General features: G+C 65.4%; 62 protein-coding genes (1 of these 62 only partly in view). 34 read left to right on the top strand and 28 right to left on the bottom strand.

Annotated elements, in window-relative coordinates; genetic code table 11:
• A protein-coding gene (locus tag FPV16_RS10050; protein WP_227438067.1) for a DMT family transporter crosses the window boundary here: on the bottom strand, positions 1-428 show its beginning. It extends 517 nt beyond the left edge of the window; 428 of the gene's 945 nt are visible here — the first part of the coding sequence; its start codon is at positions 426-428; its stop codon lies beyond the left edge, outside the window.
• Positions 429-538: 110 nt separating this feature from the next.
• On the bottom strand, positions 539-1,492 hold the full coding sequence (locus FPV16_RS10045; RefSeq protein ID WP_227438066.1) for a DNA-3-methyladenine glycosylase family protein: 954 nt from the start codon (positions 1,490-1,492) through the stop codon (positions 539-541).
• Between the two features lie 188 nt (positions 1,493-1,680).
• On the opposite strand from FPV16_RS10045, the gene FPV16_RS10040 reads away from it, so the two are divergent.
• The 3 genes from FPV16_RS10040 (at position 1,681) to FPV16_RS10030 (ending at position 7,193) form a co-directional block, all read left to right on the top strand.
• The gene (locus tag FPV16_RS10040) at positions 1,681-2,745 is read left to right on the top strand and encodes an efflux RND transporter periplasmic adaptor subunit (RefSeq protein ID WP_227438065.1); all 1,065 of its coding nucleotides are present in this window, start codon (positions 1,681-1,683) and stop codon (positions 2,743-2,745) included.
• A gap of 10 nt (positions 2,746-2,755) precedes the next feature.
• Positions 2,756-5,902 (top strand): efflux RND transporter permease subunit, encoded by a 3,147-nt coding sequence (locus FPV16_RS10035; RefSeq protein ID WP_227438125.1) that lies wholly within the window; start codon positions 2,756-2,758, stop codon positions 5,900-5,902.
• A gap of 496 nt (positions 5,903-6,398) precedes the next feature.
• On the top strand, positions 6,399-7,193 hold the full coding sequence (locus FPV16_RS10030; RefSeq protein ID WP_227438064.1) for an SGNH/GDSL hydrolase family protein: 795 nt from the start codon (positions 6,399-6,401) through the stop codon (positions 7,191-7,193).
• 107 nt (positions 7,194-7,300) lie between these two features.
• Here FPV16_RS10030 and FPV16_RS10025 read toward each other — a convergent pair whose 3' ends face one another.
• The 22 genes from FPV16_RS10025 to FPV16_RS09920 all read right to left on the bottom strand — a co-directional run bounded on the left by FPV16_RS10025 (position 7,301) and on the right by FPV16_RS09920 (position 24,039).
• Positions 7,301-8,104 (bottom strand): MBL fold metallo-hydrolase, encoded by an 804-nt coding sequence (locus tag FPV16_RS10025; protein WP_227438063.1) that lies wholly within the window; start codon positions 8,102-8,104, stop codon positions 7,301-7,303.
• 43 nt (positions 8,105-8,147) lie between these two features.
• Positions 8,148-8,945 carry a TatD family hydrolase gene (locus FPV16_RS10020; RefSeq protein WP_227438062.1) on the bottom strand — a complete coding sequence of 266 codons (798 nt, stop codon included), beginning with the start codon at positions 8,943-8,945 and terminating at the stop codon, positions 8,148-8,150.
• 41 nt (positions 8,946-8,986) lie between these two features.
• Positions 8,987-10,612 carry a methionine--tRNA ligase gene (gene metG, locus FPV16_RS10015; RefSeq protein WP_227438061.1) on the bottom strand — a complete coding sequence of 542 codons (1,626 nt, stop codon included), beginning with the start codon at positions 10,610-10,612 and terminating at the stop codon, positions 8,987-8,989.
• 53 nt (positions 10,613-10,665) lie between these two features.
• Complete coding sequence (locus FPV16_RS10010) at positions 10,666-11,730, bottom strand: DNA polymerase III subunit delta' (protein ID WP_227438060.1); 1,065 nt, start codon at positions 11,728-11,730, stop codon at positions 10,666-10,668.
• The gene (gene tmk / locus FPV16_RS10005; protein WP_227438059.1) at positions 11,720-12,415 is read right to left on the bottom strand and encodes a dTMP kinase; all 696 of its coding nucleotides are present in this window, start codon (positions 12,413-12,415) and stop codon (positions 11,720-11,722) included. Before tmk ends, FPV16_RS10010 begins: the two co-directional genes overlap by 11 nt.
• The gene (locus FPV16_RS10000; protein ID WP_227438058.1) at positions 12,412-13,653 is read right to left on the bottom strand and encodes a D-alanyl-D-alanine carboxypeptidase family protein; all 1,242 of its coding nucleotides are present in this window, start codon (positions 13,651-13,653) and stop codon (positions 12,412-12,414) included. Before FPV16_RS10000 ends, tmk begins: the two co-directional genes overlap by 4 nt.
• Positions 13,654-13,847: 194 nt before the next feature.
• On the bottom strand, positions 13,848-15,290 hold the full coding sequence (locus FPV16_RS09995) for a septal ring lytic transglycosylase RlpA family protein (protein WP_227438057.1): 1,443 nt from the start codon (positions 15,288-15,290) through the stop codon (positions 13,848-13,850).
• Positions 15,291-15,684: 394 nt separating this feature from the next.
• Positions 15,685-15,990: a ribbon-helix-helix domain-containing protein gene (locus tag FPV16_RS09990; RefSeq protein ID WP_227438056.1), complete on the bottom strand. Its 306-nt coding sequence runs from the start codon at positions 15,988-15,990 to the stop codon at positions 15,685-15,687.
• On the bottom strand, positions 15,974-16,612 hold the full coding sequence (locus FPV16_RS09985) for a ParA family protein (RefSeq protein WP_227438055.1): 639 nt from the start codon (positions 16,610-16,612) through the stop codon (positions 15,974-15,976). Before FPV16_RS09985 ends, FPV16_RS09990 begins: the two co-directional genes overlap by 17 nt.
• Before the next feature lie 222 nt (positions 16,613-16,834).
• The gene (locus FPV16_RS09980; protein ID WP_227438054.1) at positions 16,835-17,959 is read right to left on the bottom strand and encodes an integrase; all 1,125 of its coding nucleotides are present in this window, start codon (positions 17,957-17,959) and stop codon (positions 16,835-16,837) included.
• 56 nt (positions 17,960-18,015) lie between these two features.
• Positions 18,016-18,282 (bottom strand): hypothetical protein, encoded by a 267-nt coding sequence (locus FPV16_RS09975; RefSeq protein ID WP_227438053.1) that lies wholly within the window; start codon positions 18,280-18,282, stop codon positions 18,016-18,018.
• A 142-nt stretch (positions 18,283-18,424) separates the two neighbouring features.
• The gene (locus tag FPV16_RS09970; RefSeq protein ID WP_227438052.1) at positions 18,425-19,168 is read right to left on the bottom strand and encodes a hypothetical protein; all 744 of its coding nucleotides are present in this window, start codon (positions 19,166-19,168) and stop codon (positions 18,425-18,427) included.
• A complete protein-coding gene (locus FPV16_RS09965; RefSeq protein WP_227438051.1) occupies positions 19,165-19,533 on the bottom strand; it encodes a hypothetical protein in 369 nt (122 codons plus the stop codon). Before FPV16_RS09965 ends, FPV16_RS09970 begins: the two co-directional genes overlap by 4 nt.
• Positions 19,530-19,859: a hypothetical protein gene (locus tag FPV16_RS09960; protein WP_227438050.1), complete on the bottom strand. Its 330-nt coding sequence runs from the start codon at positions 19,857-19,859 to the stop codon at positions 19,530-19,532. Before FPV16_RS09960 ends, FPV16_RS09965 begins: the two co-directional genes overlap by 4 nt.
• Positions 19,847-20,155 (bottom strand): hypothetical protein, encoded by a 309-nt coding sequence (locus FPV16_RS09955; RefSeq protein WP_227438049.1) that lies wholly within the window; start codon positions 20,153-20,155, stop codon positions 19,847-19,849. The genes FPV16_RS09960 and FPV16_RS09955 overlap by 13 nt, the downstream gene beginning before the upstream one ends.
• Positions 20,152-20,460, bottom strand: a complete 309-nt coding sequence (locus FPV16_RS09950; protein WP_227438048.1) for a hypothetical protein — start codon at positions 20,458-20,460, stop codon at positions 20,152-20,154. Before FPV16_RS09950 ends, FPV16_RS09955 begins: the two co-directional genes overlap by 4 nt.
• Before the next feature lie 3 nt (positions 20,461-20,463).
• Positions 20,464-20,742, bottom strand: a complete 279-nt coding sequence (locus FPV16_RS09945; protein ID WP_227438047.1) for a hypothetical protein — start codon at positions 20,740-20,742, stop codon at positions 20,464-20,466.
• A complete protein-coding gene (locus FPV16_RS09940) occupies positions 20,729-21,265 on the bottom strand; it encodes a hypothetical protein (RefSeq protein ID WP_227438046.1) in 537 nt (178 codons plus the stop codon). Before FPV16_RS09940 ends, FPV16_RS09945 begins: the two co-directional genes overlap by 14 nt.
• Positions 21,262-21,711 carry a hypothetical protein gene (locus tag FPV16_RS09935; protein WP_227438045.1) on the bottom strand — a complete coding sequence of 150 codons (450 nt, stop codon included), beginning with the start codon at positions 21,709-21,711 and terminating at the stop codon, positions 21,262-21,264. The genes FPV16_RS09940 and FPV16_RS09935 overlap by 4 nt, the downstream gene beginning before the upstream one ends.
• On the bottom strand, positions 21,708-22,619 hold the full coding sequence (locus FPV16_RS09930) for a hypothetical protein (RefSeq protein WP_227438044.1): 912 nt from the start codon (positions 22,617-22,619) through the stop codon (positions 21,708-21,710). Before FPV16_RS09930 ends, FPV16_RS09935 begins: the two co-directional genes overlap by 4 nt.
• Positions 22,620-22,719: 100 nt before the next feature.
• Positions 22,720-23,181 carry a hypothetical protein gene (locus FPV16_RS09925; protein ID WP_227438043.1) on the bottom strand — a complete coding sequence of 154 codons (462 nt, stop codon included), beginning with the start codon at positions 23,179-23,181 and terminating at the stop codon, positions 22,720-22,722.
• Positions 23,182-23,352: 171 nt separating this feature from the next.
• Positions 23,353-24,039 carry a LexA family transcriptional regulator gene (locus tag FPV16_RS09920; protein ID WP_227438042.1) on the bottom strand — a complete coding sequence of 229 codons (687 nt, stop codon included), beginning with the start codon at positions 24,037-24,039 and terminating at the stop codon, positions 23,353-23,355.
• A 65-nt stretch (positions 24,040-24,104) separates the two neighbouring features.
• Between FPV16_RS09920 and FPV16_RS09915 the strand changes: the two genes are divergently transcribed.
• Positions 24,105-24,353, top strand: coding sequence for a transcriptional regulator (locus tag FPV16_RS09915; protein WP_319802231.1), 249 nt, complete (start codon positions 24,105-24,107; stop codon positions 24,351-24,353).
• Positions 24,354-24,361: 8 nt separating this feature from the next.
• Here the strand turns inward: FPV16_RS09915 and FPV16_RS09910 are convergent, their stop codons facing one another.
• A complete protein-coding gene (locus FPV16_RS09910) occupies positions 24,362-24,547 on the bottom strand; it encodes a hypothetical protein (RefSeq protein ID WP_227438041.1) in 186 nt (61 codons plus the stop codon).
• Positions 24,548-24,608: 61 nt separating this feature from the next.
• Between FPV16_RS09910 and FPV16_RS09905 the strand changes: the two genes are divergently transcribed.
• Positions 24,609-24,851 carry a hypothetical protein gene (locus FPV16_RS09905; RefSeq protein WP_227438040.1) on the top strand — a complete coding sequence of 81 codons (243 nt, stop codon included), beginning with the start codon at positions 24,609-24,611 and terminating at the stop codon, positions 24,849-24,851.
• 5 nt (positions 24,852-24,856) lie between these two features.
• Here FPV16_RS09905 and FPV16_RS09900 read toward each other — a convergent pair whose 3' ends face one another.
• Positions 24,857-25,051 (bottom strand): hypothetical protein, encoded by a 195-nt coding sequence (locus FPV16_RS09900; RefSeq protein ID WP_227438039.1) that lies wholly within the window; start codon positions 25,049-25,051, stop codon positions 24,857-24,859.
• Positions 25,052-25,149: 98 nt separating this feature from the next.
• Here FPV16_RS09900 and FPV16_RS09895 point away from each other — a divergent pair, with 98 nt between their 5' ends.
• The 6 genes from FPV16_RS09895 (at position 25,150) to FPV16_RS09870 (ending at position 31,640) form a co-directional block, all read left to right on the top strand.
• On the top strand, positions 25,150-25,521 hold the full coding sequence (locus FPV16_RS09895; RefSeq protein ID WP_227438038.1) for a hypothetical protein: 372 nt from the start codon (positions 25,150-25,152) through the stop codon (positions 25,519-25,521).
• A 226-nt stretch (positions 25,522-25,747) separates the two neighbouring features.
• The gene (locus FPV16_RS09890) at positions 25,748-28,810 is read left to right on the top strand and encodes a hypothetical protein (RefSeq protein WP_227438037.1); all 3,063 of its coding nucleotides are present in this window, start codon (positions 25,748-25,750) and stop codon (positions 28,808-28,810) included.
• Positions 28,811-28,916: 106 nt separating this feature from the next.
• Positions 28,917-29,075 carry a hypothetical protein gene (locus tag FPV16_RS09885; RefSeq protein ID WP_227438036.1) on the top strand — a complete coding sequence of 53 codons (159 nt, stop codon included), beginning with the start codon at positions 28,917-28,919 and terminating at the stop codon, positions 29,073-29,075.
• A gap of 210 nt (positions 29,076-29,285) precedes the next feature.
• Positions 29,286-30,191, top strand: coding sequence for a DUF3800 domain-containing protein (locus tag FPV16_RS09880; protein ID WP_227438035.1), 906 nt, complete (start codon positions 29,286-29,288; stop codon positions 30,189-30,191).
• A gap of 79 nt (positions 30,192-30,270) precedes the next feature.
• Complete coding sequence (locus FPV16_RS09875) at positions 30,271-30,477, top strand: hypothetical protein (protein ID WP_227438034.1); 207 nt, start codon at positions 30,271-30,273, stop codon at positions 30,475-30,477.
• Positions 30,478-30,920: 443 nt separating this feature from the next.
• On the top strand, positions 30,921-31,640 hold the full coding sequence (locus FPV16_RS09870; protein ID WP_413629246.1) for a transcription termination/antitermination NusG family protein: 720 nt from the start codon (positions 30,921-30,923) through the stop codon (positions 31,638-31,640).
• Between the two features lie 133 nt (positions 31,641-31,773).
• Here FPV16_RS09870 and FPV16_RS09865 read toward each other — a convergent pair whose 3' ends face one another.
• Positions 31,774-32,106 carry a hypothetical protein gene (locus tag FPV16_RS09865; protein ID WP_227438032.1) on the bottom strand — a complete coding sequence of 111 codons (333 nt, stop codon included), beginning with the start codon at positions 32,104-32,106 and terminating at the stop codon, positions 31,774-31,776.
• A 780-nt stretch (positions 32,107-32,886) separates the two neighbouring features.
• Here FPV16_RS09865 and FPV16_RS09860 point away from each other — a divergent pair.
• The 22 genes from FPV16_RS09860 (at position 32,887) to FPV16_RS09755 (ending at position 53,239) form a co-directional block, all read left to right on the top strand.
• Positions 32,887-33,102 carry a hypothetical protein gene (locus FPV16_RS09860; RefSeq protein WP_227438031.1) on the top strand — a complete coding sequence of 72 codons (216 nt, stop codon included), beginning with the start codon at positions 32,887-32,889 and terminating at the stop codon, positions 33,100-33,102.
• 64 nt (positions 33,103-33,166) lie between these two features.
• Positions 33,167-33,601 (top strand): P27 family phage terminase small subunit, encoded by a 435-nt coding sequence (locus tag FPV16_RS09855; RefSeq protein ID WP_227438030.1) that lies wholly within the window; start codon positions 33,167-33,169, stop codon positions 33,599-33,601.
• Complete coding sequence (locus tag FPV16_RS09850) at positions 33,564-35,381, top strand: terminase large subunit (RefSeq protein WP_227438029.1); 1,818 nt, start codon at positions 33,564-33,566, stop codon at positions 35,379-35,381. The genes FPV16_RS09855 and FPV16_RS09850 overlap by 38 nt, the downstream gene beginning before the upstream one ends.
• A complete protein-coding gene (locus FPV16_RS09845) occupies positions 35,378-36,646 on the top strand; it encodes a phage portal protein (protein WP_227438028.1) in 1,269 nt (422 codons plus the stop codon). Before FPV16_RS09850 ends, FPV16_RS09845 begins: the two co-directional genes overlap by 4 nt.
• A gap of 9 nt (positions 36,647-36,655) precedes the next feature.
• On the top strand, positions 36,656-37,324 hold the full coding sequence (locus FPV16_RS09840; protein WP_227438027.1) for an HK97 family phage prohead protease: 669 nt from the start codon (positions 36,656-36,658) through the stop codon (positions 37,322-37,324).
• Between the two features lie 30 nt (positions 37,325-37,354).
• Positions 37,355-38,551: a phage major capsid protein gene (locus FPV16_RS09835; RefSeq protein ID WP_227438026.1), complete on the top strand. Its 1,197-nt coding sequence runs from the start codon at positions 37,355-37,357 to the stop codon at positions 38,549-38,551.
• A gap of 65 nt (positions 38,552-38,616) precedes the next feature.
• Positions 38,617-38,838, top strand: coding sequence for a hypothetical protein (locus FPV16_RS09830; protein ID WP_227438025.1), 222 nt, complete (start codon positions 38,617-38,619; stop codon positions 38,836-38,838).
• A 2-nt stretch (positions 38,839-38,840) separates the two neighbouring features.
• Positions 38,841-39,335 (top strand): head-tail connector protein, encoded by a 495-nt coding sequence (locus FPV16_RS09825; RefSeq protein WP_227438024.1) that lies wholly within the window; start codon positions 38,841-38,843, stop codon positions 39,333-39,335.
• On the top strand, positions 39,335-39,679 hold the full coding sequence (locus tag FPV16_RS09820; RefSeq protein WP_227438023.1) for a phage head closure protein: 345 nt from the start codon (positions 39,335-39,337) through the stop codon (positions 39,677-39,679). Before FPV16_RS09825 ends, FPV16_RS09820 begins: the two co-directional genes overlap by 1 nt.
• On the top strand, positions 39,676-40,080 hold the full coding sequence (locus tag FPV16_RS09815; RefSeq protein WP_227438022.1) for a DUF3168 domain-containing protein: 405 nt from the start codon (positions 39,676-39,678) through the stop codon (positions 40,078-40,080). The genes FPV16_RS09820 and FPV16_RS09815 overlap by 4 nt, the downstream gene beginning before the upstream one ends.
• A gap of 25 nt (positions 40,081-40,105) precedes the next feature.
• Positions 40,106-40,543, top strand: a complete 438-nt coding sequence (locus FPV16_RS09810; protein ID WP_227438021.1) for a phage tail tube protein — start codon at positions 40,106-40,108, stop codon at positions 40,541-40,543.
• Positions 40,540-41,004, top strand: coding sequence for a gene transfer agent family protein (locus FPV16_RS09805; protein WP_227438020.1), 465 nt, complete (start codon positions 40,540-40,542; stop codon positions 41,002-41,004). Before FPV16_RS09810 ends, FPV16_RS09805 begins: the two co-directional genes overlap by 4 nt.
• 129 nt (positions 41,005-41,133) lie before the next feature.
• Complete coding sequence (locus tag FPV16_RS09800) at positions 41,134-41,517, top strand: GTA-gp10 family protein (protein WP_227438019.1); 384 nt, start codon at positions 41,134-41,136, stop codon at positions 41,515-41,517.
• Positions 41,514-41,915, top strand: a complete 402-nt coding sequence (locus FPV16_RS09795) for an HK97-gp10 family putative phage morphogenesis protein (RefSeq protein ID WP_227438018.1) — start codon at positions 41,514-41,516, stop codon at positions 41,913-41,915. The genes FPV16_RS09800 and FPV16_RS09795 overlap by 4 nt, the downstream gene beginning before the upstream one ends.
• Positions 41,915-44,056 (top strand): hypothetical protein, encoded by a 2,142-nt coding sequence (locus tag FPV16_RS09790; protein WP_227438017.1) that lies wholly within the window; start codon positions 41,915-41,917, stop codon positions 44,054-44,056. The genes FPV16_RS09795 and FPV16_RS09790 overlap by 1 nt, the downstream gene beginning before the upstream one ends.
• A gap of 3 nt (positions 44,057-44,059) precedes the next feature.
• Entirely contained in the window at positions 44,060-44,626 is a 567-nt protein-coding gene (locus tag FPV16_RS09785) for a hypothetical protein (RefSeq protein WP_227438016.1), read from the top strand.
• Positions 44,623-45,024 (top strand): DUF6950 family protein, encoded by a 402-nt coding sequence (locus FPV16_RS09780; protein ID WP_227438015.1) that lies wholly within the window; start codon positions 44,623-44,625, stop codon positions 45,022-45,024. Before FPV16_RS09785 ends, FPV16_RS09780 begins: the two co-directional genes overlap by 4 nt.
• Complete coding sequence (locus tag FPV16_RS09775; protein WP_227438014.1) at positions 45,024-47,684, top strand: phage tail protein; 2,661 nt, start codon at positions 45,024-45,026, stop codon at positions 47,682-47,684. Before FPV16_RS09780 ends, FPV16_RS09775 begins: the two co-directional genes overlap by 1 nt.
• Positions 47,684-48,400 carry a hypothetical protein gene (locus FPV16_RS09770; RefSeq protein WP_227438013.1) on the top strand — a complete coding sequence of 239 codons (717 nt, stop codon included), beginning with the start codon at positions 47,684-47,686 and terminating at the stop codon, positions 48,398-48,400. The genes FPV16_RS09775 and FPV16_RS09770 overlap by 1 nt, the downstream gene beginning before the upstream one ends.
• Before the next feature lie 24 nt (positions 48,401-48,424).
• Complete coding sequence (locus FPV16_RS09765; RefSeq protein ID WP_227438012.1) at positions 48,425-51,094, top strand: hypothetical protein; 2,670 nt, start codon at positions 48,425-48,427, stop codon at positions 51,092-51,094.
• 34 nt (positions 51,095-51,128) lie between these two features.
• A complete protein-coding gene (locus FPV16_RS09760) occupies positions 51,129-52,640 on the top strand; it encodes an FAD-dependent oxidoreductase (RefSeq protein ID WP_264483780.1) in 1,512 nt (503 codons plus the stop codon).
• Positions 52,637-53,239, top strand: coding sequence for a hypothetical protein (locus FPV16_RS09755; RefSeq protein ID WP_227438011.1), 603 nt, complete (start codon positions 52,637-52,639; stop codon positions 53,237-53,239). Before FPV16_RS09760 ends, FPV16_RS09755 begins: the two co-directional genes overlap by 4 nt.
• 301 nt (positions 53,240-53,540) lie before the next feature.
• On the opposite strand, the gene FPV16_RS09750 is transcribed toward FPV16_RS09755, so the two are convergent.
• Positions 53,541-53,714, bottom strand: a complete 174-nt coding sequence (locus FPV16_RS09750) for a hypothetical protein (protein WP_227438010.1) — start codon at positions 53,712-53,714, stop codon at positions 53,541-53,543.
• A 73-nt stretch (positions 53,715-53,787) separates the two neighbouring features.
• Between FPV16_RS09750 and FPV16_RS09745 the strand changes: the two genes are divergently transcribed.
• Entirely contained in the window at positions 53,788-54,432 is a 645-nt protein-coding gene (locus tag FPV16_RS09745) for a lysozyme (RefSeq protein ID WP_227438009.1), read from the top strand.
• Positions 54,433-54,885: the final 453 nt, after the last annotated feature.

Here is a 54,885-nt window from a genome sequence, read left to right as displayed (position 1 = left end):
ACGACGCCGAGGACCTGCGCCCCTGTGACGGCGACGCGGTGCACGACGTAGTTGAGTAGGATGACGAGGACCGGGATCGCCCCCTGGAACAGGGCGACGTTCACGCCGGTGGTGTAGATGCCGGCGGCATAGAACAGGCTCGCATAGGCGGTGTAGCCGCAGGCTCCCATCAGCAGGATGTAGCGCCAGTGGCGCGCGATCAGGTGGCGCTCGGCCACGATCCCGCGCCAGGCCGGCCAGGTTAGGGCGAGGCAGGCGAAGGCCCAGCGCAGGCAGGTGAGCACCTGGGGCGAGACCTCGCCCACGGCCCATTTGCCGGCGACCACGTTGCCGCCCCACAGCAGGGTCGTGAACAGGAGGAGCGGGTAGGCGGCGGCGACCGCGCGGGTCTCGACGGCCGGGCCGGGGGAGGCGGACGGAGAGGTCATGATCCCTTCGGCGGCTTTGCTCGGAGATGGTTCTTCGCTTGAGGCGCCGCCGTCCCCTTCTGTCCCGCCCAGGACGGGCTGAGCAAGCCCGCCGGAAGCAGGGCTGTACGTCACGGACCTGGCCCGGATGCGGGCCGGGGAGAGCGGCGCTTTGCGGCGGGCCTTGTCGCAGGCAGGGCGGCGGCGATCCGCGCTGCGTCACTCGTCCAGAGATGCACGGCGGCATAGGCCCGCCAGGGCCGCCAAGCGTCGGCCCGGACGAGCAATTGCGCCGGTGTCGGACGCCCTGACCCGGTATCGAGGGACCGGAGCAGGGCGAGGTCGCTCGCCGGCAGCGCATCCGGTTCGCGCAAAGCCCGCAGGGCGATGTACTGCGCCGTCCATTCGCCGATTCCGCTCATCGCCCTCAGGGCGGCCACCGCAGGGTCGAGGCCGCGTCCCCGTGCGAACAGATCGGGATGCGCATGGGCCTCCGCTGCGAGGGCACTGATCGCCCTGCCGCGTGCCCCCGGCATGCCGAGGGCCGCGGCCACGTCGGCGTCGAGCAGGCGATCCGGCGTCGGGAACAGATGGGTGAGCCCCGCCGCGGCGGGTTCCGGCAGCACCGGTTCGCCGAAGGCGGAAACCAGACGGCCGACGAGGCGGGTCGCCGGATTCACCGAGACCTGTTGTCCGAGAATGGCGCGCACTGCGATCTCGAACCCGTCCCAGGCGCCCGGAACCCGCAGGCCCGGCCGTTCGGCCACGAGGGGGGCGAGGTCGGGGTCGTGCGAGAGCGCCGCCGCGATGATGGCCGGGTCGGCATCGCAATCGAACATCGGCCTCAGCCGGGCGAGAACATCTGGCAGAATCGCCGGATCGGGATGATCGACCGTGGCGACGAGGGCGTCGCCCCGGCCCCGCATGACGGAGACAATGCCGGGACGGCCGCCGAGGAAGACGGTCCGGGCATAGGCATCCGCCGTCACCACCTCGACACCGGGAATGGCCCGGCCGCCGAGATAGGCCAGGATCGCGGGCCAATCGTAGGGCGGCCTGTAGGGCAGGGGGAGGATGTGGGTCACGACGCTCTCCGGCCAGCGCCATCATCTCATGGCCGCGAGGATCGCGAAACCGCGCGCAGGCCGGCGCAACGTTGCGAGGGAGGCCGGGATATCCCGGCAAGCCCCGTATCGGGTTGGCGAGGGACGCTGTATCCGTTCAGAGGGTCAAGCGCGGCGCATCGATCGCGAGGCCGGGGAGGGCGGTTCTGGTGAAGTGGCTGCGCGTCCTCCTCCTCGCCGGCGCCGTGGCCGGCCTCGCCGCCTTCGCGCTGAGCGAAGCCGGCACGGCCCTCATCGCCGAACTGCGCGAGCGGATCGCGCCTGCACCCGCCGCGCCGCGTCACCTCCCCGCCCAGCGCACCGCCATCGAGGACGGCCGCACCGTGGTCCGGCTCAAGCCGGAGGAGCGCGAGCGCCTCGGTATCGCGACGCAGGTGCGGCCCTCCGCTCCCCACCGCGAGGAACTCCAGGCCTATGGCAGCGTCCTCGACGTCGCCCGGGTCACCGACCTCACCAATTCCTACGCCAGCGCCAAGGCGCAGCTCCAGACCGCCCAGGCCCGCGTCGAGGTCTCGCGCAACGCCTTCCAGCGCGCCAGGAACCTCGGTCCCTACGCCACCACGGTGCAGGTCGAGACCACCGAGGGCACGTTCCAGACCGACCAAGCCTCGCTGGCGGCGGCGGAATCCCAGGTCCGCACCCTGTCCGCCACCGCGCAGCAGGAATGGGGGCCGGTGATCGGCCGGGCCATCGTCGAGCGCTCGCCGGCCATCACCCGGCTGATCGAGCGCGTCGATTTCCTGGTCCAGGTGACCCTGCCGCCGGGCGAGAGCATCAAGGGCCAACCCGCCGCCGCCTTCGCCGAGGTGCCGCCGCAGAGCGCGCGGATCGCGCTGCGCTATATCTCGCCGGCCACCCGCACCGACCAGCGCATCCAGGGCCTGAGCTTCTTCTATACCGTGCCCGGTGACAGCGGCTTCCTGCCCGGCATGAGCATGCTCGCCTTCCTCTCCTCGGACCGGACCGTCACCGGCCTCAGCGTGCCCGAGGATGCGGTGGTGCATTGGCAGGGCGGAACCTGGATCTACCGCGCGGTGGCACCCAACGCCTATGCCCGCCACGCCCTCAAGACCGACCCGCCGATGTCGGCGGATGCCTATGTGGTGGAGGACCTGCCCGACGGGACCGAGATCGTGCTGACGGGCGCGCAGGCGCTCCTGTCCGAGGAGATGAAGAGCCTGCTCTCGGTCTCCGGCGGCGTGGACGACGATTGACGTGAGCGACATGCCGATCGGCCCCCAGAATGGTCCCCAGGCGGCCCTCGTCGCCTTCGCGGTGCGCTTCCGCGGCATCGTCCTGGCGCTCAGCCTCGCGCTCGCCGGCTACGGCATTTACGTGCTCGGGGACGCGAAATACGACGTGTTCCCGGAATTCGCGCCGCCCTCCGTGGTCGTCCAGACCGAGGCACCGGGCCTCAACCCCGAACAGGTGGAGGTGCTGGTCACCCAGCCGATCGAGGTGGCGGTGAACGGCTTGCCGGGCATCGAATCCCTGCGCTCGAGCTCGATCCAGGGCCTGTCGGTCATCACCGTCACCTTCGGCACCGGCAGCGACGTCTACCGCGTCCGGCAGCTCGTCACCGAGCGGCTGACGGCGCTCGCCGGCCGCCTGCCCCAGGGCGTGCTGCCGCCGGCGATGACGGCGCTGACCTCGGCCACCAGCACCGTGCTCCTCGTCGGGCTCACTTCGGAGCGGCGCTCCGACCTCGACCTGCGCACCGTCGCGGACTGGACCGTGCGCCTCCGGCTGCTGGCGGTGCCGGGCGTCGCTCAGGTCTCTGTCTATGGCGGCGCCGTGCGCTCGCTCCAGGTCCAGATCCGGCCAGCGGATCTGATCCGCTACAATATCGGCATGAACGACGTGCTCGCCGCCGCCCGCAAGGCCACCGGCGTGCGCGGGGCCGGCTTCGTCGACACGATCAACCAGCGCGTCACCCTCCAGACCGAGGGGCAGTCGCTTACCCCTGAGGAACTGGCCCGCACGGTCCTCATCAACGAGGGCGGGGCGAGCGTGACCCTCGGCGACGTCGCCACCGTGGTCGCCGCCGGTGAGCCGCCGATCAGCGCCGCCCTGGTGGATGGCAAGCGCGGCGTGCTTCTCATGGTCGGCGCGCAATACGGCGCCAACACCCGCGAGGTCACCGCCCGCGTGGAGGCCGCTCTCGAAGACCTGCGCCCCGCCCTCGACCGGGAAGGCGTCGCGTTGCGCGCGGACCTGTTCCGGCCGGCGAACTTCATCACCATCGCCAATGCCAACGTGCTCCAGGCGCTGGGGCTCGGCGGCATCCTCGTGGTCGTGGTGCTGTTCGCCTTCCTCTACGACTGGCGCACCTGCGTGATCTCGTCGGTGGCGATCCCGCTCTCGCTCATCGCCGCCGTGGTGGCGCTCCAGGCGATGGGCGAGAGCCTCAACACCATGACGCTGGGCGGCCTCGCTATCGCCATCGGCGAGGTGGTGGACGACGCGGTGATCGGCGTCGAGAACGTGGTGCGGCGCCTGCGCGAGAACCGGCGCCTCGCCGCACCCGTCCCGGAGGGGAGGGTGGTCGTCGACGCCATCCTCGAAGTCCGCACCGCGGTCGCCTACGCCACCTTCGCGGTGCTGCTGGTGTTCCTGCCGGTGCTGGTCCTGTCGGGCATCGCCGGCAAGCTGTTCGCCCCCCTCGCCCTCGCCTACATCCTGGCCGTGGTGGCCTCGCTCGCCGTGGCGCTCACCGTCACCCCCGCTCTGTCGATGATGCTCCTCACCGGGCGGCGCGAGACGGACATGCGCGACCCGCCGGTGATGCGCTGGTCGCGGGGCGGCTACACCCGCCTCCTCCGGCGGATCAACCGCGCGCCGCGCACCGTCATCGTCTTCGGCATCCTGGTGACCCTGGCGGGCGCCGCCGCGACGCCGTTCTTCGGCAGCACCTTCCTCCCCGACCTGAAGGAGGGCCACCTGATCCTGCACATGGCGGCGGCTCCGGGCACGTCGCTCGGGGAATCCATGCGGCTCGGCGGCCGCATCACCGTAGACCTCCTGAAGATCCCCGGCATCCGCGCCGTCGCCTCACAGATCGGCCGCGCCGAGGCCGGGCAGGACACCGCCGGCACCCATTACAGCGAGATTCATATCGACCTCGACCAGGGGCTCGACGGTGCCGGGCAGGGCAGGGCCGAGGCCGATATCCGCGCCCTGATGGCAGGGTTTCCCGGTGCCGCCTTCTCGCTCAAGACCTTCCTCACCGAGCGGATCGAGGAGACGGTCTCCGGCTATACCGCGCCCGTCGTCGTCAACGTCTTCGGCAACGATCTCGCCCGGATCGAGGCGGCCGCCCGCGACATCGCCCGCGAACTCGCCGAGGTGCGCGGCGCCACGGACATCCAGCAGGCCTCCCCGGCGGGGTTGCCGCAGATCAACGTCGGTCTCCGGCCCAACGACCTGCGCCATTGGGGCCTCTCGGCCATCGAGGTGATGGAGGTGGTGCGCACCGCCTATCAGGGCGACGTGGTCGGCCAGACCTATGAGGGCAACGCGGTCTTCAATGTCCTCGTCATCCTCGATTCCGGGGCGAGGGGGCGTCTCACGGCTTTGGGCGACCTCCCCTTGCGCTCCTCGAACGGCCGCTTCATCCGCCTCGCCCAGGTGGCGGACATCTACGAGACCTCGGGACGCTACCAGGTCCAGCACCAGGGCGCCCAGCGCGTCCAGGCGATCACCGCCAACGTCACGGGCCGCGACGTCGCCTCCTTCGTCGAGGCGGCGCGGCGCAAGATCGCCAAGGAGGTGGCGCTGCCGACGGGCGTCTATGTGAGCTTTGCCGGATCGGCCGAGGCGCAGGCGCGGGCCAGGCGCGACCTGTTGCTGTTCTCGGGGCTCGCCGGTCTCGGCATCGTGCTGCTGCTGGCCGTGGTCACCGGCAGCGCGCGCAACCTCATGCTGGTCCTGGTCAACCTGCCCTTCGCCTTCGTCGGCGGGGTGCTTGCGGTCTTCGCCACGGGGGCCGTGCTGTCGCTCGGCTCCATCGTCGGCTTCGTGACCCTGTTCGGCATCTCGCTCCGCAACACCATCATGATGATCTCGCATTACGAGCACCTCGTCGCCGCCGAGGGCCGGGCATGGGATCGCGACACGGCGGTGGAGGGCGCCGCCGACCGCCTCGTGCCGATCCTGATGACCTCCCTCGTCACCGGCCTCGGCCTGCTGCCCCTGGCGCTGGGAGCCGGCGAGCCCGGCCGCGAGATCGAGGGGCCGATGGCCATCGTCATCCTCGGCGGCCTCGTGACCTCGACGGTCCTGAACCTCCTGATCCTGCCGACCCTGGCCCTGCGCTACGGCCGGTTCACCACCGGCGAGGGCAGGGCGCCGGATACGGCGCGGGCATCCTAGGAAGGCGCCGGCGCCCATCGTCGGTGGAGGCTGCCCGGGAGGGCGATCCAGGCCCGTTCAGCACCCGCATCCGCCATTCGCATAAGATATATTATGGAACATAAGGCGGGAGCGACTATGATATGGTTAACACCATTAACCATATTGGCGCGCCCGATCTCCCGAGCGAATCAGTGTTCGTCCCTGCCCTGTCCGGGCTCCGTTCCGACCGTGACGCCCTCGACCATGGACCCTCGTCATCCCGAACGGCGGGGCTCATGGAGTGACTCTCCTCCAATCGAAGCGCACGGACGTCGATCATGCGCTTGGAATTCACCATTCCATCAAGTATCCCCGATGGATGCGGGCGTTCATGCCTCGCTCACCACCTTCCTTAAGCGATCCGCCAGTTTCGGGGGCGATCGTCACAATCCGATCTCAAACCACGTGTCTACGTCATCCCGACGCGGAAGCGGTCCCGATAACCGCGCGATCCGGTCCATTCGAAGCGGATACGATGCTGACCTTGCTGAAGCCCTGCGCCGCCCCGATTCTCGGCCTAGCCCTCGCGGCCCTCGGCCTCGGCGGGCCGGCATGGGCGGATCCGGTGCTGATGAAGCCCGCGATCCCCGCGCGGGCGATGGCCAAGCTCTCCCATGTGGCGTCCCTGGTGAAGACGGGGTCGGACATCCGCATCGTCGCCTTCGGCTCTTCGTCCACGGAAGGGTCGGGCGCCTCCTCGCCTTCCGCCGCCTACCCGGCCCAGCTCCAGGACGACCTGCAGCGACGCCTGGACAACGCCGGCGCGAAGCACTCCACGGTGACGGTGCTCAACCGGGGCAAGGGCGGTGACGATGCCGAGGCCATGGCCCGGCGCCTCGACCGCGACGTGCTCACCGCGCGGCCCGACCTCGTGATCTGGCAGACCGGCAGCAACGACCCGATGACCGGTGTCACGGTGGAACGCTTCACCGAGCTCACGCGCCAGGGCATCACGGCAATGCGCGCCGCCGGCTCCGACGTGATCCTGATGGACCAGCAATGGTGCCGTCGCCTGAGCACCACCAACGGCGCCGAGCGCTATGGCGAGGCGCTCCACGCCCTCGCCCTTGAGCTCGACGTGCCGGTGATCCGGCGCAACGCCTTGATGCGGACCTGGGCCGCCAGCGGATTGCTGTCGCTCAACCAGATGATCGGGCCCGACGGGCTGCACATGACCGATGCGGGCTACGACCGCCTCGCGGAGGCCGCCACGGCGCAGATCCTGGTCAATGCCGGCCTCATTCCGGCCGATCCCCTGCGCAACAACTGAAGACGGCTCTTTGGGGGCGGGGGCTCGCGGGCCGCCCTCCCCGTCAAGAGACCGGCGTCGCACCGGCTCTTGTTCGAAACCCGCTTCCCGGTCTTCGGGACGATGCGTCAGAGATCCACGCTCACCGACAGCCCGTCATAGGCCGGCACCACGCCCGGCGGCAGCTTGGCGGCCAGGGTCGCGTAGTCGAGATCGGTGTGGAGGTTGGTGAGAATCGCGCGGCGCGGGCGCACCTCCTCGATCAGCGCGAGCGCATCCGAGACCGAGTAATGGGTCGGGTGAGGGGTGTCGCGCAGGGCATCGATGATGAGGAGATCGAGGCCGTGGAGACGCGCCTTGGCTGCCTCCGGCATCAGGCTCACGTCGGGCGCGTAGGCCGCTGGCCCGAAGCGGAAGCCGTGGGCGGATTCGGCGCCGTGCTCCATGCCGAAGGCCACCGCCTCGATCGTACCGCCCTCACCCGGGATCGTCACCGGCTCGCCCGCCACGAGATCGTTCATGTCGAGGATCGGCGGGTAGGCGCTGCCGGGTGGCGTCTCGAAGCAATAGCCGAAGCGCATCGTGAGCAGGGCCCGCGTCTCGGCATCGGCATAGACCGGGATGCGCCGGTGCATGTGGATCACCAGGGGCCGCACATCGTCGATGCCGTGGGTGTGGTCGGCATGGGCATGGGTGTAGAGCACCGCGTCGAGGCGGCTCACCCCCGCCGACAGCAATTGCTCGCGCAGATCGGGCGAGGTGTCCACGAGGAGGCTGGTGGCGCCCGCCTCCCCGCGCCGCTCCACGAGGATCGAGCAGCGCCGCCGCCGGTTCCTGGCATCGGCCGGGTCGCAGGCGCCCCAGCCGTAGCCCACGCGGGGAACGCCGCCGGACGAGCCGCAGCCGAGGATCGTCAGCGTCAGAGAACCCATCCGCACCTCCCGGTCCGTTGGTATCGGAGCGCGCGGGCGCCTGTCACGCCCGCCGGCCGCCGGATGGGGTCGCCTTGTCGAACAGGCGGTGGAAATTGGCCGTCGTCAGGCTCGCGAAGGCCTCGAACTCCATGTCCAGGGTCTTGGCCAGGGAGCGGGCGGTGTCGGCGGTATAGGCCGGCTCGTTGCTGCGCCCGCGATGCGGCTCAGGCGCCAGGAACGGCGCGTCGGTCTCCACCAGGATGCGGTCGCGGGGGACGGCCAGCGCGATATCGCGCAGATCGTGCGAGCGCCGGAAGGTGACGATGCCCGAGAACGAGACGAACAAGCCGAGTTCGATCCCGATTTCCGCCAGGCGCCGGCCCGAGGAGAAGCAGTGCAGCACTGCCTTGAAGGCCCCGCGCTTCATCTCGTCGACGAGCACCGATTCCATGTGGTCGTCGGCATCGCGGGCATGGATGACGAGGGGGAGGCCGGTCTCGCGGGCGGCCGCGATATGCCGGCGGAACACCCGCTCCTGCACCGCTTCCGGGGCGGCGTCCTCGTAATGGTAGTCGAGCCCCGCCTCGCCGATCCCGACACAGCGCGGATGACGGGTGAGGGCGACGATGTCCTCCGTGGGCACGTCGGGCTCGTCCCCTGCCCCGTTCGGATGGGTCCCTACGGTGTGCCAGATCTGCGGATGAGCCTCGGACAGGGCTTCGTAGACCCGGGCCTTGGCGACCCGCGTCGAGATCGTGAGCATCCCCGTGACGCCCGCCGCCTCGGCGCGGGCGATCACGCCGGGAAGATCCTCGGCGAAGTTCGGGAAATCGAGATGGCAGTGGCTGTCGACCAGCATGGACAAAGCTCAGGATTGGTGTGGACGCTGCGGACCCCGCCTCAGGTGGCGGGAGGCTCCGGCTCGACGAAGCGCGGGAACAGCCCGCTCGGCGCGGGGAGCGCGGTGCCCGGCACCAGCCGGCCCCCCTCCCCGATATCGGCAAGCTGCCGCCTGTCGGCGGGCACGGCCAGCAGGTCGAGGAGCTTCGCGCCCGAACCCGGCATGAAGGGTTGCACCAGGATGCCGATGGCGCGCAGGGTCTCGGCCACCACGTAGAGGGAGGCGGCCATGCGGGAAGGGTCGGTCTTGCGCAGCACCCAGGGCTTCTGCGCATCGAAATAGCGGTCCGAGGCCGTCACCACGGCCCAGATGTCGGCGAGCGCCGTGTGGAGGGCGAGCTTGTCCATCGCCACCCGCACGGAGCCCGGCAGGGCGTCCGCCTGCGCCAGGAGTGCCCGGTCGTCCTCCGTGAACTCGCCGTGCTCCGGGACGAGGCCGCCGCAATTCTTCGCGATCATCGAGAGCGAGCGCTGGGCGAGGTTGCCGAGCCCGTTGGAGAGGTCCGCCGTGTAGCGGGTGATGATGGCCTCGTGGCTGTAATTGCCGTCGCCGCCGAACGGCACCTCGCGCAGGACGAACTGGCGCAGAGCATCGACCCCGTAGGTCGCGATGAGGTCCATCGGATCGACGACGTTGCCGAGCGACTTCGACATCTTCTCGCCCTTGGAGAGCAGGAAGCCGTGGCCGAAGACGCGCTTCGGCAGCGGCAGACCCGCCGACATCAGGAAGGCCGGCCAGTACACCGCGTGGAAGCGCACGATGTCCTTGCCGATGACGTGCAGGTCCATCGGCCAGAATTTTTTGCGGGCGTCGGCCTCGTCGGGGAAGCCCGTCACCGTGAGATAGTTGGTGAGGGCATCGACCCACACATACATGACGTGGTCCGAGTGCCCCGGCACCGGCACGCCCCAATCGAAATTGGTGCGGCTGACGGAGAGGTCCTTGAGGCCGGAGCGGACGAAGCTCGCCACCTCGTTGCGCCGGGTCTCGGGGCCGATGAAGTCGGGCTGTGCCTCGTAGAGGGCGAGCAGCCGATCCTGATAGGCGGAGAGGCGGAACAGGAAGTTCTCCTCCTCCATCCAGGTCACGGCCGTGCCGGTCTCCCGCGCGCGGCGCGTCCCGTCGGGGGCGGTCTCGGTCTCGTCCTCGTTGTAATAGGCCTCGTCGCGCACCGAGTACCAGCCGGCGTATTTCGACAGGTAGATGTCGCCGTTGGCCTCCATGCGCCGCCAGAGTTCCTGGGCGGCGAGGTAATGGTCCGGCTCCGTGGTGCGGATGAAGCGGTCGTGGCTGCAGTTCAGCGCCTCGGCCATGGCCTTGAAGCGCGCGGCCATGTCGTCGACCAGGGCCTTCGGGCCGATGCCGGCCCTGGACGCGGTCTGCTGGATCTTGAGCCCGTGCTCGTCGGTGCCGGTGGAGAACAGCACGTCGTAACCGTCGAGGCGCTTGAACCGCGCGATCGCGTCCGTGGCGATCACCTCGTAGGCGTGGCCGATATGCGGCGCGCCGTTGGGATAGGAGATCGCCGTGCTGATGCCGAAGGTCTTGTTTTCGGAGCTGAAAGTCTCGTTGTCGGAACCGGAAGTCTCGGCAATGGATGGGCTGGGCCCTGATTCGTTGGCCATCGCGTCGAAATACCCTCGGATACGCGGTTCATCGGATCACAGGACGAGCCTGCTCATGTCCCGGCGCGCACGGCCCCCGCGAGGTCGCCGAACAGCGAGAGGATCAGCGGCCGCCTGTCGAGATTGTAGGTCGCGGCCTCCCGGGCGGCGCGGGCGATCTTGTCACACACCTCCACCAGGGCCGCAAGGCGAGCCGGCGGCTCGTGGCTGCGGCGGTCCAGTTCCGACGAGACGAAGCGGAACACCGTGTCGAGGCTCGCGGCGAAATGCTCGTCCGCGTCGCGGCCCGAGAGCTTCTCGGCGAGCGCCAGGATACGGCGCCAGTCGGGATGGTCGAGACGCGACAGCAGGGTCTCCATCTCGCCGACGAGACCGGACGTCGCCGGGTCGAGCATGGCGAAGCCCTGCGCCACCGAGCCCTCGGAGAGAGCGGCGGCACGGGCCAGGGCCTCCGGGTCGGGCCGCACGAAGGGGGGAGGGAAGCTCTCCAGCACCCGGGCCACCTCCCCCTCCCCCAGGGGACGCAGGTTGAGGGCGCGGCAGCGCGAGCGGATCGTCGGCAGCAGCCGGCCCGGCGCGTGGCTGACGATGAGGAACAGGCAGCGGGGCGGGGGCTCCTCCACCATCTTGAGCAGGGCATTGGCGCTGTTGGCGTTGAGATCCTCGGCGCTGTCGACGATGCAGATGCGATAGCCGTCATTGCCCGCCGTCGAGCCGAACAGGTCGAGGGCGTGGCGGGCGGCATCCACCGAGATCTTGGTCGCGAGCGTCTTGGCATTGTGCGGCCGGGTTCGACGCAGGGCCACGAGATTGGGATGCGACAGGGCCGCCACCTGCCGGGCCGCCGGATGTGAGGGATCGACGGCCAGGGTGTCCGGGACGTGGCCGGGGCGAGGGTTGGCGATGAGCCAGCGCGCCACGCGATAGGCCAGGGTCGCCTTGCCGATGCCGCGCGGCCCGCCGATGAGCCAGGCATGGTGCAGGCGGCCAGAGGCGATCCCCTCGATGAAGGCGGCCTCCGCCTCCGCATGGCCGACGAGACCGGCCTGCTCGCGCGGGCGGGGGATGTCGGCGAGATCGCCGGGCTCGACGTCCTCGGGCGCACGTTCAGGCCGCATCGTCGGCGGCCTCCGGGCCGGAGAGAAGGCTGGGCAGGCGGGCGGCGAGGGTGGCGGCGATCGCCGCCTCCACCGCATCGGGGGAGAGTCCGGCATCGATGACGACGCAGCGCTCCGGTTCTGCCGCCGCGATGGCGAGGAACGCCTGCCGCAGGCGGGTGTGGAAGCCGAGTGCCTCCGCCTCGAACCGGTCGGCAGCCTCCCCCTCCCCGGCACGGGCCTTCGCCCTGGCGAGGCCGGTGCCGGGGTCGAGGTCGAGGATCAGGGTGAGATCGGGCGTCATGTCCCCGACGACGACCCGCTCCAGGGTCGAGAGCAGGGCGGGGTCGAGACCGCCCGCCGCCCCCTGATAGGCACGGGTCGAATCCGAGAATCGGTCGCACAGCACGGTCTCGCCGCGGGCGAGGGCCGGGCGGATCAGCGTGTCGAGATGGTCGATGCGAGCGGCGGAGAACAGCAGCGCCTCGGCGAAGGGGCCGTGCTGCTTCACTGTGCCGGCCAGCAGCGCCTCACGGATCGCCTCGGCCTTGGCCGAGCCGCCGGGCTCCCGCGTCGTCAACACTGGAACGGAGGACGCGCCGCGCAGGCGCGCCGCGAGCCGGCCGATCTGGGTCGATTTCCCGGCCCCCTCCCCCCCTTCGAAGGTGATGAACGCTCCGCCCTGCCTGCGGCTTCGGCCGGTCACGATTTGGCGCCGTCCTTGTCACTCGCGCCAACCTTGTCGAAGGCGCGCCGGAACAGGCCGGTTCCGACCTCCCAGGCCCCGTCGAGGGCGCGCTGCGGAATCGTGCCGGCCGGCACGTCCTCCCCGGCATAGACCGGCAGGTCGAGGGCCTGGGTGTCGCCACGGGTGATGCGCAGGCGGCCCACCTCCCGTCCCTGCTCAACCGGCGCGGTCAGCGGACCCTGATAGACGACGCGGGCGCTGATGCGGTCGCCATTGCCCCGGGGCAGGAGCACGCGGACCGGCTTCTTGGCCACCAGGGGAACGCTGCCCTGCGCCCCGCCGAAGACGGAGGCATCGGCCACGGTCTCGCCGCTGGCGAAGATCTGGCGCGGCTCAAAGGCGCGAAAACCCCATTCCACCAGCTTGCGCGATTCGGCGGCTCGGTCGCGCGCCGTCTTGAGGCCGCTCACCACCATGATGAGGCGCTGGCCGTTCTGCACCGCCGAGCCGGTGAGGCCGTAGCCCGATTCCTCGAGATAGCCGGTCTTGAGCCCGTCGGCGCCGATATCGAGGGTGAGAAGCGGATTGCGGTTCTGCTGCTTGATCTTGTTCCAGGTGAACTCGCGCTCGGCGAAGATCTTGTAGAGGTCGGGATAGGTGTCGATCAGGTGGATCGCCAGCTTGGCGAGATCGCGCGCGGTGACTTTCTGGTCCGGCGCGGAATAGCCGGTGGCGTTGCGGAAGGTGGAGCGCGTCAGGCCGATTTCCTTGGCCCGCGCGGTCATCATCCGACCGAAATTCTCTTCCGAGCCGGCGATGCCCTCACCGATGGCGATGGCCGCGTCATTGCCCGATTGCACGATCAGGCCGCGGAGCAGGTCCGACAGCTTGATGCGGCTGTTGAGCTGGGCGAACATCGAGGAGCCGCCTCCTCCGGCGCCGCCCCGGCGCCAGGCGTCCTCGGTGATCTGGAATTCGCTGTCCATGCTGAGCCGGCCCTGCCGGATCTCGTTGAACACGATCTCCGTGGTCATCAGCTTGGCCATGCTAGCCGGCGAGAACGGCTCGTCGGCTGCCTTCTCGAACAGCACGGAGCCGGAATCCGCATCGATCAGGATGGCGTGGGGGGCGGCCGTCTGGAAGCTCTGGGCGAGGGCGGGGATGGCGGCGAACCAGCCGATCGCCGACAGGCTCAGGCCGGCCAGTCCGGCCCGTAAGCCAGCGGCCAGATTCATCCGGTTCGTCGTCGCGCGCATCGTTCGCCTCATGCCCATCGGCCCCGAGGCTTGGCTGAAGAGCCCGGTCCGTTCTCGCCCGTGCGAGATGGTACAGGGGATTCCCGGCGAAATCGAACGCAACTTTGGCGATGATATCGCAGCGCGGTGGACGACATGACGCCGCGGGGCCGTGAGATTTGTTGGGACACCGGCACCGGTCTCCACCCCCGCGATCAGTTCACCTCGGCGATGCGCGAGCGGCGCGCCTGGGCGGGCTTTGCCGCTGCGGCGGTGGCGACCGCCGGGCCGGACGACTTGCCGCGACCGGCCTGCGCGCCGGCGGGCTGGGAGCCGGCTGGAGGCACGGAGAGCTTGGCGATGCTGGCCTTGGCCGTTCCCACCGGGCCCGTGGGCAGTGGAGCCGGGCGCAGGTTCGCCACTGCGGCATGGCCGGTCGCTGAGCGTGCCGGGGTCGTGGCGCTCGCCGTCTTCACGACGGGGCCGCGTGCAGGGGCTGAAGCAGCGGCCATCCGCAGCGCTGCCGCCGGGACTGGCGACTGGGCGAGTTGCGTCTTCGGCGTGGTGGTGCCCAGCTTGGCCTGGAGCGTCTTCGCCTCCTTGGGCGACGGGGCGCCGTGCTTCGATACCTGGGCATGGGCGGGGCCGGCGCTCGAGGCAAGGCGCGTCGGTGCCGGTGGCGGCGGTACGGAACCCTTCGTCTTCGGCCCGGCATGGGCCATCTGCATGGCGGGAACCTGGCTAGCGGGTGCCGGGCGATCCGGCATGGTCGGCCGGAACCCGTGCGACCGGGACGCGGTGGGCTGCAGGGCCGCGGGCACAGCGACGCTGGAGCCGCCCGCCACCAGGACCGGCGCGGGCCGAACGGGACGCGGCGCGGGAGCGGCATCGTCTTCGTCGGCCGCAGGCTTGAAGGCCAAGGCGGGGCGTTGCGGGCGCGACAGACGCTCCGGCTCGGCATCGGGTCCGAGATCGGCCATCATCACCGGCGAGCCGCCACCGACGCGGGCGGGTGCGCCATCGGTGCGCAGGGTCGCCATCAGCTTGCGGTCGTCGCTGCCGGCGGTGGAGGCCTTGCCGACATACTCCACCCGCACCTTGGCGGTGCCGCTACGATGGAATTCCAGGGCCTGGGCCACCTCCTCCGACACGTCCATGAGGCGGTTGGCGTGGTAGGGGCCGCGATCGTTGACGCGCACGATCATCGAGTGGCGGTTGGCGAGATTGGTCACCCGGACGTAGCTCGGCAGCGGCAGGGTCGGGTGGGCGGCCGCGATGGAATGGCGGTCGAACACCTCTCCATTGGCCGTCATCCGGCCGTGGAACGCGCTGCCGTACCAGGATGCCAGGCCATCGCGGACATAGCCCCTGGCATCGTCGCGGGGCACGTAGGTGCGGCCCGCCACCACGTAGGGCTTTCCCGAGAAGCGGCGGCCGCCGCCCTTCGGAATGGTGTCGCCCTCACTGTAGAGGCGCGGACTGGCCTTCACGCCGTATTTCGGATCGTAGGACGATCCAGAGGAACCTGTCGGGCCGGCGAGTTTCTGGGTGTTCTGCGCGCAATTCGCGGTGGTCAGTGCCACCACGGACACGGCGAGGAGGCGCAGCAGCGGTACGCCCGCCGTTGGAGCCGATCCGGCCTTTGTCGAACGCGCCATACCGAACCGCCCAGCACTCTACGCTCTCGAAACGCCATACAGGGCCGAGGAACGGAAGAGCGATCCGGTCCGGCCATCGAAGGCCGCCCCGACAGAACGGGCTTCGATTGCACAGACAATTGTCGGGTTGACGTAAAGGAAACCTGAACGCTGCGGATGGGAGCCCGATCCGCTGCCCATGGCTCATCTGTTAAATGAGGGAAAAGCCCTATCGGCTTGCGTCATCGAAAGAAATTACGGTTCAGAGGATGTGGATATCGTGCTCTGGATCCATCGTCCCGACCCATCGGGAAGCGATATCGCGGGCGGATGCGGCACGTGAGAGTTCAGGTGCAAGCCTCTGCCTGGGCATGATTTTCTCCTGTCGATGATCGATATCGACAGGAGAGGGGCGTCAGCGCTGATTCGTCTCGTTCAGCCGCTCGATCGGCATGGTCCCCCGCTGTTTGAACAGGAGGTCGAGGGCTTCGAGCATGAGCGCGTGCATCTTGGTGCGCTCGGTATGGGCGAGATCGCGGAGCTGGTCGTAGACCGGCGGCTCCAGATAGACCGACATCTGTCGGGCGCGTTCCTTCAGGGTGCTCGGGGTCTTGCGGACGGGTACGTGGCCCGTATCGAGCTGGACGATGTCGGCGCTTCTGGCCGGGGGAACGGTTCCCGCGACGATGGAAGCGAGGCTCGGCCTAGGCGGCTTTGGCATGCTTGACGACCTGCATCCGCTTCTCGATCCACGTCCACAGCCTGCGCACTTCGCCGGCAGCCTGACCCTTGGGGTTGAATTCGGTGACGCCCTGACCGACGCCGATCGCGTCCTGGTGATCGGTGCGCGCGACGATGTTCACGTCCGGCAGGATGCCCAGCACGGCAAGGCCGTCGGCCGCGTCGCGGATCCGGTAGGAGCGCGGCGGGGTCTGGTTCAGCACGAAGGCGAACTTCTTCTCCAGGCGGTAGACCGCGGCCAGGGTCGGCTTGAACGCGCGCAGGTCGGCCGGGGTGGGGCGGCAGGGGATGATGCAGAGATCGGCCGCGCGGATCGCCGAGAGCGTGCCGGTGGAATCCACGCCCGGCGTATCGATGAAGACGTAATCGTAGGAGGATTCGCGGAGCTGGGCCATGACGGCCTCGATCTGTGACGCATCGATCTGCGCGACTTCCGGGCCATCCACCGTGCGGTGGTCGAGCCAGTCGCTGATCGTCGCCTGACGATCCATTTCGAGGATGCAGACCGACAGGCCGCGCTCCTGCGCCGCGACGGCCAGTGAGATGCACAATGTGCTTTTCCCACTCCCCCCCTTCTGGGTGACGAAGGTGATGGCTTTCATACGGGAGCCCTTCTCGCGTCCTGAGATGTCGCGTCCTGCCGTGCCGGGACAATCCTTCGGCCCAAAAGCCGATCGAAGTCCCTGCCTCGGATCGTCACCGGTCGGGCTCGCAGCCGTCGTCCCGTGACACCAGGATGCCCTGATCCCGGTTTTGGCCCGCCATGGTTAACCAGTGGTTAAGACGCAAACGAGCTAACCCCATGAGATGCCGTCAGGTCGTTCCTACTCGTTCCCCACGTCGTTCCCGCCCCGTTTCGCGACGCGCGCAACGGCAAAGCGACGGTGAGCTTCAAGGCTGGATCGATCGTAGACCGCAGCGGTGATCCGAGGCTTCGAGTGCCCCGCGACCTTGCTCGCATCGTCGGTCAAGGCGCCGTTGTCCCTGGCTTCCGTGATGGCGCTCGCGCGCAGGTCTCGGCACCAGAGACTGGTCGGCAGCCCTGCCCTCCTCCGGACGATTTTCCATAGCTCAGTTAGTTCACGGGCTCGGTATGGTCGGCGGTGCCGCTCGTGGACGATCATGGGGCCGTGCCGGCAATCCTCGTGGATATGGGCTATCTCCTCCAGGACCATCGGGCAGAGCTTCAGATCGACCGCAATCTCGGCGTCTGTCGTGCCTTCGGTCTTGCTCGGTTTGATGCGGAGGACGAGGTTCTCATCGATATGGCGCCATTCCAGCCCGGCCCATTTCGTGTTGCCATCGAGCACGGTGCTCATCACCGAGGCATTGAGCGGGAACCACTGCCCTGCCACGTCCCAGAGACGAAGGGTCGTCTCGAATTGGACAGCGTAGCATAAGGCGCCGGACGGCCTCCCCATCGCATGCGCTGCCCGCCGCGCGGCCACGACCTGATCGGCCGTCGCGAATGCCTTCCGCGGTCTCGGCCCGGAAACCCGAAGCTCGCTAATGTCGTCGCGCAATTGTCGACACTGGCGATGGCCGGCGACGATGCAGAACGTCAGCGCAGTTTTGAGCACTGCGAGCGCCATTGAGCCTGCGGCTGGGTGCTTACCTCCCTTCGACCATACGGCGTGCCATCGCTTCACGTCGAGCGCGGTAACGGCGCTGACATGATGCCCTCCGATGTGCGGCAACAGAAGACGCAGATACGTTGCGTAGGGTCGCCGCGAGCCGGGCTTCAGATCATGGAACGGGCTATCTTGGTGCGTTTCGTAGATCCATAACGCTCCGGCGATGGTGCCGTCGAAGATTGTGGGATCGGCGCGATACCCGCCAAACCACGTCAGCATGTCGGCCTGCAGCGCCCGGCACTTCGCGGCTAGCGTCTCGTGGTCGGCAGCATAGGCCTGCAGGTTCACGCTCTTCGGGCTGTAGCCTGCTGCCACGATGTCAGCTCGCGCGATCCAGTAGGGCGTTCGCCCTCCTCGTCGCGGTCGCCATTTTAGACCCGGTGCAGCGCCCTGCCCTTCTTCTCCGGCTTCCATTGTCCGTCCTCCTGGGGTTGTCGCGGCGCCGGGGCCGTCTCGGACAGACGGGCACGATGAACGCGGTCGTAAAAATCTCGTACCGCTGGGGTGTAGCGCCCATCGGGCGTTCGCTTCGGGAACCCGCAGGCTTCGAGCTTGGGCAGGCTCAGCAGCAGCCGCTCGACCTTTTCAGCGTCCCGGCCGACTACCGCCTCGGCAATCTCGCGGTCGCTCGCGAACAAGGGGAGCTGATCGAATGTGATGCGGCCTCTAGGCATAGCTGAACCTATTGGAGGGAAGAGGTATTCGCGCCGATGGTCTGAAGAGCCACCGTTGTTGGCTGGGCTCTGCCTGACGGTGAGCCGGTCATCGACGCGAACGGTGCTAGAAGTGGAAGGTGTCGGACGAGATCCGATCGCCTACAGTGGCGCTGCCATCATCGAAGAGCTTGGCGTCCATGCTGACCGGCGCCCCACGTTCGGGATGCAGTTTGTAAACGGCAGTCCTAGCCTTGGCTGCTGCCTTGGCTAGCGCAGCCGGCGAAGCGCCGCATCGCCCTTCGAGGCATTCACGATAGACGCTGTAAATTATCTCTTCACGGATATGAGGGCGGTTACCTTCATGCACGTGCTCGCCGATCTCTTTAATCAAAGTATCTGGCTCAATCGCCTGCATGCTGCGTATGTTTCCGAGAGTAATTCCCAGTTTCATCCGCTTTGAGCTCGCGGCTTTATAAGTTCGGCCAATTGGAGTTTTGCCTTGGCGAAGGATTGCTAAATCATCTTCCGACCATGTCGCCGAGTCAGGTAGAGAAAGTCCTAATTTATAGCATCTCTTCATCACTTGCCATTTTGGTCGGCCTAACTCCTCGCAAATTGCTGCATAATTTGGCCACAGGCGACGCATCAATTCCAAATCATTGCCCGTAAATTTAATGTATTTACCAGAAATTCTATAACTTTCGGCGCGACGATGAATTGCCTTCAACGTCATGTCTGGAAACATTAGCGATATGGCATCTATATTTATATGATACAATTTTCGAAAAACAACTTTCATTTCGTTTGTTGAGTGAGCCCTTCCATTCCGATCAATAGCGGAAATGGCGTGGTTTCGCGTGTTCGTCATTGTTCGCTTCCTTCAACGATCACCTGTTTGAGCTGGGCATCAGGCCATAAAGGAAGAACATCAGCCACTGGTCGGCGCTCTTGCGCGTAGGAGGCCCAAAGGGGGTGTTCCCCGTCCGGCCCGAACAGGTCGGGCAGCGCGGCTGTGACGGTGCGATGGATCTCGTTGAGGCGATCGTTCTCGCGGTCGCCGGCCGCATCGCGAGTGTCCTGGTCCGGCAGGACCTGATCCTTTTCGGGGACCAGATCGCCGTAGAGGTATCCCTGAAAGACAAGGTCGACCGCGAGCAGGCCGATCTCGTCGCGTTGGCTTGCCGGCAGTCGCATCCACGCGGCGCGGACGTCGTCGAGGGTCGGCACCATCATGGAACGCCTCCGTTCAGGAGCATGTCGAGTTCCGCCACGCGGGCCTCGGCGATGGCGTATTTCGGCTGATAGTCGGCTGCCAGTTCGGCCTCTTCCCCGAGCCACCATTGCAGGTGAAAGCGTAGAGCCAGCGCATCGGTGCGGTTCGCGCACGGCGTGATGAGAACTTCGTCGAGGGCGGCCTGCATGTCGCCCTGCGCCTCGTAAGCGGCATCCAGGTCGACATCCTCATGGGGCGCAATCTGGAAGGCGTCCCATGCGGCGCGGTGAGCGGAAACCACCTCCGCGACCGTCGGTCGGGGTGCGGCCGGGCTCAGATCGGACATCCGTCGACCCTCCCGCTGCCCTCGACGATGTCGCGAAGGTGGTAGAGGAAGTCGTTGCCGTATCCATAGATCGGCGCTTCCTCCGCGTAGTGATTGACGAGCTCGCAGAACCCGTCCCAGGTCGTGGGGCGGAGCTGGATGAGATCCATTGAGGCCTGTCCGTGCCGATCGCAGGCTTCATTGGCCCGACAGACAGCGGCCTCGTTTTTCTCGTCGAGGCCAGCGAGCGCCTGGGTGTGGGCGATCCGCGCGAGATTGACGGCGCGGATAGCCGCGAAGACGGGGTCGGCGCTCATGACGCCATCTCCACGATATCGAGGACGCCATCGTCGGCATCGCAGCCACGGCCGGCGCCGAGCGCCTGGGCGATCATGGGGCCTAGAAATTCGTCGGCCCAATCGTTCAGCAGGCCCATATAGTGGCCCGGTCGACGGATCATCCCGCAGAAGAACCGGCCGTCGGCGAATTCCATCGCCTGGCACGGCCCCTCACTCGAGTGATCGGGGATGTACTCAATGGCGATCCCGCACGGCACGGCGGCGCAGCAGTAGCCGCAACCGTTGCAGGGTGAGCCATATGGAGGCTTCTCGGGTGCCTTCATAGTTCAGACCCTCCGCCCGGCTAAGACTTCAGAGACCCGGCCGACCCCTACGGAAAAGCGTAGGGACATCGCGTGATAGCCCTCGTTCGGATGAGCGGCCGCGTGCTGCTCAATGGCCGCAGCCAGTTCAGGCGTCATGGGGCGGTTGCGCGGCACGGTCATTCGTACTGCCGGCCGACGATACAGCTCGCGTACCCACACAAGGATCATTTCCCGAAGGACTGGATCCGAGATCTCGGCAGCGACGGCCCGCATCTGCACGCGGATTTCAGGGATGCGCATGGTCGGGCCTTTCGCGCTTGGCATGGTCGCGAGCCTGGTGGAGCCGGGCGACGATGGTTTCCATCCAAGTGGCAAGTTCATTGGTCGGCCAGAACACTTGCCCTGCGATCTGCTCCAGGGTGCGGATCTGGTCCGGCCGCAGGAACTTGCCGCCGTTCCGTTTCGGCAGAGCCTTGTTCTCAGCGATGCAGTGGCGGGCGATCTCCCACCACGGGATGACCTGATCGGGGTGCCAGATGGCGAGCCCGAAGCGCACGCTGGCTTGCCGGGGATGTCGCGTGTCGCGGCCGTCCGTCTCCGCCTGCCGGTAGGCGTCGGCATAGTTGTAGTCGCCGGCCTTCCGCAGGGGCGCGTTCACGACCTTACCCTTGACGATCGTCGCCGTGAGATCGTGGAAGTCGGCGCCGACGGTGCTGAGCGTCTTGGCGATCATGCGCAGGGCGGCCAGCGCCTCCTGGTCCTTGTCGCTGGACAACATCGGCAGGAGCTTCGCCAGCCGGGGAACGATGACGGCGGGGATCATGCCTCAATCCTCCCCGTCTCTGCTGAGATCGGGCAGCGGCGGTGAACCTCCTGCCAAACGTCTTCCACGACGCTCGCCGGAAACCGCTCAGTCACGATGGCGACGAATGCCTTCCGCCGGGCGTGGGCGTTGCCGACCTCGACGTCAGCGACGGTTGCGTTCGCCTGTCGCCGCTCCTCACGGTCGAGCGATGCAGCGAGCACCTGCAGGCGGCGCTGGGACGCACGCTTTGCCTTCAGCGCATCTTCTGCCCGTCGCCTCCAAGCTCGCGCGGATGCTGTCAGGCAGACGCTGTCAGCCAGATCGCGCTCGAGCTTCGAGATCGCAATTTGAACCTCGACGAGAAGCAGACGTGCCTGTCCGGCGGTCTTGATGTCGCCGATCCGGATTTCTTCGGTGCGGCTGATCCGAATGGTGAAGTCGGAGGGAGCGATGGCGGCGATCATGCTGCGCCTCCAAGGGCAACGCGCCGCTCCATGCTCCTGATACCAATGACTGTGCCGATGATCTTCGGCTGCAGATGTTCAGGGGTGTAGGGACCGTCGCTCGCATACAGCATGCCGCCAGGCTTCTGCCGCCGTTCGAGCATGCCGGGGCCACGCGGTCGGTTGACGGGATCGGCCCACCACACTGGATCCAAGCCGCGAGAACCTGTCTTGCGAAGGTTCGTCTGCAGAATGCCGCAGCGCTCACGGTTGCTACCCCATGCGATCAGGCAGAGCGCACCGTGTTCCAGCGTTGTCCTGCTGATATCGACGAGCGCTACATCGTTCGTGCGCAGAACCGGGTAGTTGCAGGCGTCGCGAACGTGATGCTCAAGGCATCCCTCAGGCGTTTCATCGAAAACGGGCAAGCTGTCTGGCGGCAACCCGAATTTTTGACGGACCTCGTCCGGGATGTGAACGCTATGGACCCGGTGCAGCTTTTCAATGGAGCAGCAGTCCACATGGCCGTGCCGCCCATCGGTGGGATCGAACAACTCAATGAGGGGGAAGACCTCGCTATCCGGATGATAATTGAGAAACTCCGGGGCGAAGCTGTCGCCGACGTGCCAGATGCTCGGCGTGCCCCCCTTCTTAAAGTAGGCAACGGCGAGATCCCGGGGTGCAGGCGGGATTGGCTCGACGATAATCGCACTGCCTGGCGGGGCAAACATGCCGGCGCCACCTCCGTTGATACGCAGGGCGTAGGCGTCCGGATGTGCATCGAGCGGGCACGGGGCGTGCCCCATGACGGGCCGCTCCGTCAGGAGCTCGGTCGCAGCGGCATCGAGCACCGCAGCATCGTCGGGAGCACGCGTCTTCACCTGATCGGCGGGCGCAACTGTGGTATCGAGGGAATTACCCTGGCTCATGGCTGGTACCGTGCGGTTCGGGGAAGGCCCTCGTCGGTGCTGGACACACTGGCGGGGGCCGCTTCATCACGGGCGCGCGGGATTGCGAGCCCGAGTGATCTCAGGCTGCGAGCGCCAAGGGCGCGCGGGCGGTGGTGATGGCGGGGGCGGTTACGCTCAAGCGCTCCAGCGCGGCGGCGACGTTGTCCATCGCTGCGCCGAGATGTCTGACCCCGATCTCGTAGGGGCATGACCAAGATTGAACGTCGCGCTCAAGGCCAGCAACGTACCTAGCGAATGTAACGAGCTGCTCCATCGTCTCAATTGGGGTTTGGACGAAGGCCGCTGTGTCGACGCCGAAGCTCAGCCTCGCTTGGTAAAGTTGCTCGGCCTGAACCCTGAGCCCCGACATGCGCTTCGCCGGGACTGTGTTTTGGACCAATGCGATTAGTTCGGCTTGCGCAGCTTGGTGGGCGGCAATGGCCGCCTCGACCAGATCTAGCGGGCCGATCTCGGTGGCGCCGGCCAGGAACCAGGCGGCTTCAGCGGCCTCGGCGTCGGCGATGGTTTTGCGGCGGGCCATGGTCAGGCCTCGCCGGTGGTCAGGACGTTGCCGATCGCCCAGAGCAGGGCGAAGGCGCAGATCGGGAGGAAGGGGTATGCGTTCGAGAGCATGGTTCGTTTCCACCGCTTGAGGCGATGGATATTAAAGGCTGCCTTGAATTCTAAGTCAACAAGGCTGCCTTGATATTTTTCAAGCTCTCATCCGCGCGCCCTTCGGCCGGATCATCCGAAGCTCCACCAGCACCGCAAATGTTTGCCCTATCGCACCATCATTTAAAGTTACGCTTGGCACAGACTCATTGATTGCCTCGAGGCGTATTTTTAGGTTTCCGTGAGCATCTTCCCCTATCTGGCTATAGAGCCGGATTATCGGATTTATCATACCACCGTGTTCATATGTAATTGCAAACACTATATCGTCGTTTTGCGGATTAATAGCGGGGTCAAATATTAAGATATCTTCCTTTTGTATCATTGGAAACATACTGTCGTCATCCATTTCGAATGCAAAGCCCCTACCGATTAGCCTTCCGGTAGGAACAATCATCCCTTTCTTGAAATCTTCCGGCTCACCTCTGGCGATTGAAAATATTGAGAACGATAGAGCTTCAAGCTTATTCACAAATGGGACAGCGATAGCCAAGCTATCCTGCTTGTTCATGAAGATTATTTCATCATCTGTTCCAATATCGCCTTCAAGCCAACTGAAATCTACTTCCAGCAAGTTTGCTATAATATTCGTTTTAGCTAGCGTGAATTGAGGGTTTGATTTCTCCCATTGCCCAACCGCCTGGGGGGTTACCCCCATGGTGGTTCCAATTTCGCGCAGGGTGAGGCCCTTCTGAAGACGGGCTATTCGGAAGCGAGATCCAATCATGGGGTATTTCTAAAGCGGCGCTTGATCGCCGTCCATCAAGGCGGCATTGACGTTCTTTGAAAGGCATGCTTGAAGGTGGCATGGCTTCCGCTGATCATCCCCTTTGCCCTGTCTTCAAGGCAGCTGGCTCTGCAGCTTTGCTGGCGCGCAAAATGGGCGTCACGCCTCAGGCGGTTCACCAGTGGCGGAAAATCCCGCCTCTTCGGGTGCTGGAAGTCGAGCGCATAACAGGCATTTCTCGGAGCGACCTGCGGCCGGACCTGTATCCGATTGCCAAAGGAGCCAAGTCTGGGATGGCAGGGGTGAGCCTCTGATGTCTCCTTCACAACCCCATCCGCATGAGCGACTTGCTCACGTCGCCGAGGAGCGCGGCCGCACCGGTGCCGTTCGGTGTCCGGCCTCGGTCGTCGAGGCGGTTCGCCAGTTGCTCAAGCCGGTCATTGCCCGGCCCATCGGAGAGCACGGACATCAGATCCACGACGAGGACGGCGATAGCGTCGGCCAACATCGAACGGTCGCCGGCAGGGTCGCGCAAGGCTTTCGCCCCTATCGCAGGGGGGAGGCTCGTCATGCTGCTTAGTGCCTGGATGCGCACGGTACGTCTCACTAATCGGGAGTTGGCTGAGAAGATCGGCGGCATCTCCGCCGATGGCGTGAACAAGTTGCGCTACCGTCAGCGTGGCCCTTCGATCCGGGTTGCCGCCCGGCTCTTCGAGATCACGTCCGGCAAGGTCGGAATGGCCGACCTGATGCCCTGCAATAAGCCGAAGCAGGCGAAGGCCTCCGTTGCCGCGGAGGCCGATCGGGCATGACCTCGTCAGCGCCTCATTACGACCGTGCTCCTCTTGCCGCCGGCCATCGCCCCGCGAGAGCCGTATCCCTTGCTGTTTTGGCAGCCGTAGCCCTGCCCCTTCGACTTCGTCACTTCATTGATCGGCCGCGCGCCACTGCCCGCCAAGACATTGCGCATTGCCGTTCCCACCTCGCCGAGACCTTCGTTTCTGATCCGCATCCGTCCGTCTCCTGTCGCCGTGGTCGAGGGCCAATCGACCACGAAGGAGTTCCGAGGTGTCGGAAAGATCATCTGAGAATTCAGAAAGGCGCGATCGCATGAGCGCGGTTGTCGAAGCATCCGAGCTGGTCCAGGCGCTGGCCGGATCCGGGCGGCCTGGTGAAAGCGTGAAGGCTGCGATCCAGCGCGCGGCTCGCGCGGCTGGGATCGATTGCGGCTTGGCAAAAAGGCTGTGGTACGGCGAGGTCCGTCGGATCGATGCCGACCTCATGGACACACTCAGGGATGCGGCCAACACAAGAGCCGAGAAGGATGGTCGCAGTGCCTACAAACTACTCCTCGCCAGGATCGAGGCCTGCGAAGCGGCCCTTCGCCTTTCGGACGCGAACCAAGCTCGCGCAGTGGATCATGGAGTTGTCCGCCTCGCTGGCACTGAAGATCGCGCCATGGGTCGCGGGGCCCGCCAATGAGGAAGACGAAGAGCGATAACCGTCGACCGAAGCGTCACCCGCAAAAGCGCGAAGCCTCGCGGCTGCCCGTCGTCCCCGACGACTTCGAGGCCGTGACCGAGGCCGACCGCCGTTTCTTTGAGCGGCATCCCGCCCGGTCGCATCGCATCCGGCACACCTCAAGGGCTGAGCTGGCGCAGGCTGATCGGATCGACCACGCCCTGGACGCGCCGTTTCCAGGCTTCCGATGGTTCACGGTAATCCGGCAAGTAGCGCCCGGCGCGCGCGTCCGCGTGTACGTCCAGGCGCCGGAGCTCTGCGACACCGACGTCGCCGAAGAGATGGCTGCCCAAATCTATCGGGAGGTGGAGGGCCAGAATACACGCGACCTCACTGCCCGCCTCGTAGGCGCTCTAAAACAAGCGGGGGCTATGTGAGCACGACTAACCTCGAACGCCCGCCCAAGCCCTTCACCCCGCCGTTTGCGGGTCTTCCGGACATTCCCGCTATCCGTGTTCTGCAGGAGCAGAGCTGCTGGGTGTCGTGGGATTACACCTGGAAGGACGACAAGCAGAAATGGGACAAGCCGCCCATCAACCCGAACAACGGCTTCAGCGGTAAGGCGAACGACCCGCGGACGTGGGGGTCATACGATCTGGCCGTTCGGAGGACGCAGCGCGACAAGCTGGCCGGTGTCGGGTTCATGCTGTCGAAAGACGGCAAAGAGAGCGGGATCGACCTCGACAAATGCCGCGATCCGGAGACCGGCAAGCTGCAGGCGTGGGCGCAGGTCGCCGTCGACTTTGCCGAGACCTATACGGAGGTGTCGCCGTCAGGAATGGGCCTGCGGTTCTTTGTGAAGGGCAAGGTCGACGTTCGCAAGATCGATGCGGCTCAGGTCGAGATCTACAACGAAGACCGATACCTCACCGTGACCGGCCGGCATGTGCCCGGCACGCCGACGGAGATCCGCGAGGCCCCTCGCCTGCTCGCCTACCTGCAGGAACGAGCGGACCAGTTCAAAGCCGCCATCCGCGCAGCTGGGGAACGCATCCGCGAGCTGGACCGCAAGAAAGCCGAGAAGGCCGCTGAGAAGCAGGCCGAACGCGATGCTGCAGCGCCCCGAAAAGAAGGCGAGGATACCGATGCTGGTCCGAGCATCAGCGAACGTGCTTCCGCCTCTATCCGCCAAGCCGGCAGGATGGGGCAGTCAGTTGGCGACAAGGACAACGGCAAGAAGTTTTGGCGCGAAGTGAATACTCGCGCGCTGGCAAACCTGTCGGCATGGGTGCCGCTTGTCTTCCCAAGGGCTAAGTCGGCAACGGAAGGCGGCTATCGCGTCACGTCCCGTGACCTCGGTCGCGATCTCGAGGAGGATCTGTCCCTCCACCCGTCCGGTATCGTCGACTTCGGCGTCCATGACATGGGCGACCCTCGCGATGGCAAGCTCACGCCCATTCAGGTCGTGATCGACTACGACATGGCTGGCTCGGCCTCAGAGGCAGCCATCTGGCTCTGCGAGCGGACCGGCGTCGACCCCGAAAGCATCGGCTGGAAGAGCGGAAAGCGCGAGCGCAAAGCCCGCTCGGGCGCCCCGCTAAAGAACCGTGAGGAGCGGAAGAAGGACAAGGCCCATCCGGAGACGGGCGAGCAGCCTGACGCCGAAAGTCCGGACCAGGATCAGGCCGATCGCTTTACGGGTGACGGCCACCACGATCCGCAGGATCCCGATAAGGATGATCCGCGCCCCATCGTACGAGTGATCGCCGGTAAGGTGCCCGAGGCGACCGACCGGATGGAGCGGATCCTCCTTCGCGCTGGCGCCGAAATTTTTTCTCGTGCAGGCAGCCTTTCCCGTCCCGTCATCGACTCCGTACCCGCAGCAAAGGGCCGGATGACGACGGTGGCCCGTATGTGCCCACTGACGACAGTGTCGCTCGCCGACATGGCCGCTCGCATCATGCAGTTCCGGAAGTTCGATCAGCGCTCGGAGGATTGGGTCAACACCAACCCGCCGATCGAGCTGACCGCGACACTGCTGGCTCGCGAAGGCCAATGGCACGTGCCGGGCGTGGCGGGTGTCATCACGACCCCGATGCTGCGGCCGGACGGCTCACTGCTTTCGACCCCCGGCTACGATCCGGCGACTCGCTTGTTCCTAGCGCTCGATCCTGATTTCAGCATGCCCGACCTGCCGGAGCATCCGACCCGAGACGATGCCGAGCACGCCCTGGCGGATCTCGAGCAGCTTCTCATCGGCTTTCCCTTCGTCGACGAAGTCGACCGGTCGGTCGCGCTGGCTGGCATCCTCACCGCTGCCGTGCGAGGCGTCATTCCGACGGCTCCTCTCTGCGCGATCCGAGCGCACAGCCCTGGCACCGGCAAGAGCTTCCTGGTCGACCTCGCCTCGACCATAGCCACGGGCCGGCGCTGCCCCGTCATCGCGGCCGGCAAGACCGAGGAGGAGACCGAGAAGCGTCTAGGCGCCCTGCTCCGCGACGCGGTGCCCGTGGTCTCCATCGACAACGTCAACGGCGAGCTCGGCGGGGACATGCTGTGCCAGATGACGGAGCGGCCGCTCGTCCGCGTTCGCATTCTAGGCAAGTCCGAAGCGCCCGAGCTCGAATGCCGCTCGGCCGTATTCGCTACGGGCAACAACCTCACCCTCGTCGGCGACATGACCCGGCGTGCCATCCTTTGCACGCTGGACGCCAAGGTCGAGCGGCCCGAGCTTCGGGACTTCTCCTTCGATCCCGTCGCCAGGGTTATGGAGGACCGCGGACGATATGTGGCGGCGATCATCACCATCGTCCGCGCCTACCGGTCGTGTGGTTCGTCAAAGGTCTGCGGCCCCATCGGCTCCTATGAGGAATGGTCGGAGACCGTTCGCGCGCCCCTGATCTGGCTTGGACATGCCGATCCGGTTCGGAGCATGGAAGCGGCCAGAGAAGAGGATCCGGAGCTCTCGGCGATACGTGAGTTGTTCGGTCACTGGCAGGCGCACCTCACTGGCTCGCGGGGCTTCACCACCAACGTCATCATCCGCACGGCATGCGAAAAGGGGAACGGCGTCCAGTTCGACTACGGGACGCAGGACTTCATCGCACCGGAATTCCGCGATCTGCTCCTACGCCAAGCCGGCGAAGGCGGGGCGGTGAACAGCCGGCGCCTCGGCAAGTGGCTTTCTCGGATCAGCGGGCGGGTCGTCGACAATTCCTTCATCGAGATGAAGGCCGACGGCAGCAACGGCAACCGCTTCTGGCTGCGAGGGGCGGACGCGCCGCGGGCCCTATTGGACCCAATGTTCTGATGAGCGATAGTCCTAGTGCATTGTGAACGACGACAGTGGCTTCATAGCGCTTGAGTAGGCCTTTCCGGGAGCTGCGGTCACGGCCGTGCGCGAGGCCGGAGGCCGGATGAAGCACCGCGACCTCCTCCGCCGTCTGAACCACCGGATCAAGAACCGGGACCTCATCGATATCATGAAGGCCCTGGCGGAGGCGGAGCATTTGAGGGTCGATAAGGTGGTGCCGGATGGCGGTGGAACTCAGACGGTTTGGTACTCACTCGTGTGAATAGTGCTCACGCCGGTTGCGGCGTTAGGAACTTCGTAACCGGATACAGATTGAATTGACACGGGTCGATAGCAATGCCATCTGATCCGTTGAGAGGCGGAGCTTAGGCGCCGCGCTCATTCCGGGGCCCGTACCATCAGGTGCGGGCTTCCGCGTTTATAGCGGGCATTTCGCCTTGCTTCTGGACCGCGACTGAACGAGCATCATGTAATGCTCTTCGTTTATGTCGACGATTTCGGTCACTCCGGTCCTTATGTCAGCCGCTTAGATCCCCGACACAATACCAGCCCCGTTTATGGGTTCGCTGGCTTCGTGCTTCCTGCCGAGGAAGTGCGGGGGTTTTCGTCGTTCTTCCTGCAGTTAAAAGAGCACAATCTAGCTGGCGACGCGCTCAAGGCGCAGAAGCCAATTCATCGCTGGGAAAAGAAGGGTACGAACCTCTTCACCAAAAATTCGATCCAACGGTACCGTGCCGTTCGAGAGATGGGGTTCAGACTGCTTGGTGAGGTCCAGAAGCGCCGAGGGTTTGTGTTTTACCATGGCCGCGAGAAGGCGCGTGGTGATGAGGCGCGAAACCCTGTCGGGTTGCAGACAACGGTACTTTCCCACGCGATACGGCGGCTTGATCGCGCCGCGACACATGCCAATTCGCGCTTCGCTCTCGTTATGGATCAGTGCTCCGCCAAGCTGGATCTATTGGAGTGCGCGCAGAAGACGATGTTCGGATCCTCGCCGTGCCGAAACCTCGTCAGCCCGCCTTTCGAGGTGGAAAGTCATCTCGATCAATGCATGCAGGCTGCAGATTGGATTGCCACGCTCGTCGGCCGAGTTTGGGCTTGGCAGTTGGATCCGGAAGGCTTCGCTGAATATGCGGATTATGAGCGATACTACGGAGATCGACTGCGGCGTGCATCTGCCTTTAGCACCGTTGAGAAACGCAGCGACATTCACCGAAAGTTCGTGGTGAGGCCAAGCGCGATGTCCAGGGCAATCGTCGTTACGGAGCGGATCGAAACGGTCGTAGAGACGCAGACGATCATCGTGCAGCCTGCGAATTTGGATAGCCAATCCATGACCGCGCGCCGGCATCGCAGGCGCCGGGAGGAGCCTTGTTAGGCACCTCTAGCTAGATTTGGACCGTGAGGGCGTTTTGATCCGCCCCGGATCGAGTTGGATGGAAACGTAGGTGGTGGGAATGCGTGTCAAGATTTTTCAGGGTCATGGTTACGAGGGCATCCGGCAGCTGGAAGACGTTATTGACCGCTGGCTGAACGAACCTGAATTCGAAGATTATCGTGTAGTCAAAACCGAGCTGGTAGCGTCTTCCACCAGTGATGGCGGAAATACCGATCCTGCGGTCATCTCGTTCGTTTGGTACGATCTCAAGGAGGCGCCTTTCTAGGCCTTACCTCAGGCTCGCACCGCTTCATAATCCATCCCGCGTATACCCGACCGTTACCGCGGCGACTCTGCCAGGAGCCGCCGATGTCCCGAACCGATGGTCCTGACGGTCTGGCAAAAGCTGGACGTCGACGCTCGCGCTCAGATCAAGCTCTGAAGGCCAAACAAGCTGCGCTGCATTCTGCGCTGGCCAAGGTAGGGCTATAGAAAACGCACTAGATCAGTGCAGTAAGATCCTATCTTGGGATACATTGACCGTTCTAGCCACGAAACATAGGGGTTTAGGGGTTTATAGGGGTTTGTTTTATCCGACGCGTGGAAACTGTCAAACCTACTTCTGACAGTTTTTGGATACCGGCTGAAACAAACCCCTTGGAACCCCTAAACCCCTACTTTTGAGCGCCAGAGGCCTCTCCGCCCCTGGCTAGCCGAGGATTGGGGTGCATGAGCAATCGATCGAAGGGCAAGGGTCAACGCGTGAGGCAGCGTCGCCAGCTTCGAGAGCGGCGCCGATCCGAGCGCCGGGCATCTGCCGGTAGCGGTCCCAGCCTGGGGGCGCAGCCGAACGCGCGTAGCGCGGCGGTTCCGATCTGCGGCGTGGCCTCACCTACGATCGATCCGACGCTGCAATGGTTCATCGCCAAGACCACGCCTCGCATGGGCGACCGGGCGCTGGAGGCGCTACAGGCGGCCGAGGTGGTGACCTATCAGCCCCGTGCTTCGGAGGTCGTCGTGCGGCGCGGCCGGCGCGTTGTTCGTCGCACGCCCATGCTGATCCGGACGGTGTTCATCGGCGTGAAAGATGAGCCCCACCTTGCCGCCGCAAAGGATCAGCCGGGCGTTGCCGAAATCGTCTGCTACCCGGTCGAGGACAAGTCGCTGGAGGGCAACATCGCGGGAATGGTGCTCAAGCCCGCCCGCCTCGATGCCGAGGGGCTGCAGCGGTTCGTGGACCGGATCGCCAAGGGCGAGATCGTCGAGCCCGTTGGGGTGAAGGTGGGGCAAAGTGTGATGGTGATCGATGGCCCTTATGCATCGTTCCCGGCGACGGTGGATCACATCCTGTCCAACGACAGCGACGTCAGAGTGATCGTATCCGTCACCATGTTCGGGAAGGCATCGCCGGTCGAATTGAACATTGCGCAAATTCAGCCGTTAAGGTAGAACAAGCAACTAGACAGTTGCCGCCGTACTCTCCTCAGGCGAGGATCGACGTTAGGCCGCGACGGAGACGGGTTAGACCGCCTCTCCACTTTGTGGGCTGGTCCTGCAAGCCGTGCCCTCTAAGGGTATGGTCTTAGGCAGGTGGGCAGAACACCTTGATCTTGAACTCGCCCAACCGACGGTCCTTTGGCTGCTCACCGATCTTGATGAAGTCCTCGCCCACGATCTTTGCGCCGGGGCACTCGCCCTTCATCGCGTTGAGGGCTAGGCGCTCCCGGTCTTCCCTAATCTCGGCGTCATAGCCGGGCTGCCAGACATTCCGGACTGTCACCGTGTAGTCGAACGTAGCTGCGGTCGTCTTGTCGACGCGTAGCTCACCATGAGAGAGCATCATGTTCATTGATGCCCTCTCCGTGCATCCCGCCAGCGCGACGAGGCAGAGGGTAACAACCAGCTTCGATTTCATGGGTGCCCGATCCCCGAGTGAACGGACCACCTAACCGATGACCAGGCGCACCACCAAGTGGAGCCGAGACCGCAGCCACGACAAGGCGAGAGGGAGCCAGCCCTGGCGCTTATGGTATCGGACCCAACGCTGGAGGGAGAAGGCACTAGCCCAGATCGCGGCTCATCCGTTGTGCAATCGCTGCTCGACCGACCATCGGCCTGTCCCTGCGAGCGTCGCGAACCACGTCATCCCGCACAAGGGCAACGAGGCCCTGTTCTGGGAAGGCGAGCTAGAGAGCGTCTGTGCTCCTTGCCATGACGGCGCGATCCGATCCGAGGAGGCGAGAGGCCACCGCATCGGTGTGACGGTGGATGGGAGACCGAAAGACCCGGCGCATCCTTGGAACCGCAGGTAGGGGGTGGGGGCCTCGAAAGTCTGGGACCATTTCTTTCCCGACCAGCCGCTTCCCTCCCTTCGCACTGAACAGAATTTTCCGAATGGGGGTTTCGGCCCTCAAATCGAGATCCGCACCACGATCACCGCGAGGCGCTCCATGTTCGGCAGGTTCAACCGGCGACGTGAGGATGAGCAGAAGCGGCGACGCGAGGCAGAGGATCGCGCCCGCCGTGTGTCCTATGACAACGACACGAGCGGCGCTGGCGGTAGGTATCCCTGGCCGCTCGGCGTCTCCGGTGCCGGCGGCTACTCTCCGCACGCTGCAGACACGTCTCCCTGCTCGACAGACAGCGGCTCGTCCTCGTCGAGTGATAGTGGCTCGTGCGGCGGCGGGGACTGACCATGCAGCGCAACGATCTGCTGACGCTTCTCGACCGCGAGGCCGAGACCCTGGCCGACGAGAACAACCACTCGGCCGCCGGGCTCATGCGGGCCGCAGCCGCCGAAATTCGGCGCTGCATCGCTCCGGTGTTCATCCAGTGCCCATCTGTCCTGACGGCAGATGACATCGCGCGCATTCGCGCTGCGCTCAAGGATGCCGACCACCGCATGGGGTAGGCGCCACGAAATTAGCTCTCAGAGCTAACTTGCTAGCCCTCAGGGCTACTTCCAGCGGCAACACATGATGACCCTGAAAGCGATCCCCGGCGGCGAAGGCGTGCCGCCTACTCCCGACTGGTCTCAGACCTTCGTCGATGAGATCGACCTCGCGTTCGCGCATGAGGAATGGACCGCCGTCATCAACGAGATGTCCGGCCGGGGCATCCTCTCCATCGCGAACGGCCACGCCATCAAGCGGCTGGTCGAGTTCCGCGTTCAGTACGAACGCTCCGCGCGCCAACTTGCCGAGCAGGGTTCGATCGTCAAAGCCAAGCGGACAGGCGTCGCGCAGATCAACCCGGTGTGGACCGTGATGAAGCAGGCCGACGAGGCCGTGCGCACGCTCGAAGCCGAGCTCGGTCTCGCCCCCGTCCGCCGATCCAAGGCGATGAAGATCGAGAAGAAAACGAAGGTGGCACGTGCGGCGGACGCCTTCCTCAAGCCGGTTGCCGGCTGACCCGAGCACCACATGGGCCAGCGATGTCGTCGCCGGCCACATCCTTGCTGGCGAACTCGTCCGCCACGCTGCCGAGCGACACCTAAAGGATCTCCGCGACGGCGCGGCGCGCGGCCTTCATTGGGATCAGGATCGCGCGGCGCGCGCCCTGGCATTCCTGCCGGCGGTCCTCACGATCACGGCCGGGTCGAAGGCGGGCCAGCCATTCCACCCGTTGCCCTGGCACTCGTTCGTCATCGGCTCCCTGTTCGGGTGGCGGACGGCGAGCGGCCGGATGCGGTTCCGCAACGGCTGGCTAGAGACAGGGAAGGGCCAGGCGAAGTCACCGCTGATGGCGGCGGTCGGGCTCTACCTCATGGGCTGGTACGGCGTGCCTCGCTCCGAGGTCTATGCCATCGGCCAGGACAAGGCGACGGCGAACGTCCTGTTCGGCGACGCGGTCGCGATGTGCCGGGCCCCGATCCCCGGCGCCGAGGACGACAGCGACACGCTGGAGCAGCGAGGCGAGGTCGTCATCCGCGGCGAGGGCGACAACGCCTGGAAAATTGAGCACATCGAAACCGGGTCCAAGTTCCGCACCCTGGCGAATGGCGAGGCGGTCTCGGGGCCGCGCCCGACCGCCGTCCTTGCGGACGAGATCCACGAGTTCAGGGCCAGCACGGCGATTGAGACCTGGAAGCGCGCCATCGCCAAGATGCCCGGCGATGCGCTGATGCTCCTCGGCACGAACACACCGGCCACGTCCCAACTGGTCGGCACCGACTACAGCGAGTTCTATCAGAAGGTCGCCAAGGGCGAGATCAGGGACGACGAGGCGTTTGCCTTCGTGGCCCGCGTCGACAAGGCAGATCGAGAAACAGTCTTCGATAACGAGGCGTGCTGGGGCAAGGCCCTGCCGGCGCTCGGCATCACGTTCCCGCTCGAAAATATCAGGGGCGAGGTCAACACCGCCAAGCAGATGCTTTCCACCGCCCTTTCGGTGAAGCGGCTGTATTTTGGCATCCCGGTCGGCGCGACGGATTTCTGGATTGCCGAGGAGGCATGGGCCTCCGTCCAGGGCGAGGTCAACGTCGATGAGATGAAGGGTCGGCCTTGCTGGCTCTCCCTCGACCTGTCGAAGAAGAACGATCTTACCGCCCTCTCGGCGGTGTGGATCGGCGAGGACGGGCACCTCTACGTCAAGACTTGGTACTGGACGGTGAAGGACGGGATCGTCGATCGGTCTCGCCGCGACCAAGCCCCCTATGACGAATGGGCCCAGGCCGGGCAGATCGAAGCTGTCCCCGGATCCGTGATCGATAAGAGCTTCGTCGCCGCCGAGGTCGCAAAACTCGTGGCCGAGCACGAGGTCGAGTTCCTAGCGTTCGACCCGGCCGGCATGGCGGACTTCATCGCGGCCTGCGAGGACATTGGTCTCGCGGTGTGGCGCTGGAAGGGGGCCGACGAGCCCGAAGGCGAGGGGCTCAAGCTCGTCGCCCACGGCCAGGGCAACAAGGTCGTCTACGAGGACCGGCAGCTTGTCATGCCGCGGTCGATCGAGCGCCTGGAGGATCGCATCCTCACCAAGCGCATCACGATCGAAGACTCGCCCGTTACCTACGCCTGCGCTGCCAATGCGCAGATGTCGCCGGACGGCCAGGGCAATCGAGCTTTCGACAAGAAGCGGTCGCGAGGCCGGATAGACGGCATCGTCACAATCGCCATGGGCGTGGGAGCAGCCACCATGAACGAAGAGGCGGCTCCCTTCGACCCAGACGCCTGGATCGCGAGCTACGCATGAAATGGCTACGCCGCCTTTTCGTCGCCGACGGAGGGAAGGACATTGAGCCGTGGAAGTCGGGGCAGGCCTCGACCGAGAACGGTGATAATTTCCGGACCAACCAAGTCACTGTCGCGGACTATCGCGATGCCCGTGTCGCCAATGGCAACGCGGCGGTGGGCCTCTCCGCGACCTGGGCCTGCGTTCAGCTCATCGCTGGCACAATCGCGTCTCTGCCGCTCATGGTCTACCGCACGGATGCGCGCGGGGTTCGCACCGTGGCGCGCGACCATCCGCTGTATTTCGTCCTCCACGACAGCCCGAACTATGACCTCACGGCCGTCGATTTTTGGGAGTTCATGGCGGCCAGTATCGAGCTGCAGGGCAATGCCTATGCGGTCATCGAGCGTCGTTCGGGCGGCGTCATTAATGCGATGAACCCGATCCGCCCGGATCTGGTGACCGCGCGCCGCCGAGACGACGGCGATATCGAGTACGCCTGGACGGAGAACGGTCGGCGCGTCGTGAAGACGAGCAAGGACGTTCTGCATATCCGCGGCTCAATGGGCGATGCTCTCTCGGGCGCTTCTACCCTGGCGGTCTGCCGCGATGTCTTTCGCGATGCACTGGCTGCGGAGATTGCGGCCGGCGCGATGTTCGAGAACGGGATCAACGCCAGCGGCGTCCTGTCGACCCCGGATACGGTGCGCCTCAACAAAGAACAGCGCGACGAATTGGAGCAAAAGCTCCGCGAAAAGTACATGGGTAGCGTCAGGCAAGGCGTCCCCATGTTGCTCGATGGTGGGCTTAAATGGGTTCCGCTGTCGATCAACCCTGTCGATGCCCAGATGCTTGAGAGCCGCAAGTATAGCGGCGAGCAGGTGTGCCGGCTCTTCGGCGTTCCGCCTGCGATGGTGGGCTTCGGAGACAAGGCATCGAATTGGGGTACCGGCAAAGAGACCGATGTCCTCGGCTTTCAGAAGTTCACCCTCCGCAAGCGCCTGAAGCGGATTGAGCAGGCGTTGCTGAAGCAGCTCGTCCCTTTGGCCGAGCGCCGCGACCAGGGCCTGACGATAGAGTTCAACTTCGAGGGGCTGCTCCGGGCGGACACCACCAGCCGGTACGAAGCCTATGAGAAGGCAATCCGTATGGGCATCGCGACGCGCAACGAGTGCCGCGCGCTTGAGAACCTGCCGCCGGTCGAGGGCGGTGATGTCGTGACGGTGCAGATGCAGGACGTGCCGCTCGCCAGCATCATCAAGCCTCCCGCCGAGCCGACCGCTTAGGAATTCCCGATGAACAAGCGCACCGCCCCGGTTCTTGAGATCAAGGCGCTCAAAGAGAGCGGCGAGTTCGAGGGCTACGGCTCCACGTTCGGTGGGGATCCGGACGCCTATGGCGATGTGATTGCCGCGGGCGCCTACGCTGACAGCCTCGCCGCGCACCGGGCCAAGGGCACGATGCCTAAGCTGTTCTGGCAGCACAACGCGGACGAGCCGATCGGCAAATGGCTGGACGCCGTCGAGGATGAGCGCGGGCTGCTCATGCGGGGCAAGCTCAACATGGAGGTGCAGCGCGGGCGGGAAGCCCATGCGCTGCTCAAGGCCGGCGACATTGACGGCCTGTCCATCGGCTACCGGATCAAATCCTACAGCGTCAACACCGATACCGGGGTCTGGACCCTCGAAAAGCTGGACCTCGTCGAGGTCAGCATCGTGTCGGTCGGCGCGAACGACAATGCGGTCGTGCAGAGCGTGAAGGCCGCCAAGGCCGCGCACGACCTTAACGAGAAGCTGAAGGCCGGGGACCGGCTGACAGAGCGAGAGTTCGAGGTCTGGCTCAAGGGGCTGGGCTTCTCGAACTCGCAGGCGGAGCGCGCCGCGCGCCTCCATCTGAAGGGGCAGGGGGAACCTGCCGACGCGGCTGACGAAGCGCTCGCATTCCTGCGCGCACTCCGGGCCTGAGAGGCTCACAGCAACAAATTGGAGGTTCCCATGTCGGAACATAAGAGCGCGGCCGATCTGGCTGCGGAGGTTAAGCGCGACTTCGAGACGAAGCACGACAAGGTCAAGGAGATTGCCGAGAAGGCGCTCGCCGAGGCTGAGAAGGGCGTCACCGCGTCCGGCACCACCAAGGATCTGGCAGATCAGGCCATCGCCGGCATGAACGAGGCCAAGGCCCGTCTCGACGAGATGGACCAGAAGATGGCCCGTCGTGGCGAGCAGGGCGACCGCCACCTCACCGCAGGCGAGCGCTTCGTCGAGGACGAGGCATTCAAGAGCTTCGCCGGCCAGACCCGCCCGCGCGGTCGCGCCATCGTCGAGGTCAAGGACATCACGTCGCTGACCACCGACGCTGCCGGCTCGGCAGGCGCCCTGGTCAACTCGGATCGGCGCGGCCTTCAGGTGGAGCTGCCGCAGCGCCGCCTGACCGTCCGTTCGCTTCTTCTGCCGGGCCAGACCGCCAGCAATGCGATCGAGTACGAGCAGGAGAAGCTGTTCACGAACGCCGCCGCGCCGGTTGCTGAAGGTGCCGCCAAGCCGCAGTCCGAGCTGCAGTTCGAGGACAAGACGGCGACCGTGCGCACCATCGCGCACTGGATCAGGGCGTCGGTCCAGATCCTGGCGGACGCCCCGGCGATGCGGTCGATCATCGACCAGCGCCTCCGGTTCGGTCTGGGCCTCACCGAGGAGAACCAGCTTCTTAACGGATCTGGCGTCGGCCAGAACCTGACCGGCCTTGTGACCGCCGCCACCGCCTACGCGGCGCCTGGCAGCCTCGTGGCGACCACTCAGGTGGACATCATCCGCCTGATGATCCTGCAGTCTGCTCTCGCTGAGTTCCCGCCGAACGGGATCGTGCTCAACCCGATCGACTGGGCAGCGATCGAGATGGGGAAGGACACGCAGGGCCGCTACATCATCGGCAATCCGCAGGGCACCATCTCGCCGACCCTTTGGGGTCTGCCGGTGGTCGCCACGCAGGCGATGGGCGTCGACAAGGCGCTCGTCGGCGCCTTCAATCTCGCGGCCCAGATCTTCGACCGTCAGGACGCGACGGTCGATGTCTCGACTGAGGACGGGGACAACTTCACCCGCAACAAGGTCACCATCCGCGCGGAGGAGCGCCTGGCGCTCGCCATCTATCGCCCGCAGGCCATCGTCTACGGCGACCTCGGCCGCGTCGCGTAACCCGGTCGGCTAATGCAGGCGGGCGGCTTCGGCCGCCCGCTCCATGAGCTGAAAGGAGACGGACTATGATCAAAGCAATTCTGCTCAAGCCCCTCGATGGCGACCCGGTGGGCAGCGAGCGCGAGTTCGATAAGCTCGACTTCGAGCGACTGGAGGGAATGCGCGCTGTCCGCGCCGCTGCGGGCGCCAGCGCCAAAGCTGCGCCGCCGGTCCTCAACAAGGCTGCGCCGCTGGCTGCCAATAAGGCTGCGCCAGCACTGGCAACGAAGGCGGCCGATAAGGCCTGACCATGCGCGCTGTCGTCGTCACTCCGTCCGACCCAATTGTCTCTCTGGCGCAGGCGAAGAAGCATCTGCGTGTCGAGCATGGTGATGATGACGATTACATCGCCGACCTTGTCGCCGTGGCGACAGGCTGGCTCGATGCGCCGGACGGCTGGCTGGGTCGCGCGCTCGGCCTGCAGACGCTTGAGATGGTGGTTCCTGCCCGTCTCTGGTCCAGGGATCGCCAATTGCCATTCCCGCCGCTGGTCGAGATCGTCAGTGTGACCGCCTCGGACGATGGAGAAACCACCGTCGTCCGGTTCAAGGCTGGGCACGATTTCGCGGGCAATGGCGACGAAAAGAGGTGGCTCGGCCCGGCGCCTATCCGTCACGCGATCCTGCTTATGGTCGGCCATCTGTACGGCAACCGCGAAGCAGTCAGCACGTCAGCGGCGAAGCCCGAACAGCTTCCGCTTGGCGTCGATGCCCTTCTCTCGCCCTTCCGCGTGATGAGCGTCTGATGCCCGGCAGCGGCGATCTGGTCGAGCGCATCAGCCTGGGCAAGCGCGGGGGCACCGAAGATGCCTACGGCAACACCATCCCCGGCGACTTCGAGGCGAAGTTTGAGCGGCGCGCTCAGTTCATCATGAAACCGGGCAGCGAGGCGGTCCTCGCCGCGCGCCTGCAGGGCCAGCAGCCGGTCACGATCATCGTCCGGTTCGACAGCGAGACATCGGCGGTGACCCCGGAATGGGAGGTCGTCGATCTCCGCACGAACGCGATCTACTCGATCCAGGCTGCGGCCGACATGGATCGCAAGCGCCAGTGGTGGACGATGGTCTGCGTGGCAGGCGAGGCGCCATGAGCGATCCGAGCCTCGACCTACAAGGCGCCATCGTCGCCGCCCTTAAGGCCGACCCTGCGGTGACGGCGCTCATCTCCGGACGCGTTTACGACCAGGTGCCGCCCCAGGCTGCCTTCCCCTACGTCACCGTCGGCGAGGACCAGACCCTGCCGGCCTGGGCCGATTGCTACGATGGGGCGGACGTCATCCTGACCCTCCACGCATGGTCGCGGGCCGTCGGCTACCCCGAGGTAAAACGACTTGCTGCGGCGGTCAGCGCGGCGCTCGACGGCGTGGAAGTGACCATCGAGACCATCCGGCTCGTCGACCTTTCATGGACGGGCTCGCGCTTCCTTCGAGATCCGGACGGCAACACCCGCCACGCCGTGATCGGTTTCCGGGCTCTGACTGAACCGACCTGACCCCACATCTACCTGGAGACCTGACATGGCCCGCCCGCAGACCCTTGCTTCGTCCAAGCTGCTCATCAAACTGAGCACCGCCGCCGCTCCGACGGTGTTCGCGCCTCAATGCGGCATCAACTCGAAGAGCTTCAACCGCTCGGCCGAGTCCAAGGATTTCGCGGTCTACGACTGCGACGACCTCGACGCGCCGGCCTGGCTGGAGCGAGAGGTCTCCACCCTGCAGTCCGATGTCAGCGGCAATGGCTGGCTCGTCTTGTCGGGCGCGGATCGGTGGGACGATTGGCTGGAGAAGGGCGACAGCCGCCCGGTCCAGATCGAGATCAACGGCACCCGGACCTACCAGGGCAATTACAAGCTGACGAAGCTCAACTACGGCGCCGAGGAGAAGGACCGCATCAAGGTCGAGGTCGGCCTGTCCAGCGACGGCCCCGTCACCCGTGTGGCTCCGGTGACCCCGTGAGCGGAGACGGCTCCGTCACCCTCCCCTTTGCGGATGGCGAGTATCGGTTTCGGCTCGCCATCGGCGAACTGCGGATGCTTCAGCAATCCGTGAACGTCGCCCGCATCGAGGCGGGTGAGAAGCCGGTCGGCCCTCGTCGGCTCCTCGAAGACATGGGCGCCGGTTCCTGGTGGATCGACGACGCCCGCGAGACCATTCGGCTCGGCCTCATCGGTGGCGGGGTAGAGCCGGCGAAGGCCGTTCGCCTCGTCCGCCAGTATGCCGACCCGCCTCGGTTGATCCGCGGCAGCCTCGTCCTCGCAAGGGCTATCCTGATCGCGTCGCTGATCGGCGAACCGGATGATCCCGTCGAGGGAAACGGATCGACGGAGAAGGCCACGACCGAGGCGACGATGACCGCCTCGCCTTCTCCGATTTCTATGCCACCGGCGGCGCCATCGGCTGGTCAAGCCGAGACGTAGACGAGGCCAGCCTCTGGCAGCTGTCGGCCGCCGTGGCCGGCTGGAACCGCTCGCAGGGCGGCGACGACAGCCCGCCCCCGTTGAGCGGGGACGAATTCGACGAGATGCTGATGAGGGATACCGGTCTTGATGCCTGACGCAACCGAAGCCGTCGCCCTGACGCATGTCGAGGCCATCGTGCGCGGCAAGTCCTACACCTTCCGATTGGAGCCCGGCGCACATTGGGCCGAGATCCATCGCGTGTGGTTCGGCCCGCTGCTCGCCCTTCACCAGCGCATTCTCATCGGCGAATGGCGGCAGGACGAGATCCTTCGAGTTCTGGCTGTCGCGTGCGTCGGCGCGCTTGGGCGTGCCTGGGCTATGGCTCCGGACCTGGAAGACGCCCTGTCGTCTCAGCCCGTTGCCACCTATGCGCCGCTCGCAGCGCGCATTCTGGAGGCGCACCTGTTCGGCCTGGATCCGGCCCTGACCAGGTGGACGGAGGCGGACGCCTTCGGGGCCGCCTCCGCATGATCAGCATGGGCTTCGAGGGGCTCTCGACGCTGATCCTGTCTTCGACCCGCAAGGCGCGTCTGCGCAAGCGGGTCGTAGATCACCTGGAAGCGGTCGCCCAGCCCGTTGCTGATGAGATCCGGGCCGGCGCCCCTGAGCGGAGCGGCACCCTACGGGACAGCGTCCGTGTCGAGCGCGACGAGAAGAACCTGAAGGTGACCATCAGCGCGGGTGGCACGCCAGAGACCCAGCGCCCCTCTGCCAACGGCACCACCTACGACGAGGCGGTCCTGACCGAGTTCGGGACCGTTCACCAGCCGGCTCACCCGTTCTTCTTCCCCCCGATCGAACAGCATCAGCGCGACTTCGAGCGCGCAGGCTCCGACGCCGTGACGGGCGCGATGGAGGGAGACGAATAGTGGCAGGCCTCAACTTCCCCATCGGCGCCAACATCACGGCCTTCGAGTCCGGCATGAGCCGGGTTCGTGATATCGCGGCCAAGCGCGCATCGGAGATGACCACCAATTTCGAGGGGGCGGCCAAGGCCATCGACCGGGCATTCACCGGCCTGACGACCCTGCGCAACCTTCCGGTGACGCTCAACAACGCCAAGGTCGCGGCCATCGGCCTCGCCGCCACCGCGGCCGGCATCCTCGGCGCCTATGCCTTGGTCACGTCCGCGCTCGACCAGGCTAACGCGCAGCTGGAGCGCTTCATCGCGCTCGGTGCGAATGCCGAGCGGTCTGGGATCAGCGTCGAGTTCTTCCAGCGCTTCAGCGAGGCCGCCAAGGACGCCAAGCTGCAGGTCTCGGAGATTGAGGCTGCGCTGAAGAAGGCCGGCGAGGCTGTAACCCCGAAGTTCGATCAGGACGACGCGGTCAAGAAGCGGCTCAACGAGGTTTTTGAGAGCGGCTATCTGGGAGACTTCCAGTCGAAGGGGCTGGCTGATTACCGCAAGTCCGACAATAACGAGGACCGCATCCGAGCCACCGTTACGGCGATGCAGGAACTCGAACAGATTGGCGAGCGCCTCGCCGCGATCGATCTCGCTGAGCGCCTGTTCGGCACCGAGACCGCAGAGCGTATCCGCTCCGGCCGGCTGCAAATCGACGCCATCGCGACTGCCCTCGACCGCCAGCGCGACGACCTCATCACCCAGCAAGAGGTCGATGCGGCAGCAGAATTCCGTTCGCGCCTCGACGAGGCCTACAAGACGATCGACGAATTCCTCCACGTCTCCGTGGCGCTCGAAGGCTCAGGCCGAGCGCTGCAAGAGGTGTGGCTTGGCATCGCCGAGGGTGTGGCACGGGCGACGGTCAACGCCGGCAACTTCTACAATAAAATCCAGGAGATGCAGGGGCCGCTCGGGAACTACCTCAAGACGGTCGGCCTGATCGTCGCGGGTACGGCTCAGATATTCTCGGAGGGTTTGAACGACCAGGCGGCCGGTTCGCGGACCATCTACAGCAAGCCCATCGGCCCAGAGCAGCCGGGCGCCCCTCCGAATGCCATCGTCGACGCACCGGCGCCGCCCCGTCGCCCCCTGAGCGTTGTTCTGGAGGAGAACAATCGGACGCTGAGCGCTCCCAAGGCGGCAAAGGCTGCCGCCACGCCAGCGACTGAGACGCTCAACCAGGTCGAGAGCTACATCAACAGCCTGGAGCGCACGACCGCAGCGCTGAAGGCCGAGATGGAAGCCTTCGGCAAGACGAACGCCGAGCGCCTCACGGCGATCAACCTCGCCAAGGCCGAGGAGCTGGCCAAGCAGAATAATCTCACCCTCTCGGCGGCTGAAATCGCTCGGATCAAGGAGACTTCTGCGGCGACCGCGGAGTACCGTGATCGGCTGGAGGAGGTCCGCGAGCGGCATGAGGCAATCCGCGACATGGGCGGGACCGTCCTGCGCGGCATCGTCTCCGACATCCGCGCTGGCGTGAGCGGGATGCAGCTCCTCACGAACGCCGCCAGCCGTTTCCTTGATAAGCTGATTGAGGTGGGCGAGCAGGGCCTGATCGACAGCCTGTTCGGTAAAAGCGGCGGCACGAGCGGCAGCGGGCTCCTCGGCAGCGTGTTCAGCAGCCTCCTTGGAGGGGGGGCCAGCCTCGGCAGCGGCGGGCCGGATCTGAGCGTCGGGTCCGATGCCTCATGGCTGTTCGATACCGGCGGCTACACCGGTCCCGGCGGCAAGCACGAGCCGGGCGGCATCGTCCACAAGGGTGAGATCGTTTTCAGCCAGGACGATATCCGTCGGAACGGTGGTGTCCGGAACGTCGAGCGCATGCGCCGTGCGACGCAGGGCTACGCGGCCGGCGGCTACGTCGCTGCCGGTGGATCGGTCCCGAGCCCAGCCTCCCCGGCGGTCCTCAAGGTCGTTCCGGTCATGCCGGCGGCGCCCGCTCAGAAGCCGGCTCCGATGTCCGGTCCCATCAGCATCGGCGGCACCATGCTCAGCATCACGCAGCCCGGCGCTTCCATCCAAGAAATCCGCCTGCTCCTCGAAGATCATGACCGGGCTCTCCCGGCCAAGATGCGGGACATCCAGCGGCGGGCCGGGGCCTGACGCATGGGCTATTTCGATGCGACCCGCGCGGCGGCCCTGCGCGGCGATGTCATTCGTGCTGCGCTCCTGGTGTTCTTCGATTTCCGCGACGATCCCGGTCGATTTTGGCTAGGATCGGGGTCGCTGCGGACGCTCGACGGCAACGTCTGGCGCGGATCCGAGGGCATGGGCAAGATCACCGGCCTCGATAGCCCGGTGGGGACCACGGCCCCCGTCGCCACCTTCACTCTGGCCGGAACGAACGCCCGTACCGCGGCGCTCGCTCGCAGTCAGCGCACGCTCGTCAAAGGCCGAGACGTCTGGGTCTACATCCAGTTCTTCACCGACACCTGGGCGCTGCTCGATCAGCCGGCCGTCATCTGGCAGGGTGAGATGGACCAGATGAAGTACGAGGCCAAGGGCAACGGCCTCTACAATGTCAGCGTGTCGGCCGAGTGCCCTTGGGCGAACCGATCGAAGGCACCCTACGGCTACCTGACCGACACGGATCAGAACGCCCGGTTCCCTGGTGACCGCGGGCTTGAGCAGGTTGCGAGCCTCCCCGGCAAGACGATCTACTGGCCCGCGTGAACGCCGGACGACTGGCGCGGCTCCGTCAGCATCTGACCGTCGGCGCCGCTTCTCCCTTCGTATGGGGCCGGTGCGATTGCTCGCTCTGGCCCTGCGACTGGATCGCCGGCGAGGTTAGGATCGATCCTGCAGCGCACCTGCGCGGCACCTATCACGATGCCCTGTCCTGCGCCCGGCTCCTCAAGCGCGAGGGCGGCCTGCCGGCCCTTGCTGCAAGCCTCGCCGTCACGGCCGGGCTGGCCCGAACTGCCGACCCCGTCCCCGGCGACGTCGGCGTCATCGAAACCCGGATTGGTGCATTCCTGATGCTGAATTGCTCCGGCTCTGGTTGGGCCTGGAAAACTCGCGACGGCGTCCTGTTCGGCTCGGCCGCCCCTCTCATGGCGTGGTCTGTCTGATGGCGGAGACGATCGGTTTCGCCATCCTGAGCGCACTGGCGGAGGCTGGTGTGACGGCTGCCGCTGGTGCCGGTGCTGCGGCAGCCTCGGCGGTCGGTAGTGCGGCGCTCTTGGGTGCGTCCTTGGGCGGCCAGCTTCTCATCAGCGCGCTCACCGCGCCCAAGCAGCGGGACCAAGCGCAACAGGCCACTCTCAACGAGGCGATGGGCGCGCGCATCCGGATCTACGGGCGCGCGATGGTTGGCGGGAAACGGGCGTTCTGGGATGCCCGAAACAACAACCTCTATCAGATCATCATGATTGCCACCGATCGCATCGACGGCATCGAGCAATACTGGATCGGTGACAGGCACATCTCGACGACCGAAGGTGAAGCCGGTGGTGCTACGATTGATTACCCATACCTCAACCGCATCCAGTTCGAGGCGAAGCTCGGAGACAAGAACCAGGCGGCCTCCGGCATCATCAGGCTTGCATATCCGGAGATGTGGACCGCGGCGCATCAGCTAAACGGTATCGCTTACGTCGCATGCCTTTTCCTCGGGGTGAAAAAGGAAGAGGTGTCGATCATCTATCCGCAAGGCTACGCGACGGTTCTGCGTTTCGTCGTCCGCGGCGCCCGTGTCTGGGACACAAGCAGCACGAGCCAAGATCCCGACAACGACGCTACGTGGGCCTTTTCCGAAAGCCCGGCCCTGTGCATCCTGGACTACCTGCGCCACCGCGACGGGATGCGGTTCGCCCGCTCGCGCATGGACGTGCCCTCATTCGAGGCCTTTCGCGCCGAGTGCGCCGAGGCCGTGGCGCGCAAGGACGGGACGCTGGAGCCGCGCTATCGGATCGGCGGCACCTACAGCCTGCTGGAGGCTCCGAAGAACGTCCTGGCGCGCATGTGCGACACCTGCGATGCGCAGCTTGTGCGCCGGCCGTCCGGACTGATCGGCATCCGAGGGGGAAAGTATGTGGCTCCCCTCGTCAACATCTCCACGAAGAACATCGTCACCGCATCCGTGACCGACGGCGTGGACAAGCTCGACGCCTATAACCGGATGAGTGTGTCCTACACGGACCCGGATAACTTCTACGGCCCGACCGAACTCGTCTCACGCGAGGACGAGGCATCGCAGTCGCGCGTCGGGCAACTCGACACCGGCCTGGACCTGGTCATGGTCCCGAGCTGGACGCAGGCCGCCCGCCTCGCGAAGATCCGGTTCGACAACGACAACCCGGATTGGAAGGGCACGCTCGGGACTGACTTCTCTGTCCTCGACGCCCTCGACCAGGAAACGGCACAGGTCACCTTCGATCCCGTGCCTGAGATCGGGCCGATGATCGACGCGCCTTGCCGGCTGTCCTCGTTCTCCATTCGCGGCGATCTTTCCGGATGTGACGTCGGCTTCGCGTCCGTCCGGCCGTCGACCTACCAATGGGATCCGGCAACCGAGGAGCCACCGCGGCCGACGGCGCCCACGGCCATCCAAAGCATCGACGTGATCCAGAAGCCGATCGTCAGCATCCGCGCGGAGCGCCGAGCGATCGGCAACGGAACGGTGGGCGTCTGGGCCGTGGTCACATGGCTGGCGTCGAGCCGTGCCGACGTGATCCCTGAGGCTCAGGTCAAGCTCACGGGCTCCCCTGACACGGAATATCGGCAGATCGGCATTCGTGCCGACAGCCTGTCCGCCGAAGCCGGCCCGCTGACGGACACGCAGTCCTTTACCTTTCGCGTCCGCTTCCGGATCGGCGGCAAGTTTTCCGATTGGAGCGACACGGTAACGCTCGCGGTGACCGCCGACGCGACGGCGCCAGCCGTGCCGACCTACACGTCCGCGACGATCAACGGCAACGTCGTCACCCATTCGTTCAAGCAGTCCAGTTCCGCCAACGCGCGCGGCATCCAGGTCTTTCAGGCGGTCGGGTATGGAAAAACCCTTGCCGATGTCGTGGCTCTCCCGACAGTTCTGGCGGAAGGGCCGAACCAATCCGATACCACGACCACGCCCGTCGATGTCGGCGTCTACACCTATGGCATCAAGTCACTGAACGGGTCGGATGTAGCGAGTGCCGCCGCCGGGCCGAAAGTGATCGTGGCAGCATCGCAGCCGGGCAACGTCACGCAGTTCCCGAACGACCTGAGCAACGCGGCCTGGATCAAGACAGGCATCGGCCAGCCGGTGGCGCAGGGCACCGGGCCGGACGGAGCTCAGGCCACCTTCCTACCGGAGACGGCGACCGGAACCGCGACCACTCACACGGTCGCCTACAAGGCCACGGGCCTCGTGTCGGGCGCGAAGGTGCGAGCGATCTGGGGGCTCAAAGCCGCCGGCCGTTCGGCGGGCCGCATCGACCTTCTCAACAGCGGCGGCACGGGCAACGGCGACTATGCCCGCATCGCGTTCGATCTCACCGCCGGCACGATCACTGTCGGCGTGGTGAGCGGCACAACCTTCAGCGGCGTTACGGCGACCATCCAGCGCGTATCCGCCGACTTCTGGCTGCTCATCGTCACGGCGAACACATCGGCTTCCGCTGGCACGTCGGGCGTTCTGGCGATTGAAGATCGTCTGAACCTCGGCTCGGGTGGCGCGACCATCTCCTATGCCGGCGACACCACCAAGGGCCTCCTCGCCTGGGCCTGCTCTCTCGCTCCGGTGACCTGATGGCAGCGCTTCCATGGCCTTCGGTTCTCCGGATCGCATCGGAACGGTGGAACCCGAACAAGGGCACATCGAAAAGCGGCGGCCGGTCTGTCACCAACCAGGAACTGATCGTCGTCGGGCCGTCCGGCTACATCACCGCGAGCCTGACCATTCCCGTCAATCGACCGGCGGAAGTCCTCGCTATGCGGGCGCTCCTTGCCGGGCTTGATGGTCGAGCCGGTACGGTCTTGGTCGGTCCACGCGAGGGGGCGCGAGTGCCCTGGGCCACAGACCCACTGACGGGCGGCCGCATCTCTCGATGCAGGGGCGATAATGATGCGGCTCGCGACCCTGCCTGGGATGCGAACGTAGACACGTCAGCGGATTTGAATTTCCGGCTGGCTCTCGCGGCGGCGCTCAATGCCACGACCTTGACCATCCAGCGCAACCGCGGCGGCTTCCTGATCCCCGGCATGATGTTCAGCGTGGCCGGACGCCTTCACATCATAACGTCCCTTGCCAGTCCCGACCCAGCCGGTGCCGGGGGGCTGCCCGCGCCCGGCAACATCAGCGTTGTGGTTCGGCCTTGGCTGCGGGCGGACTATGCGGCCGGCGCCTCACTGGAATTCGCTCGACCGCTCTGCGTGATGCGTCGCGCGTCCGACGATGACGCTGAAATCGAGCTGCAGCTTTCGCGGTTCGGCACCGTGACCCTCGACCTCGTCGAAGCCTTCTAGCACCTCTTCCAAACCGAGGACCGCATGGCCCTATCTCAACTTACGTCTTCGGACGTGGGCGCTCCCGCGCGCGAAAAGCTCAACCTTGCCATTGCCGAGGCGGACAAGGTTGGGGGCCTCGCCGCCGTCCTCGCGGCGCTCCAGATCCGCCTCGCACCCTATGAGGATCTGGTCGGCAGCGCACCGGATCGGCCGGGCGATGCGAAGACGCTGTTTACCCGCGTCATGACCGGGGCTCCGAAGCTTCGCCCGGCCCTGGACAGGGGCACGATCGAGGACGGCGGCGAGCTGGGCCAAGTGCTGCGCATCTCTGGCGCCGATGCGGACCCCGTGTCTGGCTACATCGATATCGCGCAGCGCCGCGCCTACTATGCCCAGCCGGGTCGCTCTTACCTCCTGCAGGCGGCATTCGCGCGCTTCCAGAACCCGTCGGACCCGGAGCAGAACGCGATCGAGCTCCGGTTGCAGAACCTGTCCGGCACCTTCGGCCAAGTCAGCGATGTCCGTCTCGGCAACCCCTATCCGGCCGTCGCCGCCGATGGCCCCTACTTCCTGAACGTTTTCATCGGGAAGGAAGGCGCTCCGGGCACCCTCGAATACACCGTGCCGCGCACCGCGCGGTACATGGTCCCGCACCTGCGGATCTATGGGAACGGCCAGCAGACCGACATCGGTTCGCTCCGGCTCTACGACGTCACGGACGCCCTGTCCGGCGGCGCCGACATCTCGGCGATCATTGCTCGGCTGGTACGCCTGGAGTCCGGCCAGGCCTACGGCGTCATCTATGCCGCCAACTGGGATGATCTGAAGCCCCGCATCGGCCGCATCGAAGGCGCCGCCGCTGAAGTGCCGGACAGCGACGGGGGCACGCACACCGATCCGGTGACGCAGCTGGTGGTGCCGAACGGGGGAAAATACGGCTACACGACCAACCCGGCCGGCTGGCGCTGGGTCGCCGTCACCAATGCGAAGCAGGCAGCGCTCGAACTGGCTCGCAGCGCCGCGCGCTACTGGTCGCGTCCTGGCGAAGGCATCACGACTTGGACGGCCGACACGACGGCCCAGCCGAGCGCGGCCAACCCTCTGTCCGCAGCGGGAGCCTTCAGCCTTGCCGGCGGCGTGAGCGGCAAGGCCCTCCGCATTACCGGCGCCGCCGCAGCAACAACCATTGCGTGGGTCAGGCTGGAAGACATCGCCGTCCAGGAATTCGTTGCCACGATTTCCCGCGCCGTCAACGATCCGGATAGCGCGAGCAACGCGCCGCTCTTCCGCTTCCGCGCCTTCGACAACTTCGGCGTCGACCTGGGCGACATTCTGCTGCCCTCCGATCCCCTGCTTGTTGTTGACGGCGCAAAGCTATTCTCCTTCAAGGCGTCCCGCGTGGCCGGGCTGGGCACGCGCGATCTGCCGGCAGGCACCCGCTACGTCCGCCTCATCATCAAGGGCCAGGGCACGACGGGCGCTCTCGATATCTACTCCGTCGACCTCAACGGGCAGGGCTTAAGCAACGCCCCGTTCTTCACCGAAGAATTTGTCGACGAAGACTCCGTCGTCATGTTCGACGCGAGTGCGAACGCCTTCAAGAAATGGCAGAAAGCTGAACTGGAGAAGTACTTGATCGGGCCAAAGCTTCTCGACTGTGAGCCTGTCCTCTTTGCCCCCGGCACCGAGGACGTTCTCATCGCGCCGTCGCTGGATAGCGGCATCGTCGGAAACGTCAGAATTCAGAACGTCTCCGCGACAGACAAGATCGCCATCGCCTTCGGCGGCAAGACGGCCGTGATCGAGGGGCCGGGTGGTTACACCTTCGGCCCTGGCGCGGGGCGCGACTTTGGGCGCATCCGACAGGGGCGCGTGGGCATCGTGTCGTCGAACCCCAACGGCTCGGCCATTACCTGCGAGTTCACCACCACGGGCCTGAAAGATCCCAACGCCAACCGGCGAGCGGACAAGCACCTCGCCCGCTACGGCGGCACTACGCTGCTCAGCGCCCCTCGCCGGGCAGCGATCACCGACCTCTACAACTACCTCTATGAAGACAAGTGGCTCGACGCGACGGGCAACGGCGGTGCCATCTTCGTCGGCCGGTCGACTGGCAACTTCGACTCGCTCATCGATTGGTCCCATGCCGACCGTCTGTTCGGCCGGCCGGACCCGCTTAACGCCGCCGCCTACCCGGATACGGATTTCGGGGGGACCACCTTCAACGGCAACAACGCGATAGACACGGCGCAGGCTATCGTGCCGTCGGCGAAGCTCAAGCACTGGATGATCGTCTACACCGACACGGTGTTGCAGAGCGTGTCGAAGATTTCGGCGGGCTCCGCGAACTTCGCCGTCGGCACCAATCGGACCACTTCGACCTCAACCGTCCGAAGCGGCAAGAACCTCATCGTTCCGATCACCGGCAATGTGCAGGGCGGGCTCCAGGGCTTCAAGCGCGAGAGCAACGACGGCATCCGGTTCTACAAGAACGACACTCAGAAGACGGACATCGCACAGGTCTTCGAGGACACCACCTTCGGCACACAGACGCCGTACATCGGCGCCGTCCATGGGCTGTCCGGCATCAGCCTCGGCGCGGCTCAGAAGATCGAGCTGATGATGTTCGGTCAGAACACCACCTTCACGGATGCTCAGTGGGACCGGCTGTTCGTCGCGTTCAACAAGTTCCGCGACGCGCTGGGAGGCTAAGCCGATGACAGCTTACGTTTGCGACGTCCTCATCATGGGCGGCGGCGCGGCCGGCACTTCTGCCCGCCAGGTTGTGGCCGATCTTGGCAAGGTGCCGATGCTCATCGATGAGCACCACGTTCTTGGCGGCCTGTTCTCGGGCGGCCTGGGCATCCCCGACTATGTCGGCGTCAGCGCCAACAGCGATACGCTCTGGGGGCGAGGTCGCGAGCTCTTCAAGAACACGATCACGAAAATGAAGGCGGATGGCTATGTCGAGGGTACGAAGCCCACGGGCCAGACGCCGGAGACCGCTGGATACGGCAACCAGTACGGCGACCTCCCCGAGCGCTACACCCCGAGCAGCGCCGTCTATGCGCGCAACCTCGCCATTGGCAATGCACGAACCCTCGTGGACATCGAGGTCGTGGGCATCACGAAGGATGGCGGCCAGGGCAAGGTCGTCACGCTCAGCAACGGCGACACCATCACGTGCAAGCAGATGATCAGCGCCAGCTACAGCGCCGAACTCGGCATGGCCGCTGGTGTGCCCTACGGTATCGGTCGCTCCGAGTCGCGCTTCACCTATGGCGAGCGGCAGGCCGGCTCGATGGTGACCGGCGGCAACCTGAAGGCCGACCGCATCCGCAACCCTAAGGGCGACATCTGGCGCGGCTTTCAGGGGTATCCGCATCATCTGCCTGGGCAGGCGGACGAGGGCATCCAAGGTTACGACTACCGCATGACCTGGTGCATCGACGATCCGAACGGGTTGCCGATCCAGCCGCCTGAAGGATACCGCGAAGAGGACTTCGCCGACTACATCCAGCGGGCGCAGGCCTACAGCAAATACCAGAACATGATCTCAGGCCAGTTCATCGGCCCGAAGATCCTGACGACGAACGGCAACGATCAGTACGGCTTGCCGCGCATTTATGGCCGGGCGAAGACGAAAGGTGAAAGGCTGAAGTTCAAGAAAGACCACTACTATGCCATGTGCGGTCAGTTCTACACCGCCATCAACTCGTCGAAGGTGCCCTCCGCGTTCCGAACCGACATGCAGCGCGTGAAGCTGCCGTGGCGGGATAACGTCGAGGAGTTCGCCTTCCAGCGCGGGTGGTCGAGCATGATCTACGCTCGCGAAACTCTCCGCATGATGGCCCGGCGCATCCTTCTCTCTTCTGAGATGGACATCGGCTACGCCAATGTGCGGAACAGCGTCTCTCGCGGCGGCTACCATGCCGACAGCCATCTCGTGAACTGGTCGGTCAACCGTGGCGGCGGCTCTCGTCAGGATGGCGATATCGACATCGACAAGACTTACTTCGGCCTGCCGTGGGAGATCTTCCTTCCGCCCGCCGGCATAATCTCCAACCTCGTCGAGGTCGGCAATCCGGCGATGACGCGGACGTGCTTCTGCTCCTACCGGATGGAAACCACGATGAGCGGCCCCGCGCAGGCTGCGGCAGTGGCCTGCTGCCTCGCAATCGACGCCGGCATTCCCGTGAGTTTGCTGCCAGTGTCGACCTTGCTCGCCAAGCTCGACCAGATGGGTGCGAAACGATGAGCGATGGATGGTTCCCCCCGTACAATACCGGAAGCGGTAGCTCTGGCGGCTCCGGCGGTTCGGCAGGCGGCAGCGTCTCCGTTAGCGGCGTCGGCCCCATGGTGCATCTCGCAGATGGGATCGTCGTCGGGCGCCCGCCCATTGCTGCCGGCATCGTCCGTATCGACGATCCCGACGCGATCCAGGGCTCCCAGCGATACCGAACCCTTCAGGTCGGCAGCATCCTTCTCACCGAGTTCTATAAGTTCAACTGCGCCGTGGGGAACGAGGTCGAGTCCGGCCCGGTATCCGAGGAGGGCAAGGATACCTTCGCGTTTACCGAAATCGCCATCTGGGGTGCGACCTCAGTCCCGGGCGCGCTGCGGCTCGGCATTTACACGGAGACGGGCGGCAACGGCGTGGAGCTGCTGTCGCCCACTCTCGACCTATCTCCCCTGATCGCCAAGGACGACGGCGTGGACGAGGGGATCAAGTATTTCGCCATCCCCCCGCAGGTCCGCCGAACGGCTTTCATCTACGCCAGGGCATTCACTCCGCAAGCCATGCAGCTCAACATCAGCATCTATGGCCGGGTGCTGAGCCAGTTCGAGCGGTACTGACGGGACCGTTGCGCACCCCAGTCGGACCCTAAGGCCGGCGCTAGGGCAGCCCCCGCCTTCCTAGCGCTTTCAGCAGAGAACCCTCCCGAGCCGGCCGGCAGGGTCCATCGAAGAAGCGGGTCGAGCTAACGTTCGCGGCGCGCGCTCGACCCGCTGCCATCAGACCGGGCGCTCTGGAACGGGCGGACGACTACTTAAGCTAACTACCGCGCCTTCAGAGCGTCAATCGTTCTCACGCTGCAATCGCTTGTCGGTCTCTTATCTGACCAAGCCGCACCGAGCAGGCAGGGTGCTCAATTGCTTAAGCCATCAGCCATCTGCTGAGGAACACCGTGCCAAACGCCATGGCGCCAAGGCCGGCTACTTCTACCCCGATCAAAAAGCCCAGCACGGCAACCGTTCGAACTCGGTGGACAAATACGTCGACGAAGTGCTCGTCCGGCTCCGGCAAATCCCCGTTTTCGAAGTGCTGCATCCCAAAATCCGCCCCGGTCAGAGAAGCCGACCGTAGGCAGTTAATTTTGCATTCACCATTCGGGAGACTACGCATGGCCGCGTCCGCCATCATGACGCCGCTTGGCCTTGCCGCGCTTAAATCGCGGGAAGGCGTGCGGCTGAAAGCCTATCTCGACAGTGTCGGCGTGCCGACGATCGGCTATGGCCACACCAAGGGTGTGAAGCTCGGGCAGGTCATCACGCAGGCCCAGGCCGATGCCTTCTTCCTCGAAGACCTTGCCTCGCACGCGCTGCCGATCCTTTCGGCCATCAAGGTTCCGGTAGCGGACCACGAGCGCGACGCCTTGATCTCCATCGCCTTCAACATAGGCGTGGGCGGCTTCACCGGCTCGACGTTCCTGCGCCTGCTCAATGCCGGCGACCGGAAGGGCTGCTCCACCGCGATCATGTCGTGGACGAAGAACAAGGAATTGATCTCCCGGCGCACCGCAGAGCGCGACCAGTTCCTGACGCCCTACACCAAGGCGGCGCCGAAGGCCCGGAGCACCGATGCGAAGCCGGTCAGCGCCCCGCTGTCGACGCTGGTGCCGCCTGTCGTGCCGGCGCCGGCCGCTCTGATCTTGAAGGCTCCCGCGCCCTTATCCCTGCCAGGGCCGATCTCGCCCGAGGCTGTTGAAGCAAAGCCATCGTTCTGGTCAATGCTCTTCGACAAACTTTCCTTCCCTTGGGTCAAGTGATGCTGGGGTAATAGAACATAATATCTCTAGCAATCTCTCGCAATTGGCTTTCATTTGGCGGAAACCGATAGGAAGTGAACCAATTTCTAAAGGCTGGTTTTCACCGACCTTTGAGATTGTGTAGCCATGGCCATAGTTTTCGACTCTATAAACTCTAGCCCTGAATGCCTCATCCCCGTTGAGACTTACGATATCGAGGTAATGCCCCGACTCACCTAAGTCACACCACACGCGCGGCATTGAAATCGATCCTTGCAATCAAGGACCATTACCAACCTTGACTGCCAGAAGTTCCACTGTGCAACATCATACATTGTGAGACCATCATGACCCGCAAGCTTCTGCTCGCGGCGCTGGCGTTCGCCTGTGTCGCCATCTCCCTCGTCCTGCCGCTCGCGGCCTTCGCGCAGGCAGTCACCACCACGCCGAACCTCACCCCGGCCGTGGTCATCC

It is taken from the genome of Methylobacterium sp. W2 (assembly GCF_020662345.1).
Lineage (GTDB): Bacteria > Pseudomonadota > Alphaproteobacteria > Rhizobiales > Beijerinckiaceae > Methylobacterium.
The sequence above is the reverse complement of the archived record's forward strand: the minus strand, read 5'-3'. Positions and strand labels throughout refer to the sequence as shown.

Bases quoted from the DNA above. Each gene is read 5' to 3' on its own strand.
- FPV16_RS09870 (WP_413629246.1), top strand. From the start codon at position 30,921: ATGAGCAATCGATCGAAGGGCAAGGGTCAACGCGTGAGGCAGCGTCGC.
- FPV16_RS10020 (WP_227438062.1), bottom strand. From the start codon at position 8,945: ATGCTGGTCGACAGCCACTGCCATCTCGATTTCCCGAACTTCGCCGAG.
- metG (WP_227438061.1), bottom strand. From the start codon at position 10,612: ATGGCCAACGAATCAGGGCCCAGCCCATCCATTGCCGAGACTTCCGGT.
- FPV16_RS10010 (WP_227438060.1), bottom strand. From the start codon at position 11,730: ATGCGGCCTGAACGTGCGCCCGAGGACGTCGAGCCCGGCGATCTCGCC.
- FPV16_RS09880 (WP_227438035.1), top strand. From the start codon at position 29,286: ATGCTCTTCGTTTATGTCGACGATTTCGGTCACTCCGGTCCTTATGTC.
- FPV16_RS10025 (WP_227438063.1), bottom strand. From the start codon at position 8,104: ATGGGTTCTCTGACGCTGACGATCCTCGGCTGCGGCTCGTCCGGCGGC.
- FPV16_RS09900 (WP_227438039.1), bottom strand. From the start codon at position 25,051: ATGCGGATCAGAAACGAAGGTCTCGGCGAGGTGGGAACGGCAATGCGC.
- FPV16_RS09990 (WP_227438056.1), bottom strand. From the start codon at position 15,990: ATGCCAAAGCCGCCTAGGCCGAGCCTCGCTTCCATCGTCGCGGGAACC.
- FPV16_RS10000 (WP_227438058.1), bottom strand. From the start codon at position 13,653: ATGCGCGCGACGACGAACCGGATGAATCTGGCCGCTGGCTTACGGGCC.
- FPV16_RS09840 (WP_227438027.1), top strand. From the start codon at position 36,656: ATGAACAAGCGCACCGCCCCGGTTCTTGAGATCAAGGCGCTCAAAGAG.
- FPV16_RS09865 (WP_227438032.1), bottom strand. From the start codon at position 32,106: ATGAAATCGAAGCTGGTTGTTACCCTCTGCCTCGTCGCGCTGGCGGGA.
- FPV16_RS09815 (WP_227438022.1), top strand. From the start codon at position 39,676: ATGAGCGATCCGAGCCTCGACCTACAAGGCGCCATCGTCGCCGCCCTT.
- FPV16_RS09960 (WP_227438050.1), bottom strand. From the start codon at position 19,859: ATGTCCGATCTGAGCCCGGCCGCACCCCGACCGACGGTCGCGGAGGTG.
- FPV16_RS09890 (WP_227438037.1), top strand. From the start codon at position 25,748: ATGGTTCACGGTAATCCGGCAAGTAGCGCCCGGCGCGCGCGTCCGCGT.
- FPV16_RS09810 (WP_227438021.1), top strand. From the start codon at position 40,106: ATGGCCCGCCCGCAGACCCTTGCTTCGTCCAAGCTGCTCATCAAACTG.
- FPV16_RS09935 (WP_227438045.1), bottom strand. From the start codon at position 21,711: ATGATCGCCGCCATCGCTCCCTCCGACTTCACCATTCGGATCAGCCGC.
- FPV16_RS09875 (WP_227438034.1), top strand. From the start codon at position 30,271: ATGCGTGTCAAGATTTTTCAGGGTCATGGTTACGAGGGCATCCGGCAG.
- FPV16_RS09950 (WP_227438048.1), bottom strand. From the start codon at position 20,460: ATGAAGGCACCCGAGAAGCCTCCATATGGCTCACCCTGCAACGGTTGC.
- FPV16_RS09830 (WP_227438025.1), top strand. From the start codon at position 38,617: ATGATCAAAGCAATTCTGCTCAAGCCCCTCGATGGCGACCCGGTGGGC.
- FPV16_RS09755 (WP_227438011.1), top strand. From the start codon at position 52,637: ATGAGCGATGGATGGTTCCCCCCGTACAATACCGGAAGCGGTAGCTCT.
- FPV16_RS09860 (WP_227438031.1), top strand. From the start codon at position 32,887: ATGCAGCGCAACGATCTGCTGACGCTTCTCGACCGCGAGGCCGAGACC.
- FPV16_RS09905 (WP_227438040.1), top strand. From the start codon at position 24,609: ATGCTGCTTAGTGCCTGGATGCGCACGGTACGTCTCACTAATCGGGAG.
- FPV16_RS09820 (WP_227438023.1), top strand. From the start codon at position 39,335: ATGCCCGGCAGCGGCGATCTGGTCGAGCGCATCAGCCTGGGCAAGCGC.
- FPV16_RS09930 (WP_227438044.1), bottom strand. From the start codon at position 22,619: ATGAGCCAGGGTAATTCCCTCGATACCACAGTTGCGCCCGCCGATCAG.
- FPV16_RS09915 (WP_319802231.1), top strand. From the start codon at position 24,105: ATGCTTGAAGGTGGCATGGCTTCCGCTGATCATCCCCTTTGCCCTGTC.
- FPV16_RS09760 (WP_264483780.1), top strand. From the start codon at position 51,129: ATGGGCGGCGGCGCGGCCGGCACTTCTGCCCGCCAGGTTGTGGCCGAT.
- FPV16_RS09925 (WP_227438043.1), bottom strand. From the start codon at position 23,181: ATGGCCCGCCGCAAAACCATCGCCGACGCCGAGGCCGCTGAAGCCGCC.
- FPV16_RS09895 (WP_227438038.1), top strand. From the start codon at position 25,150: ATGAGCGCGGTTGTCGAAGCATCCGAGCTGGTCCAGGCGCTGGCCGGA.
- FPV16_RS09910 (WP_227438041.1), bottom strand. From the start codon at position 24,547: ATGTTGGCCGACGCTATCGCCGTCCTCGTCGTGGATCTGATGTCCGTG.
- FPV16_RS09785 (WP_227438016.1), top strand. From the start codon at position 44,060: ATGGGCTATTTCGATGCGACCCGCGCGGCGGCCCTGCGCGGCGATGTC.
- FPV16_RS09765 (WP_227438012.1), top strand. From the start codon at position 48,425: ATGGCCCTATCTCAACTTACGTCTTCGGACGTGGGCGCTCCCGCGCGC.
- FPV16_RS09845 (WP_227438028.1), top strand. From the start codon at position 35,378: ATGAAATGGCTACGCCGCCTTTTCGTCGCCGACGGAGGGAAGGACATT.
- FPV16_RS09970 (WP_227438052.1), bottom strand. From the start codon at position 19,168: ATGACGAACACGCGAAACCACGCCATTTCCGCTATTGATCGGAATGGA.
- FPV16_RS09995 (WP_227438057.1), bottom strand. From the start codon at position 15,290: ATGGCGCGTTCGACAAAGGCCGGATCGGCTCCAACGGCGGGCGTACCG.
- FPV16_RS10035 (WP_227438125.1), top strand. From the start codon at position 2,756: ATGCCGATCGGCCCCCAGAATGGTCCCCAGGCGGCCCTCGTCGCCTTC.
- FPV16_RS09775 (WP_227438014.1), top strand. From the start codon at position 45,024: ATGGCGGAGACGATCGGTTTCGCCATCCTGAGCGCACTGGCGGAGGCT.
- FPV16_RS09965 (WP_227438051.1), bottom strand. From the start codon at position 19,533: ATGATGGTGCCGACCCTCGACGACGTCCGCGCCGCGTGGATGCGACTG.
- FPV16_RS09945 (WP_227438047.1), bottom strand. From the start codon at position 20,742: ATGCGCATCCCTGAAATCCGCGTGCAGATGCGGGCCGTCGCTGCCGAG.
- FPV16_RS09835 (WP_227438026.1), top strand. From the start codon at position 37,355: ATGTCGGAACATAAGAGCGCGGCCGATCTGGCTGCGGAGGTTAAGCGC.
- FPV16_RS09985 (WP_227438055.1), bottom strand. From the start codon at position 16,612: ATGAAAGCCATCACCTTCGTCACCCAGAAGGGGGGGAGTGGGAAAAGC.
- FPV16_RS09745 (WP_227438009.1), top strand. From the start codon at position 53,788: ATGGCCGCGTCCGCCATCATGACGCCGCTTGGCCTTGCCGCGCTTAAA.
- FPV16_RS09750 (WP_227438010.1), bottom strand. From the start codon at position 53,714: ATGCAGCACTTCGAAAACGGGGATTTGCCGGAGCCGGACGAGCACTTC.
- FPV16_RS09920 (WP_227438042.1), bottom strand. From the start codon at position 24,039: ATGATTGGATCTCGCTTCCGAATAGCCCGTCTTCAGAAGGGCCTCACC.
- FPV16_RS09955 (WP_227438049.1), bottom strand. From the start codon at position 20,155: ATGAGCGCCGACCCCGTCTTCGCGGCTATCCGCGCCGTCAATCTCGCG.
- FPV16_RS09885 (WP_227438036.1), top strand. From the start codon at position 28,917: ATGAAGCACCGCGACCTCCTCCGCCGTCTGAACCACCGGATCAAGAAC.
- FPV16_RS09940 (WP_227438046.1), bottom strand. From the start codon at position 21,265: ATGATCCCCGCCGTCATCGTTCCCCGGCTGGCGAAGCTCCTGCCGATG.
- FPV16_RS09825 (WP_227438024.1), top strand. From the start codon at position 38,841: ATGCGCGCTGTCGTCGTCACTCCGTCCGACCCAATTGTCTCTCTGGCG.
- FPV16_RS10030 (WP_227438064.1), top strand. From the start codon at position 6,399: ATGCTGACCTTGCTGAAGCCCTGCGCCGCCCCGATTCTCGGCCTAGCC.
- FPV16_RS09855 (WP_227438030.1), top strand. From the start codon at position 33,167: ATGATGACCCTGAAAGCGATCCCCGGCGGCGAAGGCGTGCCGCCTACT.
- FPV16_RS09800 (WP_227438019.1), top strand. From the start codon at position 41,134: ATGCCTGACGCAACCGAAGCCGTCGCCCTGACGCATGTCGAGGCCATC.
- FPV16_RS09770 (WP_227438013.1), top strand. From the start codon at position 47,684: ATGGCAGCGCTTCCATGGCCTTCGGTTCTCCGGATCGCATCGGAACGG.
- FPV16_RS09795 (WP_227438018.1), top strand. From the start codon at position 41,514: ATGATCAGCATGGGCTTCGAGGGGCTCTCGACGCTGATCCTGTCTTCG.